Below are 57143 nucleotides of genomic sequence, written 5' to 3' on the forward strand. Positions count from 1 at the left end.
GACCGTGTTCCGCGTCATCCTGTGCATCCTGCTGGCCGCCGTCGCCGCCGGGCTCGCGGTGGTCAGCTACCGCCGGTGGGGGCGCCATGAACAGGCCATGCGGCACAACGAGGACCTGCCACATTCGTGGCTCATGATGGGCATGACGGTCGTCGTGGCCGTCGCCGGGCTGGTGTTCGCCATCCTGCTGCTGGTCCGGCATTGAGCAGGGCATTGTGAGCGGGGCGTTGTGAGCACGGGGGAGGCCCCCGCCCGGGATCCGGGACTGCAGCCCGAACGCACGGCCCTGTCCTGGAAGCGCACGCTGTTCAGCGCCGTCGTCGCCGACCTGTTCATCTGGCGCGCCTGGATCCATGGCATGTCCGGCGACCACCGGCAGGCGCAGGCCGACGGCCTGCTGGCCGTCCCGTTCTCCGCACACACGGTCGCGCTGGGCGTGTGCGCCGTCGTGGCCTGCCTCACCACCATCACCCTGGTGCTCTGTGCGGTGCGCCGCGTCACGGTGCTGCGCTACGGCGTCGAACCTCTGGGCCACCCCACAGACATCGCCCCGGACGCGCTCACGCTGCGCACAGCGTCGGCGGCTATAGTGATGCTGGCAGTTGCGGCGATTTGCGCCATCGCGCTCGGAATCTAGGAGTGCCGGCCGGCCCGCCGCCCGATTCCCACGAATGTTGACTTCCTATCCGAAGGACCTGGCACCATGACTTCACCCGGTACGGCCCCGGCCGAGACCGCTGCGGCCCCGACACCCGTCTACTCGCTCGCCGCCCGCCTGGGCGCCGAGGCGGTGGGCACGTTCCTGCTGGTGTTTGCCGGCCTCGGAGCGGCCATGTTCGGCACGCAGGGCGGTGTGCCGGTGGGCATCGCGTTCGGCCTGGCCCTGGTTGCCGGCGTCATCGCGTTCGGGCACATCTCCGGCGGCTACTTCAACCCGGCGGCTTCGCTCGGCCTGGCCATCGCGGGCCGGCTCAAGTGGCTCGACATGGTCTGGTACTGGGTGGCCCAGGTCATCAGCGCCACGCTGGCCGCACTCGTCCTGTTCGCCGTGTTGAAGGTCCTGCCGGCCATTGCCAGCGGCTCCGGACAGGTGACCACGCACACGCTGTTCAACTCGCTGGCCAACGGCTTCGACACCCACTCGCCGTCCCAGGTCCCGCTGATCGCCGTGCTCCTGGTCGAGGCCGTCGGCACGGCGTTGTTCGTCGGAGTCATCCTGGGCGCCACGTCAGCGCAGAACAAGACGACCCTGGCCCCGCTGGCCATCGGCCTGACGCTGGCCGGCGTCATCACGGTGACCGCCCCGTTGAGCAACGCCTCGATCAACCCGGCCCGCTCCACCGCGGTCGTGCTCTTCGCCGACGGCTGGGCCTCTCAGCAGCTGTGGCTGTTCTGGGTTGCCCCGCTGCTTGGTGGCGCCATCGCCGCTGTGTTCTACAAGGCGTTCGCGGCCGCCAAGCCGACCGCCCTGCCGGCCGCCGTGGATGCCGGTGACGCGGGCGACGACGAGGCCGCCGACGTCGTCGACGCGCCTGCCCCCGCGGCATCGGCCCTGCCCGCCCCGATTCCGGCCGCGTCGCGCCCGACGGACGCGCAGGATTTCTTCGACAAGCCGGAGTCCGGGCGGTAACACTGCATGCCCTGCCGCGCTTCTCGCGGGCCCGGCCACCGACGGTTTCAATTCCCCAGGTAACGCAGGTTTCCGGCGCCCATACTTGCGTTATCCGAGGAATTGGCGTGGCGCCGGGTCCCCCACGCGGCGACGAGAACCTGCCAGGCAATCCGCAGGGGACAGCGGCGCCGACACGCTCGACCCATCCGGGTGCCCCACCAGCATGGCCGGGCGGCAGGGGATTAGGATCTGTCCAGGTCTTCCGTGCGGGGGCCATGCGTGGCACAAACCAAGGGGGAATTCATGACTGACCAGAACCTGCCCGACGGACCCGTCCCGCCGATTCCCGGGATGCCTCCCACGGCCGGGAAGCGCCGCCGGTGGGTCCTGCCCGTGGTCGTCGGTGCGTTCGGCGTGACCATCGCATTGGTTGGATCCCTCGTCGTGCTGCCCGCGATCCTTGACCACGACGGGGTCGCCGACGCTGCCCGGACCGCGGCACCGCTAAACAGCACGGGAACAACGGCGAAACCCAGTGATACGGCGACCGCCGGCACGGCGCCGGCAATCACGCCGACCGCTGCACCGACGATCGCGCCATTCGTGTCCAGGGAGGGAGGGTTCCGCATCCAATTACCGAGCGTCCCGAAGAAGGCGACAGCCGCCCAGCTCGGCGGAAGCCCGCCGGAAGGCAGCGTCGCGTACGTGGCCGGCGACGGCGTGCAATCGTACACGGTCACGGCCGTCCCAATGCCTTGCCAGCCACCGGAGGGGGAGGTGGCGACGGGGCTGAAGGAGCTCACGGCCAACGGAATCACTGGCGTCGCGCGCGGGTTGAACGCAAAATCCGAGGTGCTCTCGGAGACGGCCAGGGAAGTGGACGGGCACGCAGCCGCCCAATCTGACTTCACGCTGACGGTGGGCAGCCTGAAAATGAAGGGCCGGATGATTTCCGCGATCGGCGGGAAACACGTCTATTCGCTGACGGCCATGGCCACCGAACCGGACCTGTTGGCGTGGGACAAGGTCATCGACTCGTTTGAAACCCTGGACGCGGTCTCCGGCCTGCCGGCCTGCAAGGGGTAGGCGGACCGCCGGGTTTGACGGCGCCGTCCGCTAGCGTGGATCCATGAGGTTTCTGCACACATCGGACTGGCACCTGGGCCGGTCGTTCCACGGGGTCGGCACGCTCGAGGCGCAGCGCCGGTTCGCCGACCAGCTGTTGGACACCGTCACCGCCAACCGGGTCGACGCCGTCCTGGTCGCCGGCGACGTCTACGACCGGGCGCTGCCGGGGGTGGATGTCGTCAACCTGTTCGACGACATCCTGGCCCGGCTGGGCGCCGCGGGCGTGCCGATCGTCATCACGTCCGGCAACCACGATTCCGCCACCCGGCTCGGCTTCGGCGGACGCATCATGGCCCGGGCCGGCGTGCACCTGCGCACCCGCGTCGAGGACCTCGCCACGCCGGTCCTGTTCCCCGCGGAAGATGGGCTGACCAGCGTCGCCGTCTACGGCATCCCGTACCTGGAGCCGCGCCTCGTCGCGGACCGGTTGGGCGTTGACGAACCGTCGCACTTCACCGTCACCGAGGCCGCCGTGAAGGCGATCCAGGCGGACCGCGCGTCCCGGCCGGAGGTGGGTGCCGCCGTCGTGCTGGCCCACACGTTCGCCAGCGGCGGCATCACGTCCGCCAGTGAACGCGACCTGGCGATCGGCGGTGTCGGCGCCGTGCCGCTGGACCTGTTCGACGGGTTCACGTACACGGCGCTGGGCCACCTGCACGGGCGGCAGACGCTCAGCGACGCCGTGCGGTATTCCGGTTCGCCGCTGCCGTACTCGTTCTCCGAGGCGAATCACCGCAAGGGCGCGTGGCTGGTCGACGTCGGTCCCGCCGGACTGGAGCAGGTCACGGCGGCCGATTGGCCGGCCGAGCGGGCCCTGTCCGTGCTGCGCGGAAGGCTGGATGACCTCTTGTCGCAGGACCAATACGCCGCGGCGGAGGGGCATTATTGCCAGATCACGCTCACCGACGATCAACGCCCCGTGAATGCGATGGAGCGGCTCCGGACCCGTTTCCCCGACACGTTGGTGCTCATGTTCGAACCCGAAAACGCGGGTGACACGGCGGCCCACACATACAGCGAGCGCGTGGCCGGGGCCGTCAACGAGCTTGATTTGTGCTGCGGATTCCTTGACCACGTGCGCCAGCGGGCCGCGAACGACGACGAGCAACGGGTTTTGCGCGAAGCCTTGGCTGCCGTGCGGGCCCAGGAGGCGGCACTGTGAGGATCCACCGGTTGGAAATCCAGGCCTTCGGGCCGTTCGCCGGGCGCGAGGTCGTGGACTTCGACGCGTTGGGCGCGCAGGGGCTGTTCCTGCTCAACGGCTCGACCGGGGCCGGCAAGACCAGTGTTTTGGACGCCATCGCCTACGCCTTGTACGGCAGCGTGCCGGGCGCGCGGCAGGGCGCCGTCAAGCGGTTGCGCAGCCATCATGCGGCCGACGGCGTGGGGCCGGAGGTCGTGTGCGAGTTCAGTGCGGGCGGGCGCCGGTTGGAGGTGCGGCGCAGCCCCGAGTGGATGCGTCCGGCCAAGCGCGGCACCGGAACCACGAAGGAGCAGGCCAGCACCCAGCTGCGGGAGAAAAGCGGCGACGCCTGGGTGGTGTTGTCACAGCGCAATGACGAGGCCGCGGTTGAGATCGAGGGCCTGCTGGGCATGGACATGGAGCAGTTCACCAAGGTGGTGCTGCTGGCCCAGGGCGAATTTGCCGCGTTCCTGCGGGCCACCGCCCAGGACCGTGAGGACCTGTTGGAGAAGCTCTTTGGCACCGAGATCTACCAGGACCTGGAAAACCGGCTGACCGCCGACGCCAAGGCCGCCGCCGCGGATGTGGCAGCCGGCATGGCCGAGTTGGCGGCCTGCGAGCAACTGGCGCGCAGCCAGGCCGACGGCATACTCGCCGGCTTTGCGGCTGAGGCGTTGGCGGGCGACGCCGACGCGCACCCGGGCGCGGAATCCGGCGGTGCGGCGGAGGGTGCGGAGCTGTTCGTGAGGCTGACAGCGGCATTGGCGCGCGCCGTGCAGCAGGCTGCCACCAGGGCCGCCGAGACCGAAGAGCAGGCCCGCCTGGCCACGGCCGAGGTTCAGGCGGCCGGGCAACGCAGCACCCGGCACGCCCTCCGGGACGCCGCGCTGGCGGAGCACACGCGCTTGGCCGACCTGGCGGATGACGCCGACCAATGGCGTGGATCGCTGCGCCGCCACCATGAGGCCGAGATCCTGGCAGCGGTGGTGAAGTCGGCCGCGGCCACCGCGGCCGAGCACCGGAACGCCGTCGCCGCCGTGACGCTGGCCGGTGCGGCCTTCAGTGCCGACGCGTTGGCCGCCGAGGTGACGGGCCTGGCGGCCGCCCTGCCGAATCTGCCCGGCGTGGCCGCCCTGGCCGCCGCGGACCGGGCGTTGACAGGCCAGGGCGCCGCCGTTGATGCGGCGATCCCCGACGAACAACGGTTGGCCCAGGTCACCGCCGAGCTGGCCGCGGGCGAACAAGCGCTGGCGGCGGCCACCGGCGAGGTGACCGTCCAGCAAGCCGCCGAGGCCGGTGGCACCGCGCGACTGCTGCGGATCAAGGATGAACTCACCGCGGTGCGGGACCGGGCCGGCTCCGTCCAGCACGCGCAACAGCAGCACGGGACGGCCGTCGAATTGATGAAGAGCATCAAGGCGCATGCCGCCCAGAAGCTTCGGGTGGGCACGCTGGCCGAAGCCGACCTGGCCGCCCGCGAAGAGGCCGTCGGGGCCATGAAGGCCTGGGTGGACGCCATCGACTTCCGCCTGTCGCTGGCCGCCGGTGAACTGGCCGCCAAACTCGAGGACGGCAAACCGTGCCCGGTCTGCGGCAGCGTGGAGCACCCGGCGCCGTCGGCGTTGGCCGGTTCGGGCGCCGACGCCGTCCAGGCCGAGAAAGCGGCCAAGCAGGCCAGCGGGGCCGCGGACAAACGCGCGGCCGCGGCGCGGGCGGCGCTCACCGAGGCGAACCAGGCCCTTGCCGTCCTGGCCGAACGCGGAGGCGACGGCGACCCCGCGGAGGCCCGTGCCGCCGTCGCCCGGGCCACGACGGCACTCGATGAGGCCGTCGCCGCGGCGGCGAAACTGGCCGCCCTCACCACGGAGGCCGAAACGCTGGAAGCGGACGTGGGCCGTGCCCGGACCGCACTGCTTTCGGCTTCGCAGCAGGTGGCGTCGCTGACGGTCGGCAACGCCGCGCACGCCAGGGAACAGGTGACACTGGCGGCGGACCTGGCGGCCGCACGTGCCGGTTTTGCCACCTTGGCGAAGCGGTCGGCGGCCATTGCCGCGGCCCAGCGGGTCACCGGTGATCTCCTGGCGGCGCTGCGGCACCGGGCCGGCACGGACACGGCCCGCCAGGCTGCCGGCGACGCACTGGCCGAGGCGCTCGCGGACAGCGAGTTTGCCGACGACGCCGAGGTCCGGGCCGCACTGTTGTCCAAACCCGCGGCGGCCGCACTGCAGGAGAAGATCGACGCCCATGCGAAAGCGGGAACCCTCAATGCCGCCCAGCTCGCGTTGCCCGAGGTGGTGGCGGCAGGGTTGGAGGCGGAAAGCGGGATTGCGGCCCCAACCGGGACGGCGCTTGAGGCGTTGCGGGAGGAAGCCCGGCGCCGGGCGGACGAGTCCCAAGCGGCGGCGGTGCGCCTCGGGTTGGCCGGCAAGGCCGCCGAGCAGGTGGCCGCGACACGCACCGCCTTCCACGCCCATGAATCCCGGGTCGCTCCGCTGCGGGAGCGGGCCAGGTTGTTGGGCGGGTTGGCGGACGCGGTGCGAGGCGGCGGTGACAACCTGCTCAAGATGACCTTGACCAGCTACGTGCTGGCCGCCCGGCTCGAACAGGTGGCCGTGGCCGCGTCGCTGCGTCTGTCCACCATGAGCGACGGCCGGTACACGCTGAGCCACACGGATGCCCGGGCCGGCGGAAACCGCAAGTCCGGGCTGGGCCTCGAGGTCGTGGACGGGTGGACGCAACAGAGCCGGGACACGGCCACGCTGTCCGGGGGAGAGTCGTTCATGGCGTCGTTGTCGTTGGCCCTGGGGCTGGCCGACGTGGTGCAACACGAATCCGGCGGGCTGGATATCGAGACGTTGTTCGTGGATGAGGGGTTCGGCAGCCTCGACGAGGAATCGCTGGAACAGGTCATGGACGCGCTCGAGGGGCTGCGGGACGGCGGCCGCATGGTCGGGCTGGTCAGCCACGTGGCCGAGATGAAGTCGCGCATCCCCGTCCACCTCCATGTCACGAAGGGCCGCCACGGGTCCACGCTGGCACTGGCCCGGGACGGGGACGACGCCGCCTGACCGCCGCTATGATGGAGAACGTATCCGGGTTGGGTGCGTCGGGAGGAGGGACGGCGCACGCCCAAGAGAATACCGGAAATCCATGACTGACTCCACCGTGGCCGTCCCCGCCGAGAAGACCGGCCGCTACGCCCAACTGCCGCGCCTGGCCGGCGCCGGCTACATCCCGCTGGCGTTGTTCGCCCGCGTCCCCCTGGCCATGCTCACCATTGGCATGTTGACGCTCGTCACGGCCCGCAGCGGGTCGTACGCCATCGGCGGGTTCGCGGCCGGGGCGGTCGGCATCGGCGCGGCCGTCGGCGCGCCGGCTTCCGGCTACCTGGCCGACCGGATGGGGCAAAAACGCATCCTGCTGGCCACCGCCCTGATCAACGCCGTGCTCGTGGGTGCCGCCGTCGTCCTCTCCTACGCCACCGCCGCCTTCACACCCGCCGCCACCGCCCTGGTGCTGGCCGTCGCGTTGGTGGCCGGCGCCTCGTCCCCGCAGGTCGGGCCGTTGTCGCGCGTGCGGTGGATGGCGTTGAGCCGGCGGCTGCCCAGGGAACAGCGGGGCCCGCTCGTCGACACGGCGCTGTCCATGGAGGGCACGGTCGACGAGATCACGTTCGTGCTGGGGCCGGCGCTCGTCGGCCTGCTGGCCTCGCTGGTCGCGCCCTGGCTGCCGCTGACGCTCGCCGCGGCCGCCACGCTGGTGCTGGTCACATTGTTCGCCATCCACCCGACCCAGGCGGCATCCGCCCGCCGGGTGACCTCCCACGGCAGCCCGGGATTCGTGGCCGGGGAACGCGTCAGCTGGTTCAAGGTGGCGATCCCCGTGGCCGGCATGCTGTGCATGGGCACATTCTTCGGGTCATCACAGACGGCGTTGACGGCGTTCACGGGCGTTCACGGGTCCGTCGACCAGGCCGGGCTCATGTACGCGATCCTGGGCCTGAGCTCGGCCGTGACCGCGTTGTCCGTGGCGTATTGGCCGGCCCGGTTCACGCAGCCGTGGCGGTGGGTCCTGGTCGGCGCGCTCATGACCGTGGCCAGCATCGGCCTCCTGCTGCCCGGCTCGCTTGGCGGCATGGTCGTGGCCCTGCTGCTCGTGGGGCTCCCGGTGGGCCCCACCATGGTGACGGTCTTCAGCATCGGCGGCATGGTGGCGCCGCCGCAGTGGATGGGCACGGTCATGACGATGCTGGCCAGCGGCATCGTCGCCGGCACCGCCCTGGGTTCATCGGTTGCCGGCAGCATCGCCCAGGCGCAGGGGTCCGGGCCGGCATTCCTGGTCCCGATCGCGGCGTCGGCCGTGTTGCTCGTGCTGGGCGTGCTGTCCACGGTGTTGCTGCGCCGCCGCTAGGCCGCGTCCCCGGGCGACCTCCGCAGCAGGTCGAGGACCTCCACATCGGACACCTGGTCGAAGTGGAGGTAGACCTGGCTGACGGCCTCCAGGTCGTGCAGGGGCCGCAGGCACACGACGTCGTCGGCCTCCTGCGTCAGCGCGCGGGCCGTGTCCGCCGGCGCCGTCGGCACGCAGACAAGGACGACGGCGGCGCCCGCCTTGCGCATGAGGCGCACCGCGGCGCGCATGGTGGCGCCCGTGGCGATGCCGTCGTCGCACAGCAGCACCGTGCGACCGGCGACCGGGCGCTGCGCGGACGCGCCGTACCGTGCGACGCGGCCGGCCAGCTCCGCCAGCTCGGCGCCCTCCACCTCGTCCAGTGATTCCTGCGTGTAGCCGTGCCGCAGCAGCGCGTCCACGGTGTCCGTCACATACAGGGTCTCGCGGTGCGGCCCGTGCGTGGCCAGGGCACCGAACGCGACCTCCGGCCGGCCGGGCACACCGAGTTTGCGGACCACGAGGGCCCCCGACGGCAGCCGCAGGTCGGCCGCGACCCGGGACGCGATCGGGACGCCGCCGCGGGCCAAGCCCAGGACGGTGACGTCGTCGCGGCCCCGGAAGCCGTGCAGCTCGGCGGCCAGCCGGTTCCCGGCATCGACCCTGTCGGTGAAGTACGGCCCGGCGCCGAGGCGGGTACGAAACCTCATGCTTCCAGTATGGTCCCGTCCGGCGTCGATTCTTCGGTATGGGTGGGTGCGCCCGCCCAACACCCGCACTTGCAGGAGAATGAACGCCTGGGGGCTCGGCCGGCTCGACCACCGATTTGCTAGACTTCCGGGCCATGGCAACCGATTCCTTTGCAGAGTATTCGGCGGAAATCCGTTCGGCGGGGCCGCCGGTGGACCTGCTGGTTCGGCGGGCCCGGCCGGACGACGTGCCGGCCATGGCGGTCGTCGAGGTGGCCGGGCGGGGCGGCGACGCGGGTGTGGCGGAAGCCGGTCTGCGTCGGTGGCTGGACCGGGACAGGTCGGCCCTGTTCCTGGCCGAAACGGGCGGGGCCGTGGTCGCATGGGCGAGCGCGCAGTGGCTGGGCGCCGACGGCGACGTGGCAATGGACCCGGGCTACTACCTGGCGGGCTGCACCGTGGACCCGGCATGGCGCCGCCGGTCGCTGGGACGACTGCTGACGGGGGCACGGCTGGCCTGGATCGGAGCCCAGTGTGCGCAGGAGGGTGAGCCGCCCATGGCTTGGTACTTCGCCAATGTGCGCAATACGGCGTCCATCGCCATGCACCGGGAATTCGGGTTCGCCGAGGCCGCCAGGGCCGAACGCATTCACGGCGTCACATTCTCGGGCGACGGCGACGTACCGGGGACCGGCGCGTTGTTCCGCGCCCCGCTCGAGGACGCCGCGACGACGCGAGGCTAGCGCACGGAACCGACGCCCCGCCGCCGGGCCGCGAGGACGGGAACGGTTGCCAGCGCGAGCACCAGCACGAGCAGCTGGACGGCCTCGTTGGCGGCCAGGCCCACGAAGGCCGAGGCAAGGGCGACGGCGGCCGCGACCAGCCGCTGGACCGGGCCCCCGATGCGCAGCGAGCGGCGGAACTCGCCGTTGCCGAGCAGGAACAGGGCCACGCCGGCCGCCAAAAGCCACGGAATGGCGGCATGGCCGGGCTCGGCCAGGTGGGTGACGACCTCCTGAAGGCCCGACGCCAACAGGATGATGCCGAAAATCATGGCGTAGTGGGTGTAGGCCATCTGCACTGCCAACCCGGACCGGCGTTGGGCGGTGGCCCGGTCGAGGGCCTCGACGGCCCGCTCGTCCGCTCCGTCGAAGTAGGTGAACCACATCCCGATGCCGACGGCCAGGCCGAGCACCACGGCGATCACGAGCGCTGGACTCACCGGGACCGCAGAGGCGCCGACTCCGACGGCAATCACGGACTCGCCCAGCGCGATGATGATCAGCAACCCATGCCTTTCGACGTAATGGGCCGACTGGATCTGGATCCTGCCGAGCCGGGCCGTCAGGGTGTGGAAGACCAGCACGCCGACGCCCGCCAGCCAGAACGGCCAATGGGGCAATGCCGGGATCAGTCCAGGCAGCAGCACGAGTGCGGCGGCTGCCAGGTTGTAGGGCAGCACGGCCAGTGTGGCCCGGACGACCTGGGGAACTCCGGCGGTCATGAACAGCAGCGTGTAGAGCACCACGACCACCAGGTAGGCGACGGCGAACACGAGGCCCGCGGAGTTGAACGCGTGCGGTATGGCCAGGGCCAGGACCAGGAACGCGGCCATGGCTGCAAAGAGCCCCAATTTCGTCGGGGTCGAGTCCGGGCGGACGGCGTTGGCCAGCCAGACGTAGCCGTCGTACATCCACCACAGCAGGCCCAGGACCACCACGGCCTGGAACAGGCCGGGGAAGCCCGGTTCGTGCCGGACCAGGGAGGTGAGCTGGGTGACGGCGAAGACGAAGACGAGGTCGAAGAAGAGCTCCACATTGCTGACCCTCGCCGCCGGACGGGGTACGAACTTGGTCATCAGGGATTTGCCCACGGTGCGGCCGCCCGCTCGATTCTGGCCGTGGTGCTAACGGCTCAGGAATGCGATGGCGGCGTCCTTGAACTCACGTGAGGTGACCGCATTGTTGTGTGTGCGCCCCGGAATGATGTGTTGCTCGGCGCACCCGCTCAGTTCCGCCAGGGTGTGCATGCGGGCGGCTCGCATGTCGAACTCGCCGGCCACCAGCAGGATGGGCATGCGCGGGACTGCCTCGGCCGGGTCGAACGGTTCCAGCTTCACGGCCTCGATGAGCGAAAGCAGCGAGAAGATGTTGTTGTTCGGGATCAGCTCCGCCATCTTCAGCAGCTCGTTCGTGGATTCGTCGGCGATCGGCGTGCCGTCGGCCAGGAACCGTTGGGCGGCGGGCAGGTCGAAGTCGGCGAGCGGGTCCTGCGGGTTCGGCCCGCCGAGCACCATCTTGCGCACCAGCTCGTGCTGCGTCGCGCCGAACTCCCAGGCCAGGCGCGAGCCGAGCGAGTACCCGATGATGTCCACACCGCTGGTCGGATCGCCGTCCCGGAGCGGCCGCACGCCCTGGTCGATGAGGATCTGTAGCAGGTCGGCACGGATCCTGCCCGGCGAGTACGAGTCCATGTCGTCGGGGGCCCCGCTGCGGCCGTGGCCGGGCAGGTCGGGGCAGATGATGCGCCGGCCGGCGCGCAGCAGGGCCGGTACCCAGCCGGACTTCACCCAGTTCAGCTCGACGGACGATGCGAAGCCGTGGATCAGCAGGATGGGCGGCAGCACGGCCGGCGCCTCGGGCACGAATACGTCGACGTGAAGTTGGGCATCCGTGCCCTCGACCGTGTGCACGGGGTGCGGGGCCGAGTGCCTCCCGTTGGCCTGCATGACTGGTCCTTTCGCGCGTAGAGTGCGTGCCGTCTACCGGCGCCACTGGGGAACGGCATGCGCACCGTTGAGCACGCCGTCCACCTGAGACGCTAGTCACAAAGACGGGCGGAAGCAATTCGCCGCCGCTTGCCGGTCACCTCCGGCGCTGGGCGGCTCAATTGACGACGGCGACCAGTCCAGCAGCGCCGGCAGGACCCTGCCCGGAAACAGCAGTTCCAGGATGACGGCGGCGTGTCGCCTCGCCGTGAGGGGCGTCGGCTTCGTCTGGATCAGGCTCGTTCCACTTCCTGGAAGGTGCGACTGAAAATGCCTCGAGACCACCCGAGGACGATGATTCCCAGACCCGCTGCCATCAATTTCGGGTTTCGGCGCCACGACCCGTAGGCCATGGCCGCGTCCCCGGCCAGCCGGAGGAACTGCGATGTAGGCGGCATGTTGTGCACAATGTACTGCCCTGCGGGCCGCCGGCGGAGCCTCCCGACATCAGCGAAGCGGAGCACGACTGCGCTCCCCACCATCGGGCCCGCGAACCGGACGACAAGGCCGACGCACGGTCGGTGCCGCCACAGCAACACGTTGGATGCGACGGCCGCCGCAACGTCGAAGGCCAGCTTCACCGGATGCACCTGGTGAAGGAGCACGAAGTCCTTGTCCATGGAACGGAATCTAGCAGGCGGCGCTTCCGTCGGTGTCATGAAACCTTTTCTGCGATCCCGGACAATACAGGGCATGGGGAACGTTGAAACCGACGACGGACTGTGGACGCGCAGTCTCAGCGGTGAGGGGGAGGCCTTCGGGCTCCTGTTCGACCGGCATCGCGACAGGGTCTTTCGCCATGCGTTCCGGCTCTGCCCGGATCGCTGCCCCGGTCGGGATACGCCCCGGACCCGGCGGCCGAGGTTCTCGGGAACAACCCCCTCGACGCGATCGATGCCGGTCTCGCGGAGGCCGTTCGGGCACTCACCGTCAAGGACCAGCAACTGGTGGCGCTGGTCATCTTCGAGGGGTACACCATCGCGGCGGCCGCAACGGTCCTTGGCCTGACCCAGGCAGCGGCCAAAACCCGCATGCACCGGGCCCGCCTTCGCATGAGAGCCACTGTCCAGGGGCAGGCCGACGTTGTGGCCGCCCAGTTTCCGAAAGGAGAAAGGTCATGAACCAGCCCCGGTTGGATGAGGGTTTCAGCGATGCGCTTCGGGCGGCCCTCGTGTCACGCGTTGAAGAGTCGGCAACGGTTAAGCGCAAGAGGCGCCGCCGCCTTTGGTTGGGTGCGGGCATTTTTGTCGGCGCAGGGTTGCTCGGCGGCGTCGGCGCGGTCCCGGCCGGAGCCACCAACGTCGTGCTGGAACTGACATGCCTCACTCCTGGCCGGTTCGACTTCGAGGATGGGGCCAGCGTCTCGTGCACGGCGGCGGATGTCGGTTCGGCCGGCGCCGGCTACAGCGTCGGTCTGGTTCCGGGACAACACATGGTTACCATCCACACCGAACCGGGTACGCGCTGGCGGCTCGCCGCCACCTACGTGAACCAAGCCACCACGGCCTGGGGCGTCAACGTCAACGGTGAGAGCTACGGAGTCCAGAACGAGCACGGCGTGCCGGACCTTGTCGCGGTTGTCGCCTCGAACGGGCGGAACGGCTATGTGCGCCGGTCGGAGATGGAGGACGCCGACGGCACGACGGCGGCCAAGGGGTTCAAGAGTCCCGACGACGCGATCGCCTGGCAAGATGCCCGTCGTGGCAGGAGCTTCCCCATTCCCGTTTACGCGGCGGATGGGAAGACCGTGATCGGCGAATTCATCATCGGCGGCCAGTAGGAGGCCGGCCGAGCCGGACACGGCCACCCCGGGGGATCGTGTCCGAGTCGCCACGCGGGCACAGTGATGCGCAGGTACCTCGATCGAAGCCGGGGCCCGGAGGGTGTGCCGGCGTGTCGCATCCAAAGTCGCTTCCAAACAAGGGCTGGATCCGTCCCGATGGCGATGGTGATGGATGGCGCGGCGGTGCGAATGCGGGCGGCGAAATATTTGTCACCGCGCCAAACCAGTCGTAGAATCAGTTGAAGTCAAAATGACTCTAACTAGGAATGCGGCAGCCAAGACCGGCGGAAGGAGCGCCCCCGTGACCGAATCGCGCCTGTACGCCAGTGCGGCCAACGTCAGCGAACGGCTGGTCCAGCCGCCGGCGCTCGCCATCTCCACCGTCATCTTCGCGCTGCGGCCCAGCGCCACCAGCGGCCGCCCCACCCTGTGGCTGCCCCTGGTGCGGCGCATCCGCGAACCGTTCAAGGATCTGTGGGCGCTGCCCGGCGGCCCGCTGACCCAGGCGGAGTCACTGCAGGACGCCGCGGCGCGCAACCTGGCCGAGACCACGGGCCTGGCGCCGAACTACCTCGAGCAGCTGTACGCGTTCGGCGGCCTGCACCGCTCGCCCAGCCAACGCGTCGTCTCGATCGTGTATTGGGCCCTCGTCGAGGCGACCCAGGCCGAGCTGGCGCGGGAGTCGGAGAACGTGCGGTGGTGCCGCGCCGACGGGCTGCAGACGCTCGCCTTCGACCACAACGAGATCGTCGACTACGCGCTCTGGCGGCTGCGCAACAAGATGGCGTACGGTTCCATCGCCTACCACCTGCTGGGGGAGACGTTCACGCTCGCCCAGGTCCGCGAGGTCTACGAGGCCGTGTTGGACCGCACGATCGACCCGGCCAACTTCCGCCGCCAGCTCAAGCAGGCGGCGAGCATCGAACCCACCGACCAGTACCTGCAGGGCGGCAAGCACCGGCCGCCGCGCCTGTACCGCTACACCGGGCGCACCGACCACGACGCGCCCGAACCCACCGACTGAACCCCCATGACCCAGGGCCGCCCGGCCCGCCCATCCAACGGAGAAACGCATGTCATCTGTGAATTCAACGATCCAGCTCATCACGCGCGAGCAGGCCGAAAACGGCACGCCGGGCCGCGCCCAGTCGAGCTGCAGCACCGAGCTGGCCAAGGGTCCGTGGGAGTTCGACCTGGCCGAGGCGCTGGCAGGGACGCCTGGCTACGGCCCGGGCGCGTCCAGTGCCGATGCGGCGCCGGCCGCCACGCCGCGGCAGGGCCAGCTGCCGCAGGAGTACAAGGACGCCTCCGACGACGAACTTGAGTCGCGCATCATCGCCGCCAAGGCGGAGCTGGGGGACCGCGTCGTCATCCTGGGCCACTTCTACCAGCGCGACGAGGTGGTGAAGTTCGCCGACTTCGTGGGCGACTCGTTCCAGCTGGCGAACGCGGCCAAGACCCGCGACGCCGCGGAGGCCATCGTGTTCTGCGGCGTGCACTTCATGGCCGAGACGGCGGACATGCTCTCCCAGCCGGGCCAGTCGGTCATCCTGCCGAACCTGGCCGCCGGCTGCTCCATGGCGGACATGGCCGACGCGCCCTCGGTGGAGGCTTGCTGGGAGCAGCTCGAGGCCCTCTACGGCACCGAGCCCGACGCCGAGGGCCGGGTGCCGGTCATCCCGGTCACCTACATGAACTCCTCCGCGGCGCTGAAGGCGTTCTGCGGCGAGCACGGCGGCATCGTGTGCACGTCCTCGAACGCGGCCACCGTGCTCGAGTGGGCGTTCGAGCGCGGCCAGCGCGTGCTGTTCTTCCCCGACCAGCACCTGGGCCGCAACACGGCCAAGGCCATGGGCGTGCCGCTGGAGGCGATGCCGCTGTGGAACCCGCGCCTGCCGCTCGGCGGGAACGACGCCGTAACGCTCCAGGACGCCCGGGTGGTGCTGTGGCAGGGGTTCTGCTCCGTGCACAAGCGCTTCACGGTCGCCCAAATCGAGCAGGCCCGCGCCGACTTCCCGGGCGTGCGCGTCATCGTCCACCCCGAATGCCCCATGGAAGTGGTTGACGCCGCAGACGAGGCCGGCTCCACCGACTACATCCTCAAGGCCATCGACGCCGCGCCGGCTGGCACCACGTTCGCCATCGGCACCGAGATCAACATGGTCAACCGGCTCGCCGCCCAGTACCCGCAGCACACCATCTTCTGCCTGGACCCGGTGATCTGCCCGTGCTCCACCATGTACCGCATCCACCCCGGCTACCTGGCCTGGGTGCTGGAGGGCCTGGCGGCCGGGGAGGTCCGCAACCGGATCAGCGTCCCGGAGGCGACCGCCGTGAACGCCCGCATCGCGCTCGAGCGCATGCTCGCGGCCAAGCCGTCGGCGGCGCGGCGCGCATGAGCGGGGGCGTGCAGATGGGCACGGGGACACGCAGCCTGCTCGTGGTCGGCAGCGGCATCGCCGGACTGTACGCGGCGCTGCTCGGCGCCGAGGCCGGGCTGGCCGTCACGCTGGTGACCAAGGGCGCCCTCGCGCACAGCAACACGCACCTCGCCCAGGGCGGCATCTGCGCGGTGCTCGGCCCGGACGAGGCGGCGTCCGGGGACTCCGTGGGCGCCCACATCGCCGACACGCTGGCCGCCGGCGCCGGCCACTGCGACCCGGAGGCCGTGCGGATCCTGTGCGCCGAGGCGCACGCCGACATCGCGGCGCTGGAACGCCACGGCGTCGTCTTCGACCGCGACCCGGCCACCGGGCGCCGCGCCCTCGGCCTGGAGGGCGCCCATTCGGCCGCCCGCATCCTGCATGCCGGCGGAGACGCCACCGGGGCGGCCATCGCGGACGGCCTGATCGCCGCCGTGCGCGCCGTCGCCGGCGGCGCCCGCCGGGTGCCGGGGAGCCTGCGCGTGGTGGAGCATGCGTTCGTGCTGGATCTGATGACGAACGACGGCGGTCCCGGCAGCAGGGTGACGGGCGTCGCCCTGGTCGACGGCGGGGGCGGCCTCGCCGTCGAGTCCGCCGACGCCGTGCTGCTCGCCACCGGCGGCGCCGGGCAGCTGTTCGAGTTCACGACCAACCCGTCCGTCGCCACCGCGGACGGGCTGGCCCTGGCCTGGCGGGCCGGTGCGGCCGTCGCCGACCTGGAGTTCTTCCAGTTCCACCCCACCGCGCTGGCCGGGGGCGACAACTTCCTCGTCTCGGAGGCCGTGCGCGGCGCCGGCGCCGTGCTGCGCGACGCCCGCGGCGAGGCGTTCATGGTCCGCTACCACCCGGACGGCGACCTGGCCCCGCGCGACGTCGTCTCGCGCGGCATCACCGCCCACCTGGGCGCAACACCGGGTGCCACCGTCTTCCTCGACGCCACCGGGGTGGAACGCAACCACGGTGCCGGCTTCCTGGCCCGCCGGTTCCCGACCATCGACGCCACGACCCGCGAGCTCGGCCTCGACTGGACGCGCGAATGGCTGCCGGTCACGCCGGCCGCGCACTACTGGATGGGCGGCGTGGCCACCGACCTCGATGCGCGCACCACCCTGCCCGGCTTGTACGCCGCCGGCGAGGTGGCCTGCACCGGCGTGCACGGCGCCAACCGGCTGGCCTCGAACTCGCTGCTCGAGGGCCTGGTATTCGGCCGCCGGGCCGTCGCCGCCGCCATCGCGGACTCCGCCCGCGGCGGCGATGTCGCCGCGACGTTCCCGGCGCGGATCCTGGACATCGCCGCGGCGGAGACCGCGGACACGGCGGACACGGCCAATCGTGACCCCGGGGTCACCTCCGGCGGCCGTGCCGAGCTGCAACGGCTCCTGTCCGCCCAGGCCGGCGTCGTGCGCAGCGGGCGCGGCCTCCGGGACGCCGCCCGGGCGCTCGCCGGCGGGCCTGGCCCGGGCGCCGACGACGGCGGGGACGCCGAATCCGCGGTGGCCGCCGCCGAGCTGGCGAACCTGCGCCTGGCCGGTGTCCTGCTGGTCCATGCCGCCCTGGCCCGCCCCGACTCGCTCGGCGCCCACCACCGTGACGACGCCCGGGCCGATGCCACGGGCGGAAACCACGCGACCGGCCGCCACGCCAATTACTGGGTCGCGGCCGCCGAAACGGCCGCCGAAACCGCCATCACAACCACCCGCCAGAGAGCACCGGAAAGCGAAACCGTATGAACGCCGTCGTCCGTACCCACCAAACAGCGCGCAACACCGCCATTCCCGCCCTGCCGCGCGACGCCGTGGAGACCATCCTGCGCACGGCGTTCGCCGAGGACGCGCCGTACGGGGACATCACGTCGGCCACGCTGCTGCCGGCCGACGCCACGGCCACGGCATGGCTGGTCGCCCGCGAACCCGGCATCTTCTCCGGCGGCGACGTGTTCGCGGCCGCCATGCGGTGCCAGGACCCGGACGCGGACGTCGACCAGCTCGTCGCGGACGGAGCCGGATTCACCACGGGCGAGAGGATCATGCGCGTGGCCGGGCTGGCGCGCGCGGTGCTGACGGCCGAGCGGGTGGCGCTGAACCTGACCCAGCGGATGAGCGCCATCGCCACGCAGACGGCGGAGTACGCGGCCCTGGTGGCCGGCACCGGCGCGCGGGTGACCGACACGCGCAAGACGACGCCCGGGCTGCGCGTGCTCGAACGGTACGCCGTGCGCTGCGGCGGCGGCCACAACCACCGGTTCTCGCTCTCCGACGCGGTGCTGGCCAAGGACAACCACCTGGCCGTGCTGACCGGCGGCGACCCGGCCAAGCTCACGGCGGCGCTGCGCGGCGTCCGGGCCCAGCTGCCGCACACGGTGCACTTCGAGGTGGAGGTGGACCGGATCGAGCAAATCGAGCCCGTCCTGGCCGCCGGCGTCGACACCATCATGCTGGACAACTTCAGCATCGCCGAACTCGTCACGGGTGTGGCGGTCATCGACGGCCGGGCCCTCGTGGAGGCCAGCGGCAACGTCAACCGTGACACCATCGCCGACATCGCGCGCACCGGTGTCGACATCATCTCCGTCGGCGCGCTGACCCACAGCGTCCGGGCCCTGGACCTGGGCCTGGACATCGCCATCGAGGCGTGAGCCATATGATCTTCCTGGACGCGGCCGCCACGACCCCGGTGCGCCGCGAGGTCATCGAGGCGATGTGGCCGTACCTGACCAACCAGTTCGGCAACCCGTCCAGCCACCACGAGCTCGGCGAGCGCGCCGCGCGCGCCCTGGCCGACGCGCGGGAGAAGGCGGCGGCCGTGCTCGGCTGCCGGGCGGGGGAACTCGTCTTCACCTCGGGCGGCACCGAGGCGGACAACCTGGCGCTGAAGGGCATTGCGCTGGCGCGCCGGGCCGCCGACCCGCGCCGCACCCGGGTGGTCATCAGCGCCATCGAGCACCCGGCCGTCGCCGCGTCCGCCGGCCACCTGCGCCGCGTGCACGGGTTCACCGTGGAGGTGGTGCCGGTGGACGCCGACGCGCTCGTGTCGCCGGACGCTTTCGCCGGGATGCTCGACGGCGGTGCTCCGGCGGGTGCCTCGGACGTCGCCGTGGCGTCGGTCATGTACGCGAACAACGAGGTCGGCACCGTACAGGACATTCCGGCGCTGGCGGCCGTGGCGCGCGGTCGCGGGATCCCGTTCCACACGGACGCCGTGCAGGCCGCCGGCTGGCTCCCGCTGGACGTGCGGGCCCTCGGCGTGGATGCGTTGAGCGTGTCCGGGCACAAGCTCGGCGCGCCCAAGGGCGTGGGCCTGCTGTACGTCCGGGGCGGCGTGCCGCTGGAACCGCTGGTGCACGGCGGCGGGCAGGAACGCGGGGCCCGCTCCGGCACCGAGAACGTGGCGTTCGCGGTGGCGCTGGCCACGGCCCTGGAGCTCTCCGGGGATGCGTTGGAGACGGCCGGCCGGGTTTCGGCGCTGCGGGACGCGTTCATCGACGACGTGCTGGACCGGGTGCCCGGCGCCGTGCTGACCGGGCACCGGACCCGCCGGCTGCCGTCGGTGGCCTCCTTCACGCTGCCCGGCACGAGCGGCGAATCCGTGCTGCTGGAACTGGAGCGGCAGTCGGTGGTCTGTTCGTCGGGGTCAGCCTGCGCGGCCGGGTCGGACGAGCCGTCGCCCGTGCTCACGGCCATGGGGATCCGCCGCGAGGACGCCCAGACGGCGCTGCGCTTCAGCTTCGGGGCTTTCATCACGGAAGAGGAATTGGTGACCGCCGCGACCGAGCTGGCCGCCGCCGTCGTCCGCGTTGGCGCGCTGCGCGCATAGGCGGGCACCACCGGCGGCGGCGCCGGCCCGGATCAGGCGCCGGCCGTGACCGGGTTGCGCAGTTCACCGATCCCGCCGACCCGGCACACCACGACATCGCCCGGGCTTATTTGCCGGCATTCGGCCGGGAAACCGGTGAGGATGACGTCGCCGGGCTGCAGCGTCATGAACGAGCTCAGATACACGAGGATTTCATCCACGCCCCAGCCCAGGTCCCTGCTGGAGGCGGCGGCGAGCTCGACGCCGTTGTGGACGATGCCGATGGCCACGTCGTCGTCCGCCAGGCCGACGACGATCCACGGTCCGAGCGGCGTGAACGTGTCCGGGCTTTTCGCGCTGATCCACAGGTCGTCGGACTTTTGCGCGTCGCGGTCCGAGACGTCGTTGCCGATCGTGAAGCCCAAGACCGCCTCGCGCGCCGTCCCCAGGGTCAGGTTGCGTGCCACCTTGCCGACGACGACCGTCAATTCGGCCTCCGGGTCGACGTGCCCGGCACCCGGGGACAGCTGGATGCGCTCGCCCGGGCCGATCACGGAGCTGGCGGCCTTGTGGAACGCCTGCGGCGGCAGCGCGCGACCGGGCGCGCCGGTGTTGTGCGCCATGCCGAACACGTTGACGGGCGCGCACGGGGCCAGGAACGTGAACCGGTCCTCGGCGACGGTGGCGCCGACGGTCCAGCCGGGCCGGGCCGGACTGTTCTGGTTCGCCGGGGAGGACGGGAACGGGGTGTCCACCACCCGCCACACCGTGCCCTCGGCGCTGGTGAAGTCGGTGGCGTCGTTGCGGACGAAGAACTGCTCCGGCAGCGGCGACGGCGGGGCGTCGAGCGGGCGGACGCGGGCCAGGCGGTACGGGACAACGGTCATGGGACTATCTTGCCTTGCGTTTGCCTTGTGTTTGCCCCGTGACGGGTGTCCGCGCGCACGCAACGGCGGCATTGGTGGCGTTACGGGCCGCCCGGTCAGGCCGCGCCGCTCACGGCCGCGGCCGGCTGGCGTGCGCCGTAGCGGGTGCGCCGGAAGATCCAGTAGCGCATCATCAGGAACCGGGTCACGGCGGCGGCGACGTTGGCCAGCGTGATGACCACCAGGTCGGCGATCAGCGGCGCGTGCGGGGCCGCGTCCTCGAGCAGCCACAGGCTGCCGCTCGTCATGGCCAAGGCGATCAGCATGACCCACAGGCCGCGGCGCTGGTCGCGCCACCACAGGTTCGCGTCGTTGGCGTCGAAGCTGATGCGCCGGTTCAGCTCGGTGTTGAGCACCGAGCAGAGCACCAGCGAGATGCCATTGGCCCACTGCAATCCGACCATGCCGCGCAGGCTGGCAAAGATGGCCATGGAGATGACGGTGCAGATGACGGCGACCAGGCAGAACCCGCGAATCTGTCGTCTGAGCACGGCACGGCGCCGCGCCCCCTCATCCTGGGACGCGGTACCGGTGGACCGGGGTTTCGGCGCCGGTTGGGCGGCCGCTGATGCTGTTGCCATAGGTAACTAATACTGCCATTGACGGGTGAATCTTCCCAAAAAGCAGGCTGGGGAATTGCCATGAAACGCGGCACGCCCCGAGCGGCCGGGTAGGACCCGTCAGCGCACCGCGGCCGCCCCCATGTCGGCCTTCATGGTCGCGGACTCGCGCAGCTTCGTGGTGAGCGCCAGCAGCGTGGCGAGCTCGTCGTCGTCCAATGCGTCCTCCATGAGCTGCATGATGTTCACGACGTGCGTGCGACCGACGTCCCGTTGCAAGGCGGCGCCGGCCTCGGTGAGCCCGATCAGCACGCCCCGCTTGTCGCCGTCGGCCGTCTTGCGCCGGACCAGCCCGCGCGACTCCAGCCGTTCCACCATGCGCGAGATGCTCGGCTGGGACAGCAGCACGTGCTCGTTGAGCTCGTTCATGCGCAACCATCCCGAGGGGCAGCGCGAGAGGTTGTACAGGACGTCGTACTCGCGCTCGCCGATGCGCCGCAACGCGGGCTCCTTGTGCAGCTGCCGGGCCACGGCGACCTGGGCGCGGAACAGCGACTCCCACGCGTCGGTGGCCAACCGCCGATGCGCCGCCGGTGTGGTTGGGGGATTGGTCGCCGGGCTCACGGCGCCACCGCCGCGGCGGGGGCTGCCGCGGCCTCCTTCGCCGCCTTCCGGGCCTCGAATGTCGGACCGTCCGGGATGTCGGCGGGGCGGTTCGCGGCGAACTCCTTGCGCAGCGTCGGCAGCACCTCGGCGCCGAAGAGGTCCAGTTGCTCCAGCACGGTCTTCAACGGCAGGCCGGCGTGGTCCACCAGGAACAGCTGGCGCTGGTAGTCGCCGAAGAAGTCGCGGAACGAGAGCGTCTTCTCGATCAGCTCCTGCGGGCTGCCGACGGTCAGCGGCGTCTGGGCGGTGAAGTCCTCCATGGACGGGCCGTGGCCGTAGACGGGGGCGTTGTCGAAGTAGGGGCGGAATTCCTTGACGGCGTCCTGCGAGTTCTTGCGGATGAAGAACTGCCCGCCCAGGCCCACGATCGCCTGGTCGGCGCGGCCATGCCCGTAGTGCTCGAAGCGCCGGCGGTACAGGCCGATCAGCTGCTGGTAGTGCTCCTTGGGCCAGAAGATGTTGTTGGCGAAGAACCCGTCGCCGTAGTACGCGGCGATCTCCGCGACCTGCGGCGTGCGGATCGAGCCGTGCCAGACGAAGGGGGCGACGCCGTCGAGGGGGCGCGGCGTGGCGGTGAACCCGTGCAGCGGCGTGCGGAAGCGGCCCTCCCAGTTCACCACCTCCTCGTCCCAGAGGCGGCGCAGCAGGGCGTAGTTTTCCACCGTCAGCTCCACTGAATCCTGGTTGTTCTTGCCAAACCAGGGGTAAACTGCGCCCATGTTGCCGCGGCCCAGGACCAAGTCGACGCGGCCGTCGGCCAGGTGTTGGAGCATGGCGAAGTCCTCGGCGATCTTCACGGGGTCGTTCGTGGTGATCAGCGTCGTCGCGGTGGACAGGATGAGCCGTTCGGTCTGCGCCGCGACATAGCCCAGGATGGTGGTGGGGGAGCTGGGGTAGAACGGCGGGTTGTGGTGCTCACCGGTGGCAAACACGTCCATGCCCACCTCCTCGGCGTGCTTGGCGATGGTCGTGATCGCCTTGATTCGCTCATGCTCGGTGGGCGTGCGCCCGGTGGTCGGGTCCATGGTCACGTCGCCCACGCTGAAAATGCCGAATTGCACGGTGCTCTCCTTGCCCTCGGGAAGCCCTGACGCGGGCCCCCTATTTATATGCGTTTGCATCTATTGTAGGCGTCAACGGCGGCGTCGGCCAATATGTTCCCCGGGGTGCGCCGGCCCGTGGACTCCCGCGCCGGCGCAACAGCGCCTAAGATGCAGCAAGCCTGTCACTGGCGGGTGCCACACTCAAGATCCGGGGGAACCAGGTTGTCGGCCGGGAACGGGGATCCCTGGGCAGCCGTCCCTTACGAAGACTGTCCCCACGGCCAGCGCCATCGTCGGCTTCCTGGCGAAGCTCGGCGGCGTGGTCGGGCACAAGCGGATCCCGCTCATCGCCACGGGTCTGACCCTCATGCGCGTCAACGGGCCCGGCGCATGGTACGCGGGGGCCGCCGTCGTCCTGTACTTCGTGCCCAATCCGTGCATCGAGTCAGACCGAACGCCGCAAATCAGCCCGAGCGTTCGGTCCGACATGCAGCGTTCGGTCTGGTTCGGGGATTCCGGCGGCAATATCCTCCTCGCAGAGCCACCCCGGCACGCAACTTTCACAGGTCCCGGACGTATGCCCCCGGGCGTCAGTCGGCGGAGGCGCGCCGGCCCCGGATCTTCGGGATGGCGCCGGTCGTCCAGTCCTGGAACTCCGCGGCCGGCTCAGGGGCGTGCGGCGACCCGGCGGACGCGGCGTGCAGCACCTTCAACGCCAAGACCCGGGCGCGGCGCTCCTTCCGGCCCTCGACCAGCCGGTACAGCACGGGCACCAGCACCAGCGTCAGGGCGGTGGAGGACACCAGCCCGCCGATCACCACGATGGCCAGCGGCTGGGAGATGAACCCGCCACCGCCGGTCACGCCCAGGGCCATCGGGGTCAGGGCGAAGATCGTGGCCAGCGCGGTCATCAGGATGGGGCGCAGGCGTTGCCGGGCACCATGCTCGATCGCCTCCGCGACGTCCATGGCCGGCCGGTCCCCGGACGGCCTGCGGTACTGGTTGATGAGGTCGATGAGCACGATCGCGTTCGTCACCACGATGCCGACCAGCATCAGCATGCCGATCAGCGACGGCAGCCCCAGCGGCACCCGGGTGGCCAGCAGCAGCCCGATGGCGCCGGTCGCCGCGAACGGGATCGAGACCAGCAGGATCAGCGGCTGCACGAGTGACTTGAACGTGGCCACCATGATGACGTACACGATCGCGATGGCGGCCAGCATGGCCAGGCCGAGCTGGCTGAACGACTCGGCCTGCTGCGTGGCCGCGCCGCCCACCGTGGCCACGACACCCGGCGGCAGGGTCAGCGACGACACCTTCGCGGTCACCTCGGCGCTGACCGAGCCCAGGTTGTTGGCATCGGGCGTCACGGACACCGTGGCGGTGCGCTGGCCGTTCGAGGTGGTGATCGACAACGGCGTGTCCACCACCTGGACGGTCGCCACCGAGGACAACGGGATCGGGCCCGCGGGTGTCGGCAGCGACGCGGCCCGCAAGGCGTCAACCGAGGAGAACCGGGCCCCGGTGCCGATCTGCACCTTGTAGTCCGTGGTGTCGATGCGCACCGTGCCGCCCGGAATCGGGCTGACGGTGGCGGCCAGCAGGCCGGTGATCTGCTGCTCGTCCAGGCCGGCGGCCACGGCCTTCGCCCGATCGACGCTCACCTGCACGACCGGCTGGGCCGCGGACAGGTTGCTGGTCACGCCCTGGACGTGGTCGAGTCCATGAAGGGCGCCGACCAGCGCGTCGCTGCCCTTTTGCAGATCGGCCCCGGTGGGCGCCGTGACCGTGACGTCGACGGTGCTGGACATCCCGAATCCGCCGGAGGAGGAGCCGACGCTCACCGTGCCGGCGTCCGTGACACCCGCCAGCGCGGCACGGGCCGCGTCCTTGATGGCCGCCTGGTCGGCATTCTGGTCCGTGATGACCTGGAACCGGGCAGTGGACGCCCCGGCGGAGAACAGGGCCGAGAACCCGCCGGAGGCGTTGCCGATCGTGACCTGGATGTCCCGGACGCCCGGGATGGACTTCAACGCGGCCTCGACCTTCGACGCGGCCTTGTCCGTCACGTCCAGGCTGGTGCCGGGGGCCAGGGCCTGTGTGACGGTGAAGCTGTTCTGCCCGGTGTTGCCGAGCAGGTTCGTGGGCAGCAGCGGCGTCATGGCCAGTGTCGCGGCCAGGATGACGACGCCGGAGACCAGCGTGGTGACCGGGTGCTTCTGCGTCCGCTTCAGGATGGGCAGGTAGCCGCGTTGCAGCCGGCTGGTGCGCTCCCTCGACTCGACGGCGCTCAGCAGCGCCTTGCCGGACAGCGCCGCTCCGGTGCCGTCCGTGTGCACGGGCGTCCTCAGGAACCAGTATGCGAGCACGGGCACGATGGTCAGCGACACGAACAACGAGGCCAGCAGCGCGAACGTGACGGTCAGCGCGAACGGCCGGAACAGTTGCCCGGCCAGGTTGCCGACGAACGCGATCGGCAGGAACACGGCCACGGTGGTCAGCGTCGAGGCGGTCACGGCGCCGGCCACCTCGCGCACGGCGGAGAGGATGGCGGCCAGCTTGTCCTCGCCGTAGCCCAGGTGCCGCTTGATGTTCTCGATCACGACGATCGAGTCGTCCACGACGCGCCCGATCGCGATGGTCAGCGCACCCAGCGTGAGGATGTTCAGCGAGTACCCGGTGGCCCACAACCCGATGAACGTCACCATCAGCGACAACGGGATGGAGATCGCCGTCACGAGCGTCGAGCGCACCGAGAGCAGGAAGATGAGGATAACGACGACGGCGAAGCCCAGTCCCAGCAGACCTTCCGTTGTGAGGTCGTGAATGGACTTCTCGATGAACGGGGCCTGGTCGAGGACGGTCGTGAACTTCGCGTCGTGTCCGAGCTCGGCCTGGATCCGCGGCAGCGCGGCGTTGATCTCGTGGGAGAGGGTGACGGTGTCGGCGTCGGGCTTCTTCGTGACGGACAACGCCAGCGTGGGTGCGCCGTTCGTGCGGGTGATGGACGTCGTGGCGTCGTCGGCCAGCGCCACCGACGCGACGGCCCCGATCGTGGCCGGCGCCGGGCCGGGCCCGGTCCGGTTGCCGTTGGAGGCCAGCGGCAGCGCCTTGATGGCGTCGAGCGAGGTGACCGAGCTGCCGGCCTGGATGGACAGGGTCTGGCCGTCGTGGCCGAGCGTCCCGACGGGCACGAGCGAGCCGTTGTCGGACAGCGCGGTCGAGATGGCGCCGACGGAGACGCCGGCGGCGGCCAGCTTCGCCGGGTCCGGGACGATGGCGATGTGCTGGGTGTTCGCGCCGGAGACGTCGGCGCTGCGCACGCCGTCGATCTTCAACAGCGTCGGCACCGCGATGCGCTGCAGGCCGGTGTTCAGGGCGGCCAGGCCCTGGTTGGAGGAGACGGCCAGGAACACGATGGGGAAGTCGTCGATGCTGCCGGCGATGGGCTGTGGCGCGACGTCCTTGGGCAGCCGGGACGCCACGTTGGAGATGGCCCGGTCGATCTGGTTGCGGGCCCGGTCCAGGTTCGTGCCGTACTTGAACGACAGGTTGATGGTGGAGACGCCGGTGCGGGAGGTGGAGGTGCTCGACTCCAGCCCCTCGACGGCGTTCAGGGCGGCCTCGAGCGGTTCACTGACCTGCTTGTCGACGACCTCGGGGGAGGCGCCCGGCATGGCGGAGACGACCGTGACCTGCGGGAACTCGATGGAGGGGATGAGTTCCTGCTTCAGTGTTCCGAGCGTGATCACGCCGAACACCACCGCGAAGATGGTGATCAGCGCGATCAGTGCCCGGTTGCCCAGCGAAAGGGTGGCCAGGCGAAACATCTACACGCTCCAGGGAAGTTGCTCGATTTTCGCCAGGCCCGCCCGGGGCAGGCGGCGCGTCAGGCGGTGACGGTCTCCAGCTGCAGCGCGCGGGCCGTGGCATCCATGGACTGGGCGAACAGGTCCGGGTTGTCGTTGAGCTTGGTCCCGTACGTCGGCATCATGGTGCGCAGGGAATCCTGCCATTCCAGCTTGAACTTCCGGGGGAAGCAGCGCTGCAGCAGTTCCAGCATGATCGGCACGGCCGTGGAGGCCCCCGGGGAGGCGCCCAGCAGGGCGGACAGCGAACCGTCGGAGGCGGTGATGACCTCGGTGCCGAACTGCAGCACGCCGCCCTTCTTCGGGTCCTTCTTGATGATCTGCACGCGCTGTCCGGCGGTGATCAGCTCCCAGTCGTCGCCGTTGGCCTGCGGGAAGTACTCCTGCAGGGCGGTCACCTTGGCGCCGTGGCTCTTCAGGACCTCGCTGATGAGGTACTTGACCAGGCCCAGGTTGTCCTTGCCGACGGCCAGCATGGGGATGATGTTGCCGGGGCGGATCGAGCCGGGCAGGTCGAGGTAGCTGCCGGTCTTCAGGTACTTGGTGGAAAAGCCGCCGTACGGGCCGAACAGCAGGGAACGTTTGCCGTCCACGTACCGGGTGTCCAGGTGCGGCACGGACATGGGCGGGGCGCCCACGGATGCCTGGCCGTACACCTTGGCGCTGTGCTGGACGGCGAGGTCCTCGTTCGTGCAGCGGAAGAACTGGCCGGAGACGGGGAACCCGCCGAAGCCCTTGCCCTGCGGGATGCCGGAGCGCTGCAGCAGGTGCAGGGCGCCGCCACCGCCGCCGATGAACACGAAGCGGGTCTTGACGCGCCCGCGCTCGTTCGACGCCGGGTGGCGCAGCGCGATGTCCCAGCGCCCGTCGCTGGCGCGCTGCACATCGGTGACTTCCGTGCCGTAGTTGACCTCGACGTCGTTGTTGCCCAGGTAACCGACAAGCTCACGCGTCAACGCGCCGAAGTCGACGTCGGTGCCCTCGGCGGCGCGCGTGGCGGTGACCACCTGCTTCGGGTCGCGGCCCTTCATGACCAGCGGCGCCCAGGCCGCGATCTGGTCCGGGTCCTCGGAGTACTCCATGGAGGAGAATAGCGTGTTCGGTTGCAGCGCCTCGTAGCGGGTGCGCAGGAACTTGCGGTGGTCGGCGCCGAGCACCAGGCTCATGTGCGGGACCGTGTTGATGAAGCCCTTGGGCGAGCCGATCTTGCCGTCGGTGACGAGGTGGGCCCAGAACTGGCGGGAGAGCTGGAACTGCTCGTTGATGCCCAACGCTTTCGCCGGGTCGACGGAGCCGTCTTTCGCGGCGGGGGAGTAGTTGAGCTCGCAGAGTGCGGAGTGGCCGGTGCCGGCGTTGTTCCACGGGCTGGAGGACTCGAGGCCGGGCGAATCGAGACGCTCGAAGAGGGCGATCTTCCACGTCGGTTCGAGTTGCTTGAGCATGGCACCCAGGGTGGCGCTCATGATGCCGCCCCCGATGAGTACGACGTCAGCGTCTTTGGTGTCTGAGATGAAGGTCACGGTCCACTCCGATAGAGGCTTTCCTAGCGCTAGAAGCGTATCGCGGGGGGACCGTCAAGCTTAAATCACGAGAACCGGGTCACACGGTTGTCACGGCGTCTTGTTGAGCTTGACCTGGTTGAACACCTCGTCGAGCACCGGGCTGACCGGATAGCTGGCCACCCGGTTGGACAGCGCGACGGCGGAAATCGGGTACGCGATCGGCACGGCCGGGACGGTGGTCGCGATCTGCCGGCTGATCGCCTCGTAGGCGGCGGTGCGGTCGGGGCCGTTGGGCAGCGACCGGGCCCGGGTGATCTTGGAGAGCAGCTGCGGGTCGGTCATGCCGAGCTGGCCGTTGGCGGCGGCGAAGATCGGGCTGATGAAGTTGTCCGGATCCGCGTACCCGCCGTTCCAGCCCATGAGGTCCAGGGCGTGGTCGCCGGGGCTCGTGACCTTGCCGACGTAGTTGTCCGACCAGTCGACCGGCACGGGCTGGATGTTGAAGCCGACGGCGGTCAGCTGCCGGGCGATCTCCGCGTACACCTTCTCGGGCGTGGGCAGGTAGGGCCGGGTCGTGTTGGTCGGGTAGTAGAACTTCAGCGGCTGGCCCGTGTAGGAGGAGGCCTTGAGCAGCTCGGCCGCCTTCTGCGGGTTGTAGGCCGGGTCGGTGACGGCGTTCTTGAAGCCGCTGAGCTTGGGTGGGATGAACTGGGTGGCCGGGATGGTGCCGCCGATGAAGTATTTGGAGACGAGCGTGGTCTTGTCGATGGCCATGGCGATGGCCTGGCGGACCAAGGGGTCGTCCAGCGGCTTCACGGCCTGGTTCAGCCCCAGGTACATGACGGAGAACGGGTCGCGCTGGAGGATCTGCACGCCGTTCTTCACGAGCGTGTCGAAGTCCCCGGGCGTGACGGGGTCGTAGCCGTCGATGCGGCCGTCCAAGAGGGCCTGGACGCGGGTGGCGGACCGGTCGTAGGTGAGGAATCGCAGCACGTCGATCTGGCCCTTGGCGCCCCAGTACTGCGTGTTGGCGTGCAGTGTCACGGCGCCGTTGCCCCAGCTGGTCAGCGTGTACGGGCCGGTGCCGACCGGGTGCAGCGCATACTGGGAGACCTTGTGCCCGGCCACGGTGCGGTTCAGCGTGTTCGCGTCGCCGGCCGACAACGCGGCGGGTGAGGAGATGGCGAACGCCGGCAGCGTCAACGCCTGCAGGAGGCCGGTCAGCGGCAGGTTCAGCCCGAGGGTCACCTGCAGGTCGGTGTCGACGCTGCAGCTTTTGTAGATGGAGTTCTTCGCGTCGTCGGAGAACGCCTGGAAGACCTGCTTGAACGTGACCGAGGCGCCGTCGCCGCGGGTGGCCTTCGGCAGCGTGAACCAGCGGTTGAAGTTCGTGCACACGGCGGCGGCGTTGAACGCGGTCCCGTCCGTGAACAACACGCCCTTGCGCAGCGCGAACGTGTACGACAGGCCGTCGTCCGCGGCCTTCCACGACGTGGCCAGGCTGGGGGCCGGCGCGCCGGTGGTCGGGTCGACGGTGACCAGTCCCTCGAGGATCTGCCGGGTCACCCGGTACGACTCGCCGTCGCTGACCAGCGCCGGGTCGAGACCGGTGGGGTCGGAGCCGGTACCGAAGTCGAAGGTGACCGGCGCCGCGTCGGTGGGTGCCGCCGTCGTGCTTGGGGCCGGGGCGGGAATGCCGGTGCAACCGGCCAGGACAAGGACGACGACGGCGGGCAGCAGGGCGCGCCAGCGGCGGGGGCGGTGCGGGCCGGCCGGTCGGGGCACTGGTGTCTCCTTGGCGGGTCGGGGCGGAATGCGGGCCAGCCAACCATCCTAGTTTGTCCGGCCCGGTGTCCGCTGGCCGGCGGTGTCGCGTCGGGCCGGTAGTATGAATGGCACTGTCGGCGCGAGTGGTGAAATTGGCAGACACGCAGGATTTAGGTTCCTGTGCCCTCGGGCGTGCGGGTTCAAGTCCCGCCTCGCGCACAACGTTTCCGCAGGTCAGCGGCGGTTTGGCCTGCGAAGTGTTCGCAAAACTTCAAAAAGTGTTCCCACGGGCGTGGCATTGAGGGCTATGGCCAGGTTTGTGGTGCGCTCTTCTCGATCCGGCGCGAAGGCCTATCAGGTACGGTGCCGGATCCGGATACCCGCACGCGGCAGGGCATCACGATGGGCTCCGAGGCAGAGGCCATCACGCTGAAACGCCTGCTGGGCCCAAACGGCCAGTCGTTCACGATTGCGCAGGACGCCATGGCCGCGAACCAGACGGCCACACCGACGGTCTACGAGGTCGTTCAGGAACACATTGACCGCCTGGTCCGCCCGTTGCCGGGAACCGTGCGGAGTTACCAGGTGATGCTCGACCTGCATATTCGCCCTTGGTCTGGGATCCATCCCGATCGGTCAGTTGGACATTCGCCACCTGACTTGGTGGATCAGGGCCATGCAGAAGAAGGGGCGCTGCGCCAAGACGATCAAGAACGTGCGCGCGTTGATCTAATCGGCCATGGAGACGGCCATCACGCTCAAGTACCGGCCCGACAATCCGTGCCGGCGGGTTCAGGTGCCGTCGGGGGAGAAGCCGGAGGACGAGGCCCGGTTCTTGACACAGTCTGAATTTGGCCTGCTGCGCGACTCCATGGCCGATCCCTGCAGGGTCTTCAGCGAGTTCCTGGTGATGACGGGTATGCGCTTCGGCGAGGCGACGGCCGTGACGGGTGCCGACGTCGAACTTTTGGCCAAACCGGCGACGGTGCGCGTCAACAAGGCCTGGAAGCGCGACGGCAGCAACTCGTTTTATGTTGGCGTGACGAAGACGGGCGCCGGCAAGTGGACCATCGCCGTGAATCCCGGCATGGTAGACCACCTGGTGCCCCTTGTGGCCAGCCGGACGGGCGACGAACTCCTGTTCGTGTCGTCCCCGGGCGGCCGATCCACTCCACCTTTTGGCGCCACTATTGGCTACCGGCTGTCAGGGCGGCGCAGGCGAAGGGGATGGCAAAGGACCCGCGCATCCACGACCTGCGGCACACGCATGCGTCCTGGTTGATCCAGGATGGCGTCTCCCTGTTCATCATCTCCCGCCGCCTCGGCCACGCGTCGACGACGACCACGGAACAGATATACGGGCTCCTGATGCCGCAGGCGCTGCAGGACGCCCCGGACGCGATCGAGCGGGCGGCAAGGGCGTGGCAGGAGTAGTTTTCACTTCCAGAGGGCACGGCCACCAACGTTCACGTCCCAAACGTTCGATCGGTTCGGTTTCTGGGGGCGACACCCGCGACGATACTGTGAGAGGCGTGACCGCCATTTTCAACCATGACCATATTGACTTCCTCGTGACGACTTGGCTCTCGGGATGGCGCCTCATGCGAGGTCTTCCTGAACCGGTGCCCGTCGAGGGTGGTCTCCGTGTGGAATTCGGTCAGCCCCACCGGACGTATGAGTTCATTGCCCTCAATGCTGATTCTTCTCCGGTCGGTGTTCGACGCCTGTGTCATCTCGCCAGTGAAACGACTGGGATGAACTGGCTGACGATCACGACGCATTCCGCTGACGCGACAGAGGTTACGGTCCGTGAGGCTGGCCTGGAACTCGCCGGTCCGTGCGAGACGCTCATGACCTGCGATTTCGACACGCGGCCCGGGCATGATTTGCCCGAGGGCTACCGTCTCACGACATCGACCGGCGAAGGCGTGGTGAGGGCTACGATATTCAGCCCAACTGACGAGGTAGCGGCGTCAGGACAGATGGCGGTACTGCCCCAGGAAAGGACCGCCGTTCCGGATAAAATCGAGACGTCGCCGGCGCGTCGACGTCGGGGGCTCGGCAGCAGGCTTATGGCGGCACTCACTGAGGAAGCCTCAAAGCAGGGCGTCACGCGTGGGCTTCTCGTGGCTTCTCCGGAGGGCAAGCTCCTTTACGAGAGCCTTGGGTGGACCACTGTGGCAAGCGTGCTGGTCGCTCGTACACCGCTGCTACGTGAATGACGGCCCATTGCGCGCAAGATTTGGTCGATGGACTCGTGGATCAACAGGCGGCTGTTCTACGCTTGCCGTCGCTGCGCTCTCGTGCCGATGGTCCGCCGGACGTTGCTGCCGACGGGGGGCGGACTTCGTGGAGATGGGCGATCTCTTCCAGGTGTTCGTTGGTGAAGACGATCTTGCCTTTGCCCCGGGTCAGGTGGGGGAACTCGCAGTTGGTGGCGTCGGCGCCGACCATCTGGTCGTTGAGCTGGCCAGTTGGTATTGGGGGTCGGCTTCGACCCCGCGTTGGAAGCATTGGTGGGCGCGGGTGCCCTTTCCTTCCCACCATTAGATGATGCCCAGGCTTGTGAGTACCGGTGCGGCGTCGGCGGGGGTGTAGAGCTGTAGCAGGAGTTGTTCGGCCCGGTCGACGCGGCGCCAGTGCGGCGGGCGTCGTGTCTGGGCCACAAGCAAGTCGCCCAAGGGGCGTAGGCCGGAGATGTCGCCGAGCAGCTGGTCCCGCACGGTGACGAACTTGAAGTCGGCCAGCAGTTCGGCGCTCTCGTCGTCGATAGGCATGTTGATGGCGCCAAGGGGATCGCCCCACGGCGACTGAGCCTTGGCGTTGGCGATCTGGGGTGCATGGCCTCGATCCGATCGCCATGCTTGATGACGTCGTCGTTGAGGTCGCGTTGGACGAGGACGGGGAAGTGGCAATCGGCGCGGGCCTCGACGCTGGATCTCCGGAAGACGAGTTCGGCGTGAGCTCGCTGGCGGTGAGCCGCTCCAGCGGGTACGTCGCGACGGGATCGGTGGCCATGGTCAGGTAGTTGCTGAACGCGCCCTGGCCGATGAGCCAGCCGTCCTTGACTTGGATGTCGTGCTTGGGGAGTTCCCCGGTCAAGGAGTCCATCACTTCCTTATACGGACGTGGCCTATCTGCGACCACGGCTCGGTGGTGAAGATGCCGAAGACCATGCCGGTGGCTTGGCGGTCATTGGAGACGTGCTTGACGACATGGCCGACATACAGGGCACGGTCGGTCTTCGTGGACGGGAGATCCACGCGCAGGGTGGCCCTGATCCGGTTACCTGACCCTCAAGGATGCACTCGAATTACACGACACTGCAGGCGGCGGCGCGCTATGTGTCGACTCTGGAACCATTTGGGGAATCGCGCTCCCGTTTGTTGGCGGTGTTGACTCGATTCACGAACTTGTCAGGTGTCTGTTGGTCGACATGGATGCCAGGACGGGGGCCAGCTCGTCAGCGAAGGCTTGGGCACTTTCCAGGTCTGGGCGGGTGTAGCTGCCGGGGCTATCCATGAGATTGAGGCAGCCGAGGAACCGGTTGTCGATGGAAATAACGGCGTTGATGCCCGCACCGAGGCGGAGGGCGGCGAGTGTGTCATGGTGTTCGAAGGTGTCCGTTTGCACGTCCTCGGGTGATTCGGCCAAGTACGACTCCAACCGCACGACGCACTGCTGGACCCAATCGGTGCCGAGCTCGGAGGATACGCCGCCAATTCGGTAGATCTCCGGGAGAGACGAATAAACCCGAACGAGGTCGGCCGTGGCCGGCCGCCACAGGGAAATTGTCGCCAAGCGGGCGCCGATTTCCTCCACAGCACGTTCGACGGATTCCTTGAGAGCGCCGGCCTCGCCCTGCGGGATGGACAGGGCGATGACATCTTCCTGCACGGGTGGTGTGGTCATAACCTCTTCTTTCGCGTCGGGATGGTGCGGGACGTTGTGGGCGCGGCCGAGCAACATCACGCCGCCCAGCGCGACGCAGCCACCGATGATCGCGCCGGGGGTGGGGGCCTGTCCCAGTAGCAGCCAGCCAAGAGACAGGGAGAAAATAGGGACGGCGAAGAGCAGGGACCCGCCCTCGGCGACGCTCGTTCCGGCGAGGGACAAGTTCCAAAAGGCATACGCCAGGACCGTGCTGCAGAGGACCAGGACGGCAAGAGCGGCAATGGTCGACGGGGCCCACATCTCCAATCGGATGTTGAAGCTGGCCAGAGGCAAGGTGGATAGGCCGCCGACCAGGCAACCCCAGAAGACCATTTCCACCGGTGGGATGCGTGCCAGCACTGGTTGCTGCCAGATGAGGAAGACCGCCAGGACCAGGGCGGCGCCGAGGATGGTCAAGGCGTTCCAGTCGAACCCCAGGTTCCCGGCTCCGAAGACCGTGATGACGACAACCCCGACGACAGCCGTTGCCATGCCCAGAAGTCCCCGGCGCGACGTTCGTTCTCCCAGGACCAGATAGCCCAATGTGAAGGCGAATACCGGCGATGTATTGAGCAGCAGGCTAGCCGTCCCGGCCGGAACGGTGGTCTGGCCGAGATTGAGCATCGTCCCATACACGCCGTAGCCGAGCAGGGAGATGCCAAGGACTTTCGGCACATCCCGCGGCCGCAAGAGCAGGCGCCGCTTGCGGACGAGGAAGTAGAGCCCGAGCACGAGGGCGGCGAGCAGAAATCGCACGGGGGTCAAGTCGAGGGGGCCGAAGACCTTCAGGACCTCGCTCGTTGCCACATAGGTGGGGGCGGAGGTGATGACCATCAGGATGTCGGGGCGCCGGAGCCAGCCTCGCTTCACGGACGGACCTCCTTCCTCGACTGGGGCACGTGTGACGGTTTTTTCGGCAAGCCTATTGCATTCTCGACCGATTTATTCGTACAGTACAGCAAATAGCTCGTTCGGTGTAGTACTCGTCACATGGAAGGCCCATCACATGGAACACACGAACACGCCCGTAGGCGGCGGCAGGATTTCTCGGCGCACCATGCTGGCCGGTTCCGGCCTGGCCGTTCTGTCTGCGGCATTGCTGACTGCCTGCGGCCCGGGTGGGTCGGCACTGCCGGCCGCATCGTCGGGTGGCTCGGGACTGGTGGCCAAGGCGGGAGGGACGCTGCGGATCGCCCGTCCGCCGGCATCCAAGGCCGAGACCCTCGACCCGGCAAGCTCGTTGTCGGCCTATGAGTATCTTGGTGCGCTCTACAACCGGTTGGTGCGGCTCGATGACGCCGGTACGGTCCAGCCGGACCTCGCCGAATCGTGGGAGACGTCCAAGGATGCCTTGACGTGGACGTTCCACCTGCGCCGGGGTGTCACCTGGCATGATGGCAAGCCGTTTACGGCCCAGGATGTCGTCCACACGATCCAGCACATGCTGGATCCGAACACGAAGAGTCCCCAGGCGGGCGTGTTGGCCCCGTTCATCAACGCGAAGGCGGCCACAGCGAAGGACGATGTGACGCTTGTGGTCGCGCTCTCCTCGCCGAACGCCGAGTTCGCCAGCCTGATGACCGGGTACAACTGCTACATCATCCCGAACGGTTCGGCCGCCACGATCGGCCAGTCCGGAATCGGGACGGGGCCCTTCAAACTGGCCTCGTTCACGGCGGCCGGACCGGGGAAAATCGTGCGCAACGATGCGTATTTCGGCACCAAGCCCAAACTGGATGCGATTGAGTTCTCCTCCATTCCCGACACCCAGGCGCGGGTGAATGCGCTGCTTGCCGGCCAGGTGGATCTGATCTCGCAGACCAACTTGGACTATGCGACCTCCCAGACGGTCATGGCGTCCAGCATTGCCACGGTGAGTTCGGTGAAGAACGCCCAGTGGTACACCGTGCCGATGCTCAATACCTCGGCCGAGTTCAAGGACAAGCGAGTGCGGTTGGCCTTGGCTCACGCCTACAACCCCAAGGACGTGATGCAGTTGGCCGTGCACGGTAGCGGCACCATCGCCCGCAACAACCCGGTCCCACCGACGGAGGCCTACCACCTGGACTATGGGCTGGACTACGATCCCGAGAAGTCGAAGTCCCTGCTCAAGCAGGCCGGGCACGATTCGACGGCGCTGGACATCTGGACCTCCACGTACGACTCCGTGCTGACCCCGTTGGCCCTGGCGCTGAAGGGGAGCGTGGAAGGCTCCGGTTTCACCCTGAACGTGAAGACCTCTGCCGCGGACTCGTACTACACGGATGTGTGGATGAAAAAGCCGTTGATGACCAGCTACTGGTACACCGGCCGGCCCATCGACCAACTGCTCAACCAGATTTTCCGGTCGGGCTCCTCCTACAACGAGAACGCGTACGCGAATCCTGCGTTCGACAAGATCCTTGACACGGCCCGCGCCACCGTTGACGACGCCAAGCGTAAGACGCTCTACCAGGACGCGCAGAAATTCCTCATGGACGACGGCGGCTCCCTGACCCCGTTCTTCGCCGACCGCCTGGTCGGTTTGAGCAAGAAGGTGGCCGGCTACAAGGAGCACGGCTTTGAGTTCGACTACATCAGCATCGGGCTGGTCGCCTAGGTCATGTTCACACGTTTCGTAGCTCCGCGACTGGGATGGGCGATCGCCACAATCGTGTTGTCCACGGTCCTGGTCTTCAGTGCCATGCAGGCGCTTCCCGGGGACGCGGCAACCCAAATTCTGGGACAGAACGCGACCCCGGAGGCGGTGGCGACGCTGCGGCGGCAACTCGGGCTCGATCAAGCCCCGGTCGCGCGATTCGTCACCTGGTTGGGACACGCGCTGACCGGCAATTTCGGCACCTCGCTCGTCAGCGGGCAGGCGGTGGGACCGGAGGTCGGCCGAGCACTGCTGAACACCTCGTTCCTCGCCGGCGTGACCATCCTGGTCGGCTTCAGCCTTGCGATGGTCCTCGGACTCGTCGCCGGCCTGTTCCGCGACCGGTGGCCCGACGCGTTGATCTCCACCGTGGCCCTGGTTGGCATGAGCGTCCCGGAATTCATCGTGGCCACGCTGCTGGTGCTGGCGTTCTCGATCACCATCCCCCTATTCCCGGCCGTGGTCGTGGCCGGCCAGAATGCCACGATCGGACAACTTCTGCCGTCGATGCCACTACCGGCGCTTTCGCTGATGTTTGTGGCTGCCGCGTACATCATCCGCATGATGCGCACCTCGGTCATCGACGTCATGGAATCGGACTTCGTGCACACCGCCCGGCTCAAGGGAATCACGACCGGACGCCTGGTCATCAGGCACGTTGTCCCCAGCGCGGTGCTGCCAACGCTGAACGTCGTCGCCATGAACATCGCCTGGCTGATCGGCGGAGTGGTCGTCGTCGAGAGCATCTTCAACTACCCCGGCATGGGCTCACTCATGATCCGCTCGGTCCAGAGCCGTGACCTGCCAACCATCCTGCTGATCACCGTCATCGGTGCCGTGACTTTCGTGGCGTGCAATCTGCTCGCCGACCTTGCGGCGACCTTCCTCAACCCCCGCCTGCGGTATCCAAGGAACTCAAAATGACCTCAGCCACGATTTCCACCGAAACCGTTCAGGGAACGACGGGCATGATCCGCAGTCTGATCCGGGTCATGCGTTCGATTCTGCGCTCCAAATCCGCGACGTTGGGCTTCGTCCTAGTCATCCTGCACGTCCTCCTGGCCGTGCTGGCCCCGCTCATCGCGCCGGGCAATCCCGTGAAGAACAATCCGGCGGCCGTGTTGCAGCTGCCCGGTGGCCCCTTCCCCCTCGGCACAGACACCCTGGGGCGCGACATCCTGTCGCGGACCCTTTACGGGGGCCAATACGCACTGGCCGTCAGTTTCACCGCTACGGCCCTCGCGGTCCTGCTGGGCACGATCATCGCGGGCCTGGCGGCGTACTACGGCGGCTGGGTCGACCAGCTCATCACGCGCGTGCTGGACTCGATCCTGGCCGTTCCGGCGATCCTGGCCATGCTCGTGGTGGTCACCGTTTTCGGTTCGGGCCCATGGGTGATCGTGCTGGCCGTCGTGATCGTGTACACCGGGGGCGTGACCCGCGTCGTGCGAGCGGCCGCCATGGACGTGATGCCCAAGGACTTCATCACCGCCGCGCGGGCCCGCGGCGAGGGCGTCGTGTACATCCTCAGCCGGGAGGTGTTCCCCAACATCCTGGACGTGGTGCTGGTCGAATTCGCCATGCGTGCCTCCTGGGTCGTCCTCCTGGTCAGCTCGCTGTCGTTCCTGGGCTTCGGCGCCAACCCGCCGACCCCTGACTGGGGCCTCATGGTTGCCGAGAACCGCAGCCTCATGGCCGTCGTCCCCCTGGCCACCCTTGCCCCGATCGTTTTCCTGGCCACGCTGATCGTGGGCCTGAACCTTGCCGCCGACGGGCTCGCCAAGAGCCTCGGCATCGACCGCATGAAGGAGATCCTCGGATGACGGCCACCCAAAGCGAGCACCTCGCCATCGACATCCAGAACCTTGACGTCGCCTACATGGCCGGGACCCGACAAGTGAACGTCCTCCAGGGCGTCAATCTGGCCCTGCGCCCGGGCGAGGTCCTGGGACTGGTCGGGGAATCCGGTTCCGGCAAGTCCACCCTGGCCGGCATCCTGCTGGCCTCGCTACGGACCTCCTCATTCATCGCCCGAGGAACTGTCCACGTCGCCGGCGCGGACGTCTTCAAACTCAAGGGGAAGGGGCTGCGCGATTTCCGTGCCTCTCAGGTGGCCTTGGTCCCGCAGAACGCCGGGGCCGCCCTCACGCCCACCATGCGCATCGCCGACCAGCTGGCCGAGGCGTTCAGGAGCGATGACGCATCCACGGCCACCCGGGCCGCCCGCCGCTCCCGCGCCATCGAGCTACTTCGCTTGGTGCGTCTGCCGAACCCCGCGGCGGCATTGGACAAGTACCCGCATCAATTCTCCGGCGGCCAGCAGCAGCGCATCGGCATCGCCATGGCCCTTGCCGCCCGACCGGCCATACTGGTGCTCGACGAACCGACCACGGGACTGGACGTCGTCACCCAGGCGGCCATTCTGGACACCCTCTCACGACTTCACGCGGAACTGGGCATGGCCATGGTGCTGGTGAGCCACGACCTGGGCGTCATTGACAAGATGTGCACCCACGTGGCGGTCCTCCGCCAAGGAAAGGTCGTCGAGTCCGGTCCCACCAAGGACGTTCTGGCTCATCCCAGCCACCCCTACACCCGGGGACTGCTGGCCAGCGTGCCCAGGATCAACGCGCCCGGGATCCCGCCGAGCCTCGATGACGCCGTCATCGACGCGTACGAACGCGGCGAGACGCTGCCTGCGGCGGAAAGCGCCGTGTACGAGAGGACGGCCCCAGTGGGCACCCCGCCCGTCCTCACGGTGCGTGGCCTGACCGTAGACTACAACCGGAAGCCCCACGGCGCGCCCACGGTGTTGGACGTGGATTTGGATGTCCACGCCGGCGAGATCGTCGCGTTGGTCGGCGAATCCGGCTCCGGCAAATCCACGATCGCCAACGTGATCGCCGGGCTGCAAGGCACCAAAGCCGGGGTGCTGACCCTCGATGGCGAAACGGAACTGGCTGCCACCGTCCCGCGACGGGCAAAGGCCGTGCGGCGCGCGATCCAGATCATCTTCCAAAACGCGGACACGTCGCTGAATCCTCGTCAGACGGTCCGCGATGCGGTGAACCGACCCTTGCGGCTTTTTGGGATCCGCGGATCGTCGGTTGAGGCGGCCCTGGCCGACGTCGACCTTCCCGGAAGCTTTGCCCAACGCTTGCCCGGCCAATTGTCCGGCGGACAGCGTCAACGCGTCGGCATCGCCCGGGCCGTCGCGGCGGGCCCCTCCCTGGTCCTCGCCGATGAGATCGTGTCGGCGCTCGATGTCTCGGTGCAGTCCTCCATTTTGCGACTGATGGATCGGTTGGCACGCGAGAAGGACCTGGGCTTCCTGTTCATCACCCACGACCTGGCGGTGGTTCGCGCCATCGCCGATCGCGTCGTCGTCCTCTACCTGGGGCGCATCGTCGAGGAGGGCACGGTCGATGAGATCTTCGGATCCATCTCGCATCCGTACACGCGGCTGCTGCTCGACGCCGTCATCGAACTGGGGGACGACCATGCGTCCGCGCCGGCCCCGGGACAGGACGAGGTGCCGGACGGGCCACCGGAGCAGGGGTGCCCCTTCGCCAGTCGCTGCCCGCTGGTGATGGACGTGTGCCGCACCGTCCGGCCCCCGGTGGTACCGGTGAGCGCAACGCACAGCATTCGATGCCACGCGCCGTTGAACAACCTGAGGCTCGACCTGGCGGAGTCCGCCACCGGGCTCGTCTGACCACTGAACGTCACCGAAGCGATTGGATTCACCCTATGAAGATCACCGCCGACTTTCCCCGCACCGTAACCGTGATGGAGCACGTCCTGATCCCGATGAGCGACGGGACACGGCTGGCGGCCACGATCTGGCTGCCGGATGACGCCACGGACAACCCGGTCCCCGTCCTGCTCGAATACCTGCCCTATCGGCGCGGGGACTGGACGGCGCCGCGTGATGCCCAACGGCACCCGTGGTACGCCGGGCACGGATACGCGTCCGTGCGGGTGGATATGCGCGGGGCCGGTGACTCCGAAGGAGTCATGCTGGACGAATACCATGTCCAGGAACAAGCGGACGGCATCGATGTCATCGCCTGGCTTGCCGCCCAGCCGTGGTCCACCGGCAAGGTGGGGATGTTCGGGATCTCCTGGGGCGGGTTCAACAGCCTGCAAATCGCGGCCGAACGGCCGGAGGCGCTCAAGGCGATCGTCACGGTGTGCTCCACCGACGACCGGTATGCCGATGACGTGCACTACTACGGTGGCGCGCTCCTCGGGATCGACATGGCCGCCTGGGCGGGGACCATGCTTGCCTTCCAGGCCCGCCCGCCGGCGCCGTGGCGCGTCGGGGACGCCTGGCTCTCCATGTGGAACGAACGGCTCGAGGCGCTCCAACCCTTCAGTGAGATCTGGATGGCCCACCAGGAACGGGACGACTACTGGCGCCATGGGTCCGTGTGCGAGGACTATTCCCGCATCGATGCCGCGGTACTGGCCGTCGGCGGTTGGGCCGACCCCTACCGGAACGCGGTCCTGCGCCTGCTGGAGAACCTGGACGCCCCATGCAAGGGACTGATCGGACCATGGTCCCACCAGTACCCTGACATCAACCGGACGCCCGGACCGAACATCGGCTTCCTCCAGGAAACCCTTCGATGGTGGGATCACTGGCTCAAGGGCGAGGACACCGGCGTGATGGAAGAGCCGGCGCTGCGCGTGTACCAGCAGGACTCGGTCCGACCCGCCACGCACTACCCGCTCCGTCCCGGGAGATGGGTGGGCCTGAACTCGTGGCCCGCCGTGGAAGTCACACCAACAACCTTCAACCTCCATCGGGACCTGCGGACCCTGGCTGCCGGCACGGACGGGAACGTCGTCATCGATACCCCGCAGCACACCGGGATCGACGCCGGTCGGTGGTTTCCATTCGGCAACGTCTCCGACCTCCCGCCGGACCAGCGCTCCGAAGACGGCCGCTCCGTCGTCTTTGACACCCCGGTTCTCAACGAGGACCTGAACATCCTCGGCTTTCCACGACTGACACTAAAGGTTTGTGCCTCAACCCGGCGCGCCAACATCATGGCCCGGCTGACCGACGTCGCCCCCGACGGATCCTCGACCCTCATCACCCGCGGCGCCATCAACCTTGCCAAGCGAGACGGGATGGACCGCGCCGATGAGGCAACACCGGGCGCGTGGATCGACGCGGAGATCGAACTGACCTCGATATCCTGGACGGTTCCCGCCGGGCACCGGCTCCGGGTGGCGCTGTCCACCACATACTGGCCGTGGCTTTGGCCGCATGGTCAGACCGGGGCCGTCATCCTGGACCCCGCGGCCAGCGAGCTTGTCGTGGGTCATCTCGATCCCGCCGCACTGCACGGACCGCATCCGTTCTTCGACGAGCCCGAACAGGCGCCACCCATGGACGTCCTGGCCGGACCGGACCCGGAATCGCGCCCCGAACGGGAGGTCCGCTACGAACCCGACTCCGACACGTGGGTGCTGACCGTGGACCCAAACTACGGGGGGCACCGGGCCTACCCGGACGGGCTGGTCTACAGCGAGGCTGCCCAGGAGCGGTACACCATATCGCGCAACGACCCGCTCTCGGCCACGGCCGAATCCCAGTGGAAGATCGGCTTTGACCGTGGCGACTGGAACGTCCGCATCGACACGGAATCGGTCATCACCTCCACCGCCACCCATTTCCGACTGTTCAACAAAGTCACGACATACTTGAACGGCAATGTCCACACGGAAAAGACTTTCGACAAGCAGATCGAGCGAACCTCGGTCTAGACAATGGATGGGAGACCATGTCATGACGGAAGTACGGCAGGCCGGACGACCGAAAGCGAAATCGGAAGACGAACGCCAACGCCACCCCACGGAGGTACGTCGCCGTTTGGTCATCGAATCGGCCCGCGACCTCATCGCGGACAAGGGCCTTTTCAACGTCCAAATACGGGATATCTCGCGGGCCTGCGGCGTTTCACCCGGCACCATCACCTACCACTTCCGCAGCCTGGAAGAGGTCCTCTGGGAGGTCGTGAAGGCGGAAACTGCCGAGTTCTACGTGCCGTTGCAGGAAGCAGCCAGGAGCGAAGGCGACGCCGCCGCGCAGCTCCTCACCTTCCTGCGTGGCATGTTCAAGTCCGACCCGGACACGCGCCGGCACTGGCTCATCTGGCTCGACTTCTGGTCCGCCGCAGCACGAGAGGACTCGTACGGAGAATGGATGAACGATCACTACGCCAACTGGTGGGCAGCACTCCGGGACATCACCGCACGCGGCGTCGAGGACGGTCGATTCACCTGCGCCGATCCCGACACCTTCGCGATAGACACCGCTGCCGTGGTCGACGGCCTGGCGATCCAGTGCTATTCCAAACGGGCACGCCTCACGGTGGCCGAGGCACGGGAACACCTCGTCCGATTCGTCAGTGACAGGCTGGCCATCGACTCGAGGTAGTGCCTATGCCTTGATCCACCGATCCGGTTCCGGACTCGTCGGAAGTTCAGGATTTGCCGGGTTTGTGATTTTGGGCAGGATCCACCGGCCGGCCTCGCCGCCGTTGGTGTTCCACGCTTTGTGTTCCTGGGTTGCGCCGGGATCGGCTGGGCGGACGGGTCCTACGCTGCCTGCGGCGGCTCGTGGGTCGCGGCGAAAAGCTGCTCCCAGGCGGTTTGCCAGGGCCAGGGCTCGGGAAGGTGGAGCCTGATTTTCCGGGCGCTGGAGGCGATGCGGACCGGGACGTGGATGAGTTTGCGGCGAATCGTCCCGGTCCTGGCCCTGGCGAAGGTTCCTTTGGCGAGGATCCCGCGGTGCGGGTGAGGTTGTATGCCATGACGGCGGCGACCCGCCGAAGTGTCACAGATGTGTTGAGGTAGAACTGTCACCGAAGTCCTTCGACATAACACCGGCGATTAAAAACGGCGTCACGATCGGGTCCATTAACTTCCTTGACGTCGAGGGAAGTTACGATGAGCATTCCGCCACGGCGGCGATGGAAATTGCGGCCCACTCCACTGACCTCCTTGAGGAATTGCTCACCACCTACGCCTGACCCCCCTGGGGCGGGAAATGCGCCACCATACATCCAATTCCGGGCACTGCTGTCCGGGGAAGAAGGGGACCTCACCATGTCCAACGTCGCCACCCAGTTGTTGACCGTCACGAATGCGCTGATCTTTGACGGGTCATCGCCGGATCTCACCGCAGGATCCATCGTGTTTCGCGACGGCGTCATCGAGGCGGTCGGGGACGTGGCCCCTGTGGGCGAGGTCGTCGATGCCGGCGGGAAAGTCGTCGTGCCGGGGCTCATCGACGCCCACTTCCACGCCTACGCCGTCGGCCTCGGCGGTTTTGAGGTCGAAAGGGGCCCGTTGAGCTATGCGGCACTGGTCGGCGCCCAACGGTTGGGGTCCGCCCTGAAGCGCGGGTTCACCACGGTGCGCGACGTTGCCGGCGGCGACATCGGCCTCGCGAAGGCGGTGCGCGGCGGCGTGTTCAAGTCCCCGCGCTACCTCTTCACCGGCCCGGCGATGAGCCAGACCGGCGGCCACGGCGACCCCCGCGCCGAGGACCTGGACCTGTGCTTCAGCCACGGCCACATGTGTTCCGTTGTCGACGGCGTGGACGACCTCCGCAAGGCCGTCCGCGACAGGTTCCGGACCGGCAGCCACGCCATCAAGATCATGACGTCCGGTGGCGTCGTGTCGCTGACCGACCCCATCCGGGTGCCGCAATATTCGGCGGCGGAAATCCAGGCCGTCGTGGAGGAGGCGGGTCGCCGCAACAGCTACGTGGCCGCCCATGCGTACTCGCCGGAGGCCATCAAGCACTCGGTCGAAAACGGTGTGCGGTCAATCGAGCACGGAAACCTCATGGACCAGGAAACCGCCGAGTTGATGGCCCGGCACGGCAGCTACCTGGTGCCCACGCTGGCCGCCTACGATGCCATGAACCGGCGGGGTGAGGCGCTGGGGCTGCACCCCATTTCGCAGGTGAAGAACGCCGAGGTGCTTGAGTCCGGCAAGACGGCGATCGAACTGGCGCTGGCGGCCGGGGTCAAGGTTGGCTTCGGCTCGGACCTGATGGGCGACCTGGAAAACGACCAGTTGGTGGGCGTGCGCCTGCAAACCGAGGTGGCCGGCGTTTTTGAGACGCTGCGGTCCATGACGTCCGTGAACGCGGAGATCTTGCAGGACACCCGCATCGGCCGGATCGGCGCCGGGGCGCATGGCGACGTCGTGATCCTGGACGGCAACCCGTTCGAGGACCCTGCGGCACTGTGGGACGAGAGCCGGCCGCGCGTCGTCATCCAGGCCGGCCGCGTCGTCACGGCGCCAGTGGAGCCCGTTTTCAATACCCAGTAGCCGCGGACCAGCGCCCCGACCCGAACCGACTTGCCCTCCTCGGACGTCAACGACGTGACGGCGTAGATCGTCTCGGTGTGCCATGTCCGGGTCCCGGCGGGCCGGGATTTCGGGTGATGTGGACGGCGTGGGCGGCGTGCGGGAAGTTGATGCCGGCGGCGACGTCCACGCATGTGACGGTGCGCTCGATGCCCCGGCCGTTGGCTGTCTCCGTGGTGCGGTTCCCCGCCCGGATGCGTTTCCACGGCAGGGATTCCACCTGCGCGTGCAGCCCGGGCGTAGAGTAAGCCGCGCGGCGCGGTGCCCCTTGTTGGGGTCGTTTCCGCGCGGCTCCTCCCCGAACCGGACGTGCGAGTTTCCCGGCATCCGGCTCTCCCGTGGTGCTCTGCGGGATGGGCCGCAGGACTCCGAGCAGCGCGTCTGCATTCCGCATACCTCCACTTATCCTCGATGTCCGCATCACCTGTGCCCCTTCGCCCTGTGGACGGCCTTCCCGTCCTCCCTGGCCGGTCGTGACTTGCGGCGACTACTACGAGCACTCCGTCACCGCCAGCCGTGCTGGGACTTCTGATCCCACGTTCGTCTCTGACACACGTTCAGCGCGGCCCAGGCGCCCCCTCATCTCCTTGGATACCCTCACTGGGCATCGCTCCCGCCGCGAAGGTTGGCCCGGGTACCAGTACATCCAGGCCACGACGGCCACCCCTGGACGCCTACCATCGCCTAACTCAGCTCGAAGCCGGCTGGGTTGCCGCCCAAAAGGTTATATGACTGCTCAGATCCAGGGGGGTGCTTCCCGGGGTTGTCGCCGGGCGCGGCCGGTGGCCCAGGCGACGATCTCGGGCAGGGTTCCGTTGGGCGGGTCCGGGTTCTGGCCACGGCCGTGCCAGGTGCCGGTGATGTCGGTGAGGAGGCGGTCGAGGACGTCGGCGGGGATCTGGTCGAACGCGGCGCCGTTGTCGAGGTCCACGGCGTGCATCCAGACTTCCCGGGTGCGCAGCCACACGGTTTCGGATGCCGGCACGGAACGGCCCTGGGCCGTTCTGACGAGGTGGTTCCACGCCTCGGGCGGGGTGTCTCGCCATTCTACGTTGAGGTGGATGGCGGCATGCTCGTACAGGTGGCGCAGGGCGATAGGGCTCAGGGTCGCCCCGTACTCGATTTCGTGCCGGCGGGCCTGCGGCGATTCATACATGGGGTTTTCGATGCCCGTGTTGGCCCACTGAACAAGCCGCGCAAGGGCCCGGGCGTTGTAGCCGACGTGGGCGACGACGTGGCGCCGGGACCAGCCGGGCAGCAGCGAGGGGGCGTCGAGGTCGGCGTCACTGAGTTCGTTGAGTTTGCGGCCGAAGAACGCGGTCCCGCGGCGCGCCTGCAGGAGGTCTTCCAGCAGGCGCGGGTCGGTCGTGAGGTCGTGGCGGGCGACCATCAGGCTTCCTTGACCACGCGGTTGTTCAGTTGGCCCAGGCCCTCGATGGTGGTGGTCAGGACCTGGCCCTCCTGCAGGTAGACCTTGGGGTCGCGGGCGTGGCCGACGCCGCCGGGGGTGCCGGTGGCGATGACGTCGCCGGGGTTCAGGGTGATGATGGTGGAGATGTAGGAGACCAGGAATTCCGGGGTGAAGACGAGGTCGCCCGTGGGGGTTTGCTGCATGGTTTCCCCGTCGACGGCGGAGGTCATGAGGGGGCCGGCGGCGAATTCGTCGGGGGTGACCAGGGCGGGGCCGAAGGGGGTGGACTTTTCCCAAGTCTTGCCCTGGAGCCACTGGATGGTGCGGAACTGGTAGTCGCGCATGGAGACGTCGTTCAGGACGGCGTAGCCGGCAATGTGGCAGGCGGCGTCGGCCACGGCGATGCGGCGGCCGGGCTTGCCGATGATCACCGCGAGTTCGGCCTCCCAGTCCACGGCGTCCGATTCCTGGGGCAGGGCCAGGTCGTCGTGGGGGCCGATGAGGGATTCGGCGTACTTGGCGAACAGGGTCGGGTAGGCGGGGATCTCCCGGCCCATCTCCTGGATGTGGTTGCGGTAGTTGTGGCCCACGCAGATGATCTTTCCCGGTGCGGGGACGACGGCGGCCAGCTCGGCGCCGTCGTACGCGTGCGTGGCGCCGGTGGCGGCGGCGGCGACGTCCTTCCAGCCAGGGTTTTTCAGGAGGTCCCCGACGGTGGCGTAGCCGTCGATCTCGGTGAGGGTGGCCCCGTCCTGGCGGACCGCGCGGGTGCCGGCGGGTGTGCGGAGGGTCAGGAGTTTCATGCTTGGTTGCGTCCTTCGATGTAGGTGCGGTTCAGGTTGAGCCGTTCGATGATGGGGTGGTCCCCGAACTGGAAGAGATCGAAACAAGTCTCGGCCTGCAGGGACCAGGACGCCCAGGACGGGACGACCACCAGGTCGCCCTTTTCCACGGTGTTGGTGACGCCGTTGATGACGATCGCGCCGCGGCCCTCGAAGACCTGGTACACGCTGGAGCCGACCTCCCGGACGGTGGGGGTCCGCGTCCCGGCGCGCAGCCGGTGGAACTGGGCGCGGATGGTGGGCATCACGTCCCCGCCGGTGGTCGGGTTGACGAAGCGCACCGCCGCGTGCCCCGGGGACACGGTGGCCGGAAAGCCCTCGTCCTCCAACGCCAGCTGTTCGGCCAGGGCCCGGTCGGTGTGCACCCACCGGTAGGCGCCGATCGGGGAGGAGACGGTGTTGCCCAGCCCGGAGAGCGGGCGCAGCCCGGGATTGGCCCACAGCCGCTCGGAGCGGGAGACGTCAGGGGTGGACTCGTCCGTGACCCGCTCGGTGCCGAACTCGAAGAACGCGGAGTCCGTGTAATGCACAAACGGGATGTCCAGGCCGTCGATCCAGGCCATCGGCGCATCGGTGTCGTTGTGGTGGCCGTGGAAGTTCCAGCCCGGGGTCAGCAGGAAGTCCCCGCGGGACATCCGCACCGGGTCCCCGTTGACCACCGTCCACACCCCCTCGCCCTCCACCACGAACCGGAACGCGTTCTGCGAATGCCTGTGCTCCGGCGCCGTCTCGTGCCCGCCCAGGTACTGGATCGCCGCCCACAGGGTGGGCGTCGCGTACGGGCGCCCGCCCAGGCCCGGATTGGCCAGGGCAATGGCCCGGCGTTCCCCGCCGCGGCCCACCGGGACAAGCTCCCCGGACCGCTCCGCCAACGGTAGCAGCGACGTCCAGCGCCACACATGCGCCACGGCTTTGGGCGACGGCTGCATCGGCATCAGGTCACCGATCTCCGTCCACAACGGGATCAGGTTCTCCCGGCCGAAGTCCCTGTACAGCTGGTCCAACCCGGCCTGTTCCTCGGCGGTGGGGGGCGCCGCCACCATCTGGTCCTCGGTCATCGTCCGCCGTCCTCGCCGGCGGCGAGGAGGACGCCGCCCAGCTCCGCCGCGAAGGTGTCGGGGACGGTCTGATAGGGCACATGCGCCCCGGTGAAGGAGAGGAAGCGTGCGCCGAGATGCTCCGCCAACTGGCGGAGGGCTTCGGTGTAGGTGGCCAGCAGGGCGGTGTGAAGCTCGGTGCCGCCGGTGGTGCCGATGCCGATGACCAGCGGCGTGGTGCGCCGCGCGACGAGCTCGGCGGGCGGGTCGTAGCGGTCCACCACGCCCAGTTCGCGCCGGATCCAGTTCTCACCGTTGGCTTGCACGCGCTGGCGAAGGTCCGCCGCGTCGATGTCCGCGTCGTCGGGTCCGGTCAGCCAACCGTGGAAATCGTCCATCGCGTGGCCGTAGCCCCCGGCCTTGACCGCCGCGTCCATGCGATCCCTCAGCTGTGCCAGGAATTCGTCGCGGTTGGGGAGGGTGCCGATCTTCGGAGGCTCATGGGCGACGACGGTGCGCAGGACCCCGGGGTGGCGGAGGGCCAGGTTGATGGCGATGGTGGCGCCACTGCTGTTGCCGAACACATGGGCCGGTGCGAGGTCGAGTGCGGTGATGAGCGCCGCCGCATCGTCGGCCTGTTCGTCGACGGTGGTCGCTTCCCAGCCGGCCGGGGGGAGGCTGCGGGAGTTGCCGCGACGGTCGTAGGTGAGGACGGTGAAGTCGCGGGAAAGGTGCTCCGCGGCCATCGCATACATCCCGGCGTCGCCGCTGGCTCCGGGGATGAGCAGCAGTGCCGGGCCCGCGCCACGGAGCTCGTAGTAGAGGTTGGCCCGGTTGGCCGGGACGACGCCATGGCGGGTAGTGGGCATGCCCATGGTTTCAGGCTTCGACATAACTTTTCTCCTGGTCGTGGATCGGATCGAGGTTGATTTCGTGCAGGTCCCTGCCGATGATGATGCGGCCGCGGAACGTGCGTGATGCCGCGTCAAGCCACATTTGGTCGGTGACGATGTCGCTGCCGGGAACCAGATGGGACAACATGAGGGTGCCCACGCCGGCTTCGGTGGCGACCTGGCCGGCCTGTTCGGCGGTGGTGTGGCAGGACATCAGATGCTGGCGGAGGGTTTCGGCTCCGGCGCCTTCGAGCTGGGCGCCGACCGCGTCCGGGTAGATGGCCTCGTGGACAAGCACATCGGCGCCGCGGGCAAGGTCGATCAGGGCCGACGAATACCGTGTGTCACCGGAGATGACCACGGACCGGCCGCCGGCGTCGAAGCGGTAGCCGAGCGCGACGTCGAACGGTGGATGGTCAACCAGCTGGGTGGTCACGCGCAGCCCATCCCGTTCCCGAACGACGCCGGCGGCGTTCAGGTCCGTTGTGCGCAACAGGCCGGGGAACGGGACACGCCCGGTGGTTGCGGTGCGTGCTGCGAGTTCGGGTGCGGTCATACTCAAGAATTCGTCAATCATGTGGGCTGTCCCGGACGGACCGTAGACGTCGATGGGGAGGTCGCGACCGTCCGTCCAGGCGATCAGGGGCAGCGCACCCACGTCCATCATGTGGTCGGCATGATGGTGGGTGATGTAGACGCCGGTGAGTTGGTCGCGCGGGATGCCGGCGAGGGCGAGTTGCCGGGCCACGCCGTTGCCGCAGTCGATGACATGGACCTGGTCGTCGTGGATGATGGCCTGGGCCGGGGCGCTGCGGTTGACGGACGGCCGGGGTCCGCCGGCGGTGCCGAGGAGAACCAGTTTCATGGTTGGATCAATTCCTTTTCAGTGGGGGACCCGGCCAGCGGACCTAGTTGCTCCCGGCCATAGCGGAAGGCGCGGAACATCCGGTTGGAGCGGACGCCGTCCGGGTCCGTCGGCGAGGTGACAGCGTAGGGGTTGGTGTACTCCCACACGACCTCCCCGTCGGTGGTGATTTCAAAGATCCGTCCGGTGAGCCCCTCGCAGATGAGCGTGTTGTCGTTGGGAAGGCGTTGGACGGAGGATTGCAACGCACTGAAGAAATCCCACCGGACCGGGTCCGTGTAGGCCCAGACTTCCTCCCCGGTGGCCAGGTCGAACTCGACGGCCCGCGAGTAGGGTGGCCAGCCGTCGGCACGGTTGAATCCGTTGTCGTAGACCAGCACGGTCGAGGCGCCGGTCAGCCAGGGCGAGTGTTGGCCGGCGAGTTCACCGGCACCGATGCGCTGGCGGATCGTGCCGGTGGTCCGGTCGATGCGCAGCACGGTCGAAATCTGGCGCATGCTGACGAGGATGTCGCCGCCGGGCAGCTCGGCGAGTCCGTTGCCGTGGGTCCATTCGATCCGGTCCATCGGGCCCGGCCCGATCCGGTCCACGTCGACGTCGAGATGTTCCCAGCTGCGCCATTCCCAGACGATCCCGCCGGTGGTGGTCATCTCCACCACGGTGTCTGCGAACATGGGTGCGCCGTCGGCACCGATTCCGCCCCGGACCCGCGCCGCCACGTCGGCGGGGACCTGGCCGAGCCCAAGGAGGAGGACATTTCCGTTGCGGAGCAGGATCGCGTCGTGGTGGTGGCTGGGGTGGCGCACCTCCCAGAGCACGTCGCCGTCCCAGCCGACTTCGGCGACGACGCCGCCCTTGAACGGGGCCCGCCCGAGGAATGGCTGGTCGTCGACGATGCGGCCGCTGCAGAGGAGGGTTTGGCGGTCCGTGATGACGGAACCCAGGCCGGGAGGCCATGGCAATTCCCACCGGTGCACCTCGTTGCCTTGCAGGTCGATGAGGCGGGTGGTTGTTCCACCGAAGCTGGGTGCGATCAGGGTGTACCCGTCGTACGCTTTTGCGGGGTTGATGGCCCTCAGCCCGGTGGGTCGCCGGAGCGCGGTGGTTTGTTCGACGAGGTCCGATGACATGGTTGTTGTCATTGTTCGGTCATCCCTTCCAGGCGGTGAATGAGCCGGCTCATGCCGTCCAGGAATTCTGTTCGCTCGGCTTCCCCGAATTCGGCGAAGACCCGGCTGCGCAGGCCGTGTACCAGTGGACGAAGCTCCTCCAGGGACGCCTTGCCGTCCGGGGTGAGCAGCAGGATCTTGCGGCGGGAGTCGTCGGGGTCGCGCAGGGCGCGGATGTGTCCGCGGCGCGAGAGGCGGTTGACGACGTCGGCGGTGCTCGACTTGTCCATGCTCAGGTTCTGCGCCAGGGTCTTCTGGTCCTGCCCGGGCAGGGTGTCCAGGGCCGAGAGCATGCCGAACTGGGTGGAGGTGACATCGGCGGAGACGTAGGTCACCCAGGCGGCCGTGTACATCTGAGTCAGGCGGCGCAGCCGGGGCATGAAGCCCCATGTGGGGTCCCCGGCGTCGCTGCCGCTGTGCGGCGACAGCAGGTTCAGGACGTGCTGGCTTTCGTCGGGCTTCTCTTGCAGGCTCACGGATTCTCCCCCTCAATGGTCGGCTGGGTCTGGGCCCGGATCTCTCGCAGAACACGGGCGCGGATGTCCGTGAATTGCGGCAGGGCCTTCGTCTCGATCTGATCACGGTCGGGGCCGAGACCGGTAGTTTCGATGCGCCGCACGCGTGCCGGGCTGCCGCCCAGGACGACGACCTGGTCGCCGAGGTACACGGCTTCGTCGACGTCGTGGGTGACCAGGACGACGGAGGCGGCGAATTCCCGGCGCAGCTTCAACGTCAGGTCCTCCAGGTCGGCCCGCGTCTGGGCGTCAACGCTGGCGAACGGTTCGTCCATGATCAGCACCTCCGGCCGGTAGGCCAGCGCGCGGGCGATGGCGACGCGTTGCTGCATGCCGCCGGAGAGTTCGTGCGGCAGCTTGGCGGCATGCACGGAGAGGCCGACGGCATCGAGCACATTCGCCACCAGCGAGCGTCGTTCGGCGCTGCTGATGCCCTTGCCTTGCAACGGAAGTTCGATGTTTTTCGTCACCGTCATCCAGGGCAGCAGTGAACGGGAATAGTCCTGGAACACCACGGCAAGCCCGCGGGGAGGTTCGGTGACCTTGGCTCCTTCAAACCGGACTTCGCCGGACGTGGGCGCCATGAGCCCGGCCAGGCAGCGCAGCAGTGTTGTCTTGCCGGTGCCGGAGTGTCCGACGATGCAGACGAACTCACCGCGTCCAAGTCTGAAGTTCACATCCTTGAGCACCTCGCGGGCCGCCGGCCCGGCGCCGTAGGACTTGCCCAGCCCGGTGGCTTCGAGCACGCCATCATGGGTCGGCCCGGCGTCGGCCGCACTTTGCCCGACCAGGGGGAGGTTGTAGGTGGTCATTGTCGGTTCCTCTTCTAGCTTTGCGCGTCGATGCGTGTGGATGGGTGCCAGCGCAGCAGCCGTTTCTGCACGAGTGCGAACACGGCATTGAGCCCGTACCCGATGAGGGCGATGGTGATGGTGCCCACCCACACGCCGGCGATGTCGAACTGTCGTTGGGAGGCGATGATGAAGTGGCCCAGCCCGTCGGTGGCGCCGAACATCTCGCTGATCACCACCACGACGATGGAGACTGTCAGCCCCACCTTCACACCGGCCAGGATTTGCGGGCTTGCCCCGGGCAGGGTGATCCGGAAGAACCGTATGAGAGGCGGGATTCGGTAGGCGCGAGCCATCTCGCCTTGCCGGGGGTCGGCCGCCAGCACACCGTCCATGGCACCGAGTAGGATCGGCCAAACCGCTGTGAGGAACACGATGAGGATGCGGGTGCTGGCGGAGAATCCGAAGATCAGCAGCAACACCGGAACGATGGCCGCGTTCGGGATGGCCCGGATGAAATCGACCGTCGGGAGTAGGTACGCCCGGAGGAACCGGGAGCTGCCCAGGGCCATGCCGACCCCGACGCCGACGACGACCGACACCGCGAAGCCGATGAGGACGTTTCGGACGCTGGGCAGCAGGTCGGTCGCCCACCCGTCCGGCCACCACGCTACGGCGCGATCCCAGAGTTCTTGCGGGGTGGAAACGAAAATGTTGTTGGCGACGATGGCGTAGGCGGCGAGGCCGAGCGCGGCGGCCAGTGGGAGCGCCAGCGCATGGAGGGTCTTCCGTCCTGGGGTGTGGTTCATGCCGCTCCGCCCTGTGCCGTCGATGCCTTGTGCCATGCCATCACGCGATCCTCGGCCCAGCGCAGGGCCAGGTTGAGCGCGACGCCGATGACGCCCGCCCAGATGCTGAGGGCGAAGATCGCCAGTCCGTCCCCGTTGGCGTTGGCCTGCGCCATCTGCTGTCCGATGCCGGGGGCGCCCACCAGAAGTTGCGTCCCGATCGCCACCAGCAGCGTCACGTTGAGCGTGATCCGCAGGCCGGTGACGATGTAGGGCGCGGCGGACGGGAGCACGATCCGGGCGAACGTGCGGGGCCCGCCGAGCCGGAAGCTGCGTGCCATCTCCAAGGCCAGTGGCTCCACGGAGCGGGCGCCGTCGATGGTCTGGGTCAGCAGGGGCCACAGTGCCACGAACGTCGCGAGGCCGACGACCATTTCGGGCCGCGCCCCAATGAACATGACGAACAGCGGGACGAGGGCCAGCCCGGGAACGGCCCGGAGGAAGTCGATCGATGTTCGCGAATAGGCGTCGACCGCCGGCAGGCGGCCGATGAGCAGTCCCAGCGGAACGGCGATCACCAGGCACAGCCCGGTGCCGGCGACGATCTGTGCCAGGGTCTCGAGTGTTCGAGTCCAGAGTTCCGGGCGGCCCAGCTCAACGGCCAGGCGCGCTAGGGTCGTCGAGGCCGGGGGGAGGGACGTCTGCCGGACGATCCCCAGCCGGGAGATCAGTTCCCACGCGGCCAGAAACGTCAGCAGCCCTGCCGTGCCGAGGAGGACCGGTCGTGGCTTCACGGCGATCCCTCACTTGCCGTTGCTGTAGGAGTAGAACCGCTCGGCAGGGGTGATGCCGGCAAGGTGACCGTACTTCGTCAAGCCGTCCTGGAGGGCCATCACCGCGTCCGGGTTGATGGCGGTGGAATAGTGCGTCAGCGGGAGGGTCGCAGCCAACTTGTCGCCGCCGTCGACGTCCTTGTAAATCGCGGCGAGCGCCGTCCGGGCGGCGGCCGGGTGGTCGTTGACATAGGTCACGGCTTCGGCGAGGGCGGCGCGGAACCGCTTGAGGGCGTCCGCATGCGCCGGGATGAACGTCGACGTGGCGAAGTACACGTCCAGCGGGCTACCCGCCGGCAGGCCGTCGGTGTACTGGAACAGCACGTGCACGCCCTTGGTCGCACGGGCGGCGAGTTGGGCCGGGCCGCGGAAAACGGAGGCATCGATGCGCCCCTGGAGGAGCGCGTCCACGCCCTGGGCTTCGGGAAGCTCGACGAGCTTCACCTTGGACGGATCGCCGCCGTCCTTGGCCACCGCGAGCCGGATGCCGACCGCGCCGAGGTCATTGAGGGAGGTGACGGCCACGGTGTGTCCTGCCAGGTCCCGGGGGCGGGTGATGGCGTCGCCGTAGACGTCGACATTGGCCGTCATGTTTTCTACGACTGACGCGGTCTGGGCCACCACCTGGACCGGGGCCTTCTTCGCCATGGCATTCAGCAGTGGCGGGGCCGCGCCGAACCCGATGTCGGCCTGGCCGTTCATGACGCCGGCCAGGGTGCCGTCAAACGCCGGCGAGACGGTCGTGTCGACGGTGAGGCCCTGCTTCTTGAAGAAGCCCTGGTCCTGGGCGATGGTCAGGGGGATCGTGGCGTCGATGTCGATGCTGGCGACGCGGAGGGTGGCAGTGCCGCCGACGCTGTCCGTGGTGGCCGGCGAGGCGCCGCATCCAGTGAGGACGGCGACGGCGACGCTGGCGAGCATCGCCAGCGCGGGAACGGTGCGGGTCTTCATCGGTGGTCTCTCCTTTGAGATAAATAAGACGTGTACGTCCTATTTATCCATTATGTTGGCCAGGTCACGGTCCGTCAAGGCCTTACTGGGTAGGAGCGAGTCAAGTTTTCGGTGAAGTTTCGGCCCTGGCTGGACGAGACATCATTCGGGGCGTGTACGTCCGAATTTCCGTGGCAACAGGATCGGCGGCCGTGCGGGGCCACCATGCGCATGGTGATGGGACGATTTTGCCGCCGGCGTCCAATCCGTGGCCCGCGTCACTCTGAACAACCACATGGCAGGCCCGCCCTTTCGCGGTGCCACAGAGGCCCGCACCGGATTGGCTGGGTCGGTGGCCGTCAACGATGCGGATACGTCTGGCGTAAGGGGGGTGTTCCCAATGTCAACACTTTTCCCGCCGGACTGGGTCGGACTTCCGCTTTCGTGCCCCAGTTTCCGCAGGTCTCCGCGGGTTCCCAGTGTTTATTCCCATGGGAACACCTTGTATGCGGCGGGCTGGATGGCTATCCGGTGCCGGTTTGCCCGTTCACTCTGTTCATTTGGCCCGGCAAGTTACGGCATGAGCACAAGGATCGGGCGTGCGTTTCTGTCTCGCCTATTCATCATATGCCGGGTACTTGACGAGATGACTATTGCGATGGAGTCAGTTCGGCAAGGGCCAAGTGACACCCTGACCGCGGCCTCGGATGTCACGCCAGTGGCTGACCGGCGCTTGTCCTTGTGCGGCGCGGATGCAGCCTTCCTGGTGGGCGCGGATCAGGACTCCCTCGAAAGCTGGCCGGTCCGCTTGATGGCCACACAGCTTGCAACGGTTTGGATTGAAACTCCTTCCGCGTTGCCAGGATGCCCGGGCACCCAGCTGAATCGCGAGACCGATGGCGTAGATGTTCGGGCCGGCCAGGATTGATCGTGCGAGGTCCACTGACCCTCCGAAGTCTGTTGTCGTGAACTCCTCCGCGCGTGGGTTGCAGGACGGCAGTAGCCCGAAGATCCACCACATTGGGACCGAGCAGTTCTCGCATGGTGCTTCGAATGACATGACGTCGATGCGAAGCGTGTTGGTCATGGTCTCCCCGTCTGCAGGTTTCCTTCAAGGGTATGCACCGTCTCCGACGGGTCAGGGATGGCTTGTCTCACACCGGTCGCTCCTGATCTCGGGTTTCTTGGAGCACGGATCGTCGTCGCCGTTGCTTGCCACCATCGCCGGGGACATCCCGGGTCGCCATTGCCGGTTCGCTTCCTTGCCGGATGCCTCGTATGAGGATGGTGGAGCTGGTCAGGGGCGTGATTTCAGTACGGTGGTGATGCGCTGAGTCGAGGTGAACCATTGCTCGAGGTGTGGGTTGATCTCGGTGAGGATGTCGCGCATGTTGTTGTACTGGATGCGGACGTTGCTCGTTCTCAGGAGCGGCTCGAGGTGCGCGATCCTGTTGCGAAGCTGGTAAATGCCGGCGACGTCGTCCACGAGTTCGCGTGCGGGGCGGGCCAGGCGCGGGAAGGCATGGATGAGGGCGTCGGCCCAGAGACGCTGTCGGCCGGGATCCTTGTCGGGGAGCAGAAAGCGTCAGGTACCGAAGCTCAATTGCGCCAGAACGTCGGCGTGGGTCGTCGGTTGGTTGCGACGCCGTCGAGTCGCGCTGTGGGCCCGGGCCTTGGCCGCCTCGATGTCTTGGCCGCCCCGGGTGAGACGCTGCAATAGATGGGATGGGTCCATGAGCCAGTCTTCGCCGTGTGCCGTTCCGGTGGTTCGGTTGGTTTGCTGCGCGTTCCAACGGCAGAGTTCCTTGTCCATGGCGTTTCGCAAGACGATCTCGAAAAGATGCAGGGCCTCGTAGACGGCCCCGGAGAGACTGATATTCCACTGATACAGCTGGATGGCTTGGCGGCGGTTGCCGCCAGACGCTGCCACATACGGGGCCAACCGTGGCGCGGAAATGTACGACGCCAACGCCTCCTCGACGGGGCGCATCGGCGGCGACTG

At 68.3% G+C, this 57143-nt stretch carries 54 protein-coding genes, 1 tRNA gene and 1 pseudogene (2 of these 56 cut by a window edge); 28 read left to right on the forward strand and 28 right to left on the reverse strand.

Annotation, left to right across the window (positions count from 1 at the left end; all coding sequences use genetic code 11):
* The 7 genes from EJC77_RS02295 to EJC77_RS02325 form a co-directional block, all read left to right on the forward strand.
* Positions 1-205 carry the 3' portion of a YidH family protein gene (locus EJC77_RS02295; protein WP_125609963.1) on the forward strand. The gene continues 152 nt to the left of window position 1, outside the view, so 205 of the gene's 357 nt are visible here — the last part of the coding sequence; its start codon lies off the left edge, out of view; its stop codon occupies positions 203-205.
* A gap of 24 nt (positions 206-229) precedes the next feature.
* The gene (locus EJC77_RS02300) at positions 230-637 is read left to right on the forward strand and encodes a DUF202 domain-containing protein (RefSeq protein ID WP_125609964.1); all 408 of its coding nucleotides are present in this window, start codon (positions 230-232) and stop codon (positions 635-637) included.
* Between the two features lie 66 nt (positions 638-703).
* Positions 704-1630 carry an aquaporin gene (locus tag EJC77_RS02305; RefSeq protein ID WP_125609965.1) on the forward strand — a complete coding sequence of 309 codons (927 nt, stop codon included), beginning with the start codon at positions 704-706 and terminating at the stop codon, positions 1628-1630.
* A 285-nt stretch (positions 1631-1915) separates the two neighbouring features.
* A complete protein-coding gene (locus EJC77_RS02310) occupies positions 1916-2698 on the forward strand; it encodes a hypothetical protein (RefSeq protein WP_125609966.1) in 783 nt (260 codons plus the stop codon).
* Between the two features lie 43 nt (positions 2699-2741).
* Positions 2742-3902: an exonuclease SbcCD subunit D gene (locus EJC77_RS02315; RefSeq protein ID WP_125609967.1), complete on the forward strand. Its 1161-nt coding sequence runs from the start codon at positions 2742-2744 to the stop codon at positions 3900-3902.
* Positions 3903-3913: 11 nt separating this feature from the next.
* A complete protein-coding gene (locus tag EJC77_RS02320) occupies positions 3914-6991 on the forward strand; it encodes an AAA family ATPase (RefSeq protein WP_164520282.1) in 3078 nt (1025 codons plus the stop codon).
* Positions 6992-7073: 82 nt separating this feature from the next.
* Positions 7074-8333, forward strand: a complete 1260-nt coding sequence (locus tag EJC77_RS02325) for an MFS transporter (protein WP_125609969.1) — start codon at positions 7074-7076, stop codon at positions 8331-8333.
* Here EJC77_RS02325 and EJC77_RS02330 read toward each other — a convergent pair.
* Positions 8330-9022, reverse strand: a complete 693-nt coding sequence (locus EJC77_RS02330) for a phosphoribosyltransferase (RefSeq protein ID WP_125609970.1) — start codon at positions 9020-9022, stop codon at positions 8330-8332. The genes EJC77_RS02325 and EJC77_RS02330 overlap by 4 nt on opposite strands.
* 134 nt (positions 9023-9156) lie before the next feature.
* On the opposite strand from EJC77_RS02330, the gene EJC77_RS02335 reads away from it, so the two are divergent.
* Positions 9157-9744 carry a GNAT family N-acetyltransferase gene (locus EJC77_RS02335; protein WP_125609971.1) on the forward strand — a complete coding sequence of 196 codons (588 nt, stop codon included), beginning with the start codon at positions 9157-9159 and terminating at the stop codon, positions 9742-9744.
* Here EJC77_RS02335 and EJC77_RS02340 read toward each other — a convergent pair.
* From EJC77_RS02340 to EJC77_RS02350, 3 genes are all read right to left on the reverse strand, one after another.
* The gene (locus EJC77_RS02340) at positions 9741-10859 is read right to left on the reverse strand and encodes a low temperature requirement protein A (protein WP_125609972.1); all 1119 of its coding nucleotides are present in this window, start codon (positions 10857-10859) and stop codon (positions 9741-9743) included. The two genes, EJC77_RS02335 and EJC77_RS02340, sit on opposite strands and share 4 nt — an antisense overlap.
* Before the next feature lie 48 nt (positions 10860-10907).
* Entirely contained in the window at positions 10908-11729 is an 822-nt protein-coding gene (locus EJC77_RS02345; protein ID WP_125609973.1) for an alpha/beta fold hydrolase, read from the reverse strand.
* Positions 11730-12001: 272 nt separating this feature from the next.
* Positions 12002-12388, reverse strand: coding sequence for a hypothetical protein (locus tag EJC77_RS02350; protein ID WP_125609974.1), 387 nt, complete (start codon positions 12386-12388; stop codon positions 12002-12004).
* Positions 12389-12715: 327 nt separating this feature from the next.
* On the opposite strand from EJC77_RS02350, the gene EJC77_RS20855 reads away from it, so the two are divergent.
* The 7 genes from EJC77_RS20855 to EJC77_RS02385 all read left to right on the forward strand — a co-directional run bounded on the left by EJC77_RS20855 (position 12716) and on the right by EJC77_RS02385 (position 19787).
* Positions 12716-12889 (forward strand): sigma factor-like helix-turn-helix DNA-binding protein, encoded by a 174-nt coding sequence (locus tag EJC77_RS20855; RefSeq protein ID WP_240629663.1) that lies wholly within the window; start codon positions 12716-12718, stop codon positions 12887-12889.
* Positions 12886-13548: a peptidase M56 family protein gene (locus EJC77_RS02360; RefSeq protein WP_125609975.1), complete on the forward strand. Its 663-nt coding sequence runs from the start codon at positions 12886-12888 to the stop codon at positions 13546-13548. Before EJC77_RS20855 ends, EJC77_RS02360 begins: the two co-directional genes overlap by 4 nt.
* 319 nt (positions 13549-13867) lie before the next feature.
* Positions 13868-14575: an NUDIX hydrolase gene (locus EJC77_RS02365; RefSeq protein WP_240629682.1), complete on the forward strand. Its 708-nt coding sequence runs from the start codon at positions 13868-13870 to the stop codon at positions 14573-14575.
* Between the two features lie 49 nt (positions 14576-14624).
* Positions 14625-15950: a quinolinate synthase NadA gene (nadA, locus tag EJC77_RS02370; RefSeq protein ID WP_125609977.1), complete on the forward strand. Its 1326-nt coding sequence runs from the start codon at positions 14625-14627 to the stop codon at positions 15948-15950.
* Entirely contained in the window at positions 15947-17704 is a 1758-nt protein-coding gene (gene nadB / locus EJC77_RS02375) for an L-aspartate oxidase (RefSeq protein WP_125609978.1), read from the forward strand. The genes nadA and nadB overlap by 4 nt, the downstream gene beginning before the upstream one ends.
* On the forward strand, positions 17701-18609 hold the full coding sequence (gene nadC / locus EJC77_RS02380; RefSeq protein WP_125609979.1) for a carboxylating nicotinate-nucleotide diphosphorylase: 909 nt from the start codon (positions 17701-17703) through the stop codon (positions 18607-18609). The genes nadB and nadC overlap by 4 nt, the downstream gene beginning before the upstream one ends.
* A 5-nt stretch (positions 18610-18614) precedes the next feature.
* A complete protein-coding gene (locus EJC77_RS02385) occupies positions 18615-19787 on the forward strand; it encodes a cysteine desulfurase family protein (RefSeq protein ID WP_125610028.1) in 1173 nt (390 codons plus the stop codon).
* 32 nt (positions 19788-19819) lie between these two features.
* Here EJC77_RS02385 and EJC77_RS02390 read toward each other — a convergent pair whose 3' ends face one another.
* The 7 genes from EJC77_RS02390 to EJC77_RS02420 all read right to left on the reverse strand — a co-directional run bounded on the left by EJC77_RS02390 (position 19820) and on the right by EJC77_RS02420 (position 30117).
* Positions 19820-20653: a fumarylacetoacetate hydrolase family protein gene (locus EJC77_RS02390; RefSeq protein ID WP_125609980.1), complete on the reverse strand. Its 834-nt coding sequence runs from the start codon at positions 20651-20653 to the stop codon at positions 19820-19822.
* Positions 20654-20748: 95 nt separating this feature from the next.
* Positions 20749-21273: a GtrA family protein gene (locus tag EJC77_RS02395; protein ID WP_125609981.1), complete on the reverse strand. Its 525-nt coding sequence runs from the start codon at positions 21271-21273 to the stop codon at positions 20749-20751.
* Positions 21274-21372: 99 nt separating this feature from the next.
* Positions 21373-21828 carry a MarR family winged helix-turn-helix transcriptional regulator gene (locus tag EJC77_RS02400; protein WP_240629665.1) on the reverse strand — a complete coding sequence of 152 codons (456 nt, stop codon included), beginning with the start codon at positions 21826-21828 and terminating at the stop codon, positions 21373-21375.
* A 44-nt stretch (positions 21829-21872) separates the two neighbouring features.
* On the reverse strand, positions 21873-22979 hold the full coding sequence (locus EJC77_RS02405; RefSeq protein WP_125609983.1) for an LLM class flavin-dependent oxidoreductase: 1107 nt from the start codon (positions 22977-22979) through the stop codon (positions 21873-21875).
* A 572-nt stretch (positions 22980-23551) separates the two neighbouring features.
* Complete coding sequence (locus tag EJC77_RS02410) at positions 23552-26791, reverse strand: efflux RND transporter permease subunit (RefSeq protein ID WP_125609984.1); 3240 nt, start codon at positions 26789-26791, stop codon at positions 23552-23554.
* A gap of 59 nt (positions 26792-26850) precedes the next feature.
* Positions 26851-28350 (reverse strand): malate:quinone oxidoreductase, encoded by a 1500-nt coding sequence (locus EJC77_RS02415; protein WP_125609985.1) that lies wholly within the window; start codon positions 28348-28350, stop codon positions 26851-26853.
* A gap of 90 nt (positions 28351-28440) precedes the next feature.
* Positions 28441-30117: an ABC transporter substrate-binding protein gene (locus EJC77_RS02420; RefSeq protein ID WP_240629667.1), complete on the reverse strand. Its 1677-nt coding sequence runs from the start codon at positions 30115-30117 to the stop codon at positions 28441-28443.
* 119 nt (positions 30118-30236) lie between these two features.
* Between EJC77_RS02420 and EJC77_RS02425 the strand changes: the two genes are divergently transcribed.
* From EJC77_RS02425 to EJC77_RS02435, 5 genes are all read left to right on the forward strand, one after another.
* A tRNA-Leu gene (locus EJC77_RS02425) sits at positions 30237-30318 on the forward strand.
* Positions 30319-30501: 183 nt separating this feature from the next.
* Positions 30502-30948 carry a hypothetical protein gene (locus tag EJC77_RS20860; RefSeq protein ID WP_240629669.1) on the forward strand — a complete coding sequence of 149 codons (447 nt, stop codon included), beginning with the start codon at positions 30502-30504 and terminating at the stop codon, positions 30946-30948.
* A complete protein-coding gene (locus EJC77_RS20865) occupies positions 30839-31381 on the forward strand; it encodes a site-specific integrase (protein ID WP_240629690.1) in 543 nt (180 codons plus the stop codon). The genes EJC77_RS20860 and EJC77_RS20865 overlap by 110 nt, the downstream gene beginning before the upstream one ends.
* Positions 31264-31533 carry a tyrosine-type recombinase/integrase gene (locus EJC77_RS20870; RefSeq protein WP_240629684.1) on the forward strand — a complete coding sequence of 90 codons (270 nt, stop codon included), beginning with the start codon at positions 31264-31266 and terminating at the stop codon, positions 31531-31533. The genes EJC77_RS20865 and EJC77_RS20870 overlap by 118 nt, the downstream gene beginning before the upstream one ends.
* Positions 31534-31631: 98 nt before the next feature.
* Entirely contained in the window at positions 31632-32321 is a 690-nt protein-coding gene (locus EJC77_RS02435) for a GNAT family N-acetyltransferase (protein WP_125609986.1), read from the forward strand.
* A gap of 324 nt (positions 32322-32645) precedes the next feature.
* Here EJC77_RS02435 and EJC77_RS02440 read toward each other — a convergent pair whose 3' ends face one another.
* Entirely contained in the window at positions 32646-32876 is a 231-nt protein-coding gene (locus EJC77_RS02440; RefSeq protein WP_125609987.1) for a hypothetical protein, read from the reverse strand.
* Between the two features lie 83 nt (positions 32877-32959).
* On the opposite strand from EJC77_RS02440, the gene EJC77_RS20260 reads away from it, so the two are divergent.
* A complete protein-coding gene (locus EJC77_RS20260) occupies positions 32960-33127 on the forward strand; it encodes a hypothetical protein (protein ID WP_205786787.1) in 168 nt (55 codons plus the stop codon).
* Positions 33128-33209: 82 nt separating this feature from the next.
* Here the strand turns inward: EJC77_RS20260 and EJC77_RS20265 are convergent, their stop codons facing one another.
* Positions 33210-33362, reverse strand: coding sequence for a hypothetical protein (locus tag EJC77_RS20265; RefSeq protein ID WP_164520284.1), 153 nt, complete (start codon positions 33360-33362; stop codon positions 33210-33212).
* A gap of 142 nt (positions 33363-33504) precedes the next feature.
* A complete protein-coding gene (locus tag EJC77_RS02445; RefSeq protein WP_125609988.1) occupies positions 33505-34902 on the reverse strand; it encodes a DMT family transporter in 1398 nt (465 codons plus the stop codon).
* 136 nt (positions 34903-35038) lie between these two features.
* Between EJC77_RS02445 and EJC77_RS02450 the strand changes: the two genes are divergently transcribed.
* The 6 genes from EJC77_RS02450 to EJC77_RS02475 are packed head-to-tail and all read left to right on the forward strand — an operon-like array spanning position 35039 to position 43121.
* Positions 35039-36631, forward strand: coding sequence for an ABC transporter substrate-binding protein (locus EJC77_RS02450; RefSeq protein WP_125609989.1), 1593 nt, complete (start codon positions 35039-35041; stop codon positions 36629-36631).
* A gap of 3 nt (positions 36632-36634) precedes the next feature.
* A complete protein-coding gene (locus EJC77_RS02455; RefSeq protein ID WP_125609990.1) occupies positions 36635-37594 on the forward strand; it encodes an ABC transporter permease in 960 nt (319 codons plus the stop codon).
* Positions 37591-38493 carry an ABC transporter permease gene (locus EJC77_RS02460; protein ID WP_240629673.1) on the forward strand — a complete coding sequence of 301 codons (903 nt, stop codon included), beginning with the start codon at positions 37591-37593 and terminating at the stop codon, positions 38491-38493. The genes EJC77_RS02455 and EJC77_RS02460 overlap by 4 nt, the downstream gene beginning before the upstream one ends.
* On the forward strand, positions 38490-40385 hold the full coding sequence (locus EJC77_RS02465; protein WP_125609991.1) for an ABC transporter ATP-binding protein: 1896 nt from the start codon (positions 38490-38492) through the stop codon (positions 40383-40385). The genes EJC77_RS02460 and EJC77_RS02465 overlap by 4 nt, the downstream gene beginning before the upstream one ends.
* 35 nt (positions 40386-40420) lie before the next feature.
* A complete protein-coding gene (locus EJC77_RS02470; protein ID WP_125609992.1) occupies positions 40421-42448 on the forward strand; it encodes a CocE/NonD family hydrolase in 2028 nt (675 codons plus the stop codon).
* Positions 42449-42470: 22 nt separating this feature from the next.
* Entirely contained in the window at positions 42471-43121 is a 651-nt protein-coding gene (locus tag EJC77_RS02475) for a TetR/AcrR family transcriptional regulator (RefSeq protein WP_164520285.1), read from the forward strand.
* A gap of 161 nt (positions 43122-43282) precedes the next feature.
* Here EJC77_RS02475 and EJC77_RS02480 read toward each other — a convergent pair.
* A pseudogene (locus tag EJC77_RS02480) lies at positions 43283-43509 on the reverse strand (IS1380 family transposase); the annotation flags it as partial.
* Between the two features lie 283 nt (positions 43510-43792).
* Between EJC77_RS02480 and EJC77_RS02485 the strand changes: the two are divergent.
* On the forward strand, positions 43793-45028 hold the full coding sequence (locus EJC77_RS02485; protein ID WP_125609995.1) for a metal-dependent hydrolase family protein: 1236 nt from the start codon (positions 43793-43795) through the stop codon (positions 45026-45028).
* Positions 45029-45803: 775 nt separating this feature from the next.
* Here the strand turns inward: EJC77_RS02485 and EJC77_RS02490 are convergent.
* The 13 genes from EJC77_RS02490 to EJC77_RS02550 form a co-directional block, all read right to left on the reverse strand.
* The gene (locus EJC77_RS02490; protein ID WP_125609996.1) at positions 45804-46457 is read right to left on the reverse strand and encodes a maleylpyruvate isomerase family mycothiol-dependent enzyme; all 654 of its coding nucleotides are present in this window, start codon (positions 46455-46457) and stop codon (positions 45804-45806) included.
* Positions 46457-47281: a fumarylacetoacetate hydrolase family protein gene (locus tag EJC77_RS02495; protein WP_125609997.1), complete on the reverse strand. Its 825-nt coding sequence runs from the start codon at positions 47279-47281 to the stop codon at positions 46457-46459. The genes EJC77_RS02490 and EJC77_RS02495 overlap by 1 nt, the downstream gene beginning before the upstream one ends.
* A complete protein-coding gene (locus EJC77_RS02500; RefSeq protein ID WP_125609998.1) occupies positions 47278-48378 on the reverse strand; it encodes a cupin domain-containing protein in 1101 nt (366 codons plus the stop codon). The genes EJC77_RS02495 and EJC77_RS02500 overlap by 4 nt, the downstream gene beginning before the upstream one ends.
* Positions 48375-49250 carry an alpha/beta fold hydrolase gene (locus EJC77_RS02505; protein ID WP_125609999.1) on the reverse strand — a complete coding sequence of 292 codons (876 nt, stop codon included), beginning with the start codon at positions 49248-49250 and terminating at the stop codon, positions 48375-48377. The genes EJC77_RS02500 and EJC77_RS02505 overlap by 4 nt, the downstream gene beginning before the upstream one ends.
* Positions 49237-50115 carry an MBL fold metallo-hydrolase gene (locus EJC77_RS02510; protein WP_125610000.1) on the reverse strand — a complete coding sequence of 293 codons (879 nt, stop codon included), beginning with the start codon at positions 50113-50115 and terminating at the stop codon, positions 49237-49239. The genes EJC77_RS02505 and EJC77_RS02510 overlap by 14 nt, the downstream gene beginning before the upstream one ends.
* A complete protein-coding gene (locus EJC77_RS02515; protein ID WP_164520287.1) occupies positions 50112-51245 on the reverse strand; it encodes an aryl-sulfate sulfotransferase in 1134 nt (377 codons plus the stop codon). Before EJC77_RS02515 ends, EJC77_RS02510 begins: the two co-directional genes overlap by 4 nt.
* A gap of 8 nt (positions 51246-51253) precedes the next feature.
* Positions 51254-51760 (reverse strand): MarR family winged helix-turn-helix transcriptional regulator, encoded by a 507-nt coding sequence (locus tag EJC77_RS02520; protein WP_125610002.1) that lies wholly within the window; start codon positions 51758-51760, stop codon positions 51254-51256.
* Positions 51757-52611 (reverse strand): ABC transporter ATP-binding protein, encoded by an 855-nt coding sequence (locus EJC77_RS02525; RefSeq protein ID WP_125610003.1) that lies wholly within the window; start codon positions 52609-52611, stop codon positions 51757-51759. The genes EJC77_RS02520 and EJC77_RS02525 overlap by 4 nt, the downstream gene beginning before the upstream one ends.
* A gap of 14 nt (positions 52612-52625) precedes the next feature.
* Positions 52626-53399 (reverse strand): ABC transporter permease, encoded by a 774-nt coding sequence (locus tag EJC77_RS02530; RefSeq protein WP_164520288.1) that lies wholly within the window; start codon positions 53397-53399, stop codon positions 52626-52628.
* Positions 53396-54172, reverse strand: coding sequence for an ABC transporter permease (locus EJC77_RS02535; protein ID WP_164520289.1), 777 nt, complete (start codon positions 54170-54172; stop codon positions 53396-53398). The genes EJC77_RS02530 and EJC77_RS02535 overlap by 4 nt, the downstream gene beginning before the upstream one ends.
* A 9-nt stretch (positions 54173-54181) precedes the next feature.
* Positions 54182-55162 carry an ABC transporter substrate-binding protein gene (locus tag EJC77_RS02540; protein ID WP_125610006.1) on the reverse strand — a complete coding sequence of 327 codons (981 nt, stop codon included), beginning with the start codon at positions 55160-55162 and terminating at the stop codon, positions 54182-54184.
* Positions 55163-56438: 1276 nt separating this feature from the next.
* The gene (locus tag EJC77_RS02545) at positions 56439-56627 is read right to left on the reverse strand and encodes a hypothetical protein (RefSeq protein WP_125610007.1); all 189 of its coding nucleotides are present in this window, start codon (positions 56625-56627) and stop codon (positions 56439-56441) included.
* A gap of 99 nt (positions 56628-56726) precedes the next feature.
* Positions 56727-57143, reverse strand: the 3' portion of a protein-coding gene (locus tag EJC77_RS02550) for a hypothetical protein (protein ID WP_125610008.1). It continues 15 nt past the right edge of the window; only the last 417 of its 432 coding nucleotides appear in the window; its start codon lies beyond the right edge, outside the window; its stop codon occupies positions 56727-56729.

Origin of the sequence: Specibacter cremeus (assembly GCF_003946885.1) — a bacterium.
In the GTDB taxonomy this organism is placed as follows: domain Bacteria; phylum Actinomycetota; class Actinomycetes; order Actinomycetales; family Micrococcaceae; genus Specibacter; species Specibacter cremeus.

What these genes read in the sequence shown, in the direction of transcription:
- EJC77_RS02455 (WP_125609990.1), top strand. Translation starts at nt 36,635, where the DNA reads ATGTTCACACGTTTCGTAGCTCCGCGACTGGGATGGGCGATCGCCACA.
- EJC77_RS02350 (WP_125609974.1), bottom strand. Translation starts at nt 12,388, where the DNA reads ATGGACAAGGACTTCGTGCTCCTTCACCAGGTGCATCCGGTGAAGCTG.
- nadC (WP_125609979.1), top strand. Translation starts at nt 17,701, where the DNA reads ATGAACGCCGTCGTCCGTACCCACCAAACAGCGCGCAACACCGCCATT.
- EJC77_RS02485 (WP_125609995.1), top strand. Translation starts at nt 43,793, where the DNA reads ATGTCCAACGTCGCCACCCAGTTGTTGACCGTCACGAATGCGCTGATC.
- EJC77_RS20860 (WP_240629669.1), top strand. Translation starts at nt 30,502, where the DNA reads ATGGGCTCCGAGGCAGAGGCCATCACGCTGAAACGCCTGCTGGGCCCA.
- EJC77_RS02460 (WP_240629673.1), top strand. Translation starts at nt 37,591, where the DNA reads ATGACCTCAGCCACGATTTCCACCGAAACCGTTCAGGGAACGACGGGC.
- EJC77_RS02315 (WP_125609967.1), top strand. Translation starts at nt 2,742, where the DNA reads ATGAGGTTTCTGCACACATCGGACTGGCACCTGGGCCGGTCGTTCCAC.
- EJC77_RS02505 (WP_125609999.1), bottom strand. Translation starts at nt 49,250, where the DNA reads ATGTCGAAGCCTGAAACCATGGGCATGCCCACTACCCGCCATGGCGTC.
- EJC77_RS02410 (WP_125609984.1), bottom strand. Translation starts at nt 26,791, where the DNA reads ATGTTTCGCCTGGCCACCCTTTCGCTGGGCAACCGGGCACTGATCGCG.
- EJC77_RS02360 (WP_125609975.1), top strand. Translation starts at nt 12,886, where the DNA reads ATGAACCAGCCCCGGTTGGATGAGGGTTTCAGCGATGCGCTTCGGGCG.
- EJC77_RS02335 (WP_125609971.1), top strand. Translation starts at nt 9,157, where the DNA reads ATGGCAACCGATTCCTTTGCAGAGTATTCGGCGGAAATCCGTTCGGCG.
- EJC77_RS02305 (WP_125609965.1), top strand. Translation starts at nt 704, where the DNA reads ATGACTTCACCCGGTACGGCCCCGGCCGAGACCGCTGCGGCCCCGACA.
- EJC77_RS02470 (WP_125609992.1), top strand. Translation starts at nt 40,421, where the DNA reads ATGAAGATCACCGCCGACTTTCCCCGCACCGTAACCGTGATGGAGCAC.
- EJC77_RS20260 (WP_205786787.1), top strand. Translation starts at nt 32,960, where the DNA reads ATGCTTGATGACGTCGTCGTTGAGGTCGCGTTGGACGAGGACGGGGAA.
- EJC77_RS02325 (WP_125609969.1), top strand. Translation starts at nt 7,074, where the DNA reads ATGACTGACTCCACCGTGGCCGTCCCCGCCGAGAAGACCGGCCGCTAC.
- EJC77_RS02440 (WP_125609987.1), bottom strand. Translation starts at nt 32,876, where the DNA reads ATGCCTATCGACGACGAGAGCGCCGAACTGCTGGCCGACTTCAAGTTC.
- EJC77_RS02495 (WP_125609997.1), bottom strand. Translation starts at nt 47,281, where the DNA reads ATGAAACTCCTGACCCTCCGCACACCCGCCGGCACCCGCGCGGTCCGC.
- EJC77_RS02395 (WP_125609981.1), bottom strand. Translation starts at nt 21,273, where the DNA reads ATGGCAACAGCATCAGCGGCCGCCCAACCGGCGCCGAAACCCCGGTCC.
- EJC77_RS02330 (WP_125609970.1), bottom strand. Translation starts at nt 9,022, where the DNA reads ATGAGGTTTCGTACCCGCCTCGGCGCCGGGCCGTACTTCACCGACAGG.
- EJC77_RS02515 (WP_164520287.1), bottom strand. Translation starts at nt 51,245, where the DNA reads ATGTCATCGGACCTCGTCGAACAAACCACCGCGCTCCGGCGACCCACC.
- EJC77_RS20865 (WP_240629690.1), top strand. Translation starts at nt 30,839, where the DNA reads ATGGAGACGGCCATCACGCTCAAGTACCGGCCCGACAATCCGTGCCGG.
- EJC77_RS02500 (WP_125609998.1), bottom strand. Translation starts at nt 48,378, where the DNA reads ATGACCGAGGACCAGATGGTGGCGGCGCCCCCCACCGCCGAGGAACAG.
- EJC77_RS02490 (WP_125609996.1), bottom strand. Translation starts at nt 46,457, where the DNA reads ATGGTCGCCCGCCACGACCTCACGACCGACCCGCGCCTGCTGGAAGAC.
- EJC77_RS02465 (WP_125609991.1), top strand. Translation starts at nt 38,490, where the DNA reads ATGACGGCCACCCAAAGCGAGCACCTCGCCATCGACATCCAGAACCTT.
- EJC77_RS02540 (WP_125610006.1), bottom strand. Translation starts at nt 55,162, where the DNA reads ATGAAGACCCGCACCGTTCCCGCGCTGGCGATGCTCGCCAGCGTCGCC.
- EJC77_RS02345 (WP_125609973.1), bottom strand. Translation starts at nt 11,729, where the DNA reads ATGCAGGCCAACGGGAGGCACTCGGCCCCGCACCCCGTGCACACGGTC.
- EJC77_RS02310 (WP_125609966.1), top strand. Translation starts at nt 1,916, where the DNA reads ATGACTGACCAGAACCTGCCCGACGGACCCGTCCCGCCGATTCCCGGG.
- EJC77_RS02450 (WP_125609989.1), top strand. Translation starts at nt 35,039, where the DNA reads ATGGAACACACGAACACGCCCGTAGGCGGCGGCAGGATTTCTCGGCGC.
- EJC77_RS02525 (WP_125610003.1), bottom strand. Translation starts at nt 52,611, where the DNA reads ATGACCACCTACAACCTCCCCCTGGTCGGGCAAAGTGCGGCCGACGCC.
- EJC77_RS02510 (WP_125610000.1), bottom strand. Translation starts at nt 50,115, where the DNA reads ATGAAACTGGTTCTCCTCGGCACCGCCGGCGGACCCCGGCCGTCCGTC.
- EJC77_RS02390 (WP_125609980.1), bottom strand. Translation starts at nt 20,653, where the DNA reads ATGACCGTTGTCCCGTACCGCCTGGCCCGCGTCCGCCCGCTCGACGCC.
- nadA (WP_125609977.1), top strand. Translation starts at nt 14,625, where the DNA reads ATGTCATCTGTGAATTCAACGATCCAGCTCATCACGCGCGAGCAGGCC.
- EJC77_RS02475 (WP_164520285.1), top strand. Translation starts at nt 42,471, where the DNA reads ATGACGGAAGTACGGCAGGCCGGACGACCGAAAGCGAAATCGGAAGAC.
- EJC77_RS02385 (WP_125610028.1), top strand. Translation starts at nt 18,615, where the DNA reads ATGATCTTCCTGGACGCGGCCGCCACGACCCCGGTGCGCCGCGAGGTC.
- nadB (WP_125609978.1), top strand. Translation starts at nt 15,947, where the DNA reads ATGAGCGGGGGCGTGCAGATGGGCACGGGGACACGCAGCCTGCTCGTG.
- EJC77_RS02340 (WP_125609972.1), bottom strand. Translation starts at nt 10,859, where the DNA reads ATGACCAAGTTCGTACCCCGTCCGGCGGCGAGGGTCAGCAATGTGGAG.
- EJC77_RS02530 (WP_164520288.1), bottom strand. Translation starts at nt 53,399, where the DNA reads ATGAACCACACCCCAGGACGGAAGACCCTCCATGCGCTGGCGCTCCCA.